This window comes from Streptomyces sp. NPDC097129 (genome assembly GCF_055668065.1).
On the sequence record NZ_JBVOQE010000023.1, the window covers coordinates 1 to 50,028 of the forward strand.

At 69.2% G+C, this 50,028-nt stretch carries 48 protein-coding genes, 5 pseudogenes and 2 CRISPR repeat arrays; of the genes and pseudogenes, 12 read left to right on the plus strand and 41 right to left on the minus strand.

Features of this window, described 5'->3' with window-relative positions; translation table 11 throughout:
* Positions 1 to 226 (plus strand): helicase associated domain-containing protein (locus tag AC0B9F_RS36470; RefSeq protein ID WP_472009911.1); only part of this gene is annotated, 226 nt, incomplete at its 5' end.
* Positions 227 to 288: 62 nt separating this feature from the next.
* Positions 289 to 1,415: direct repeats of the CRISPR family, unit length 29 nt; unit sequence CGGAGCACCCCCGCGTCGGCGGGGAGGAC.
* 17 nt (positions 1,416 to 1,432) lie between these two features.
* On the opposite strand, the gene cas2e is transcribed toward AC0B9F_RS36470, so the two are convergent.
* The 8 genes and pseudogenes from cas2e to cas3 form a co-directional block, all read right to left on the minus strand.
* Positions 1,433 to 1,750, minus strand: a complete 318-nt coding sequence (cas2e, locus tag AC0B9F_RS36475) for a type I-E CRISPR-associated endoribonuclease Cas2e (RefSeq protein ID WP_472009913.1) — start codon at positions 1,748 to 1,750, stop codon at positions 1,433 to 1,435.
* A pseudogene (gene cas1e / locus AC0B9F_RS36480) lies at positions 1,750 to 2,705 on the minus strand (type I-E CRISPR-associated endonuclease Cas1e). The gene cas2e and the pseudogene cas1e overlap by 1 nt, the downstream one beginning before the upstream one ends.
* 56 nt (positions 2,706 to 2,761) lie before the next feature.
* Complete coding sequence (gene cas6e, locus AC0B9F_RS36485) at positions 2,762 to 3,409, minus strand: type I-E CRISPR-associated protein Cas6/Cse3/CasE (RefSeq protein ID WP_472009915.1); 648 nt, start codon at positions 3,407 to 3,409, stop codon at positions 2,762 to 2,764.
* Positions 3,406 to 4,191 carry a type I-E CRISPR-associated protein Cas5/CasD gene (gene cas5e, locus AC0B9F_RS36490; protein ID WP_472009916.1) on the minus strand — a complete coding sequence of 262 codons (786 nt, stop codon included), beginning with the start codon at positions 4,189 to 4,191 and terminating at the stop codon, positions 3,406 to 3,408. The genes cas6e and cas5e overlap by 4 nt, the downstream gene beginning before the upstream one ends.
* Positions 4,188 to 5,315 carry a type I-E CRISPR-associated protein Cas7/Cse4/CasC gene (cas7e, locus tag AC0B9F_RS36495; RefSeq protein ID WP_472009918.1) on the minus strand — a complete coding sequence of 376 codons (1,128 nt, stop codon included), beginning with the start codon at positions 5,313 to 5,315 and terminating at the stop codon, positions 4,188 to 4,190. The genes cas5e and cas7e overlap by 4 nt, the downstream gene beginning before the upstream one ends.
* Positions 5,315 to 5,974, minus strand: coding sequence for a type I-E CRISPR-associated protein Cse2/CasB (gene casB / locus AC0B9F_RS36500; RefSeq protein WP_472009920.1), 660 nt, complete (start codon positions 5,972 to 5,974; stop codon positions 5,315 to 5,317). Before casB ends, cas7e begins: the two co-directional genes overlap by 1 nt.
* A 62-nt stretch (positions 5,975 to 6,036) precedes the next feature.
* Positions 6,037 to 7,626, minus strand: coding sequence for a type I-E CRISPR-associated protein Cse1/CasA (gene casA / locus AC0B9F_RS36505; protein ID WP_472009922.1), 1,590 nt, complete (start codon positions 7,624 to 7,626; stop codon positions 6,037 to 6,039).
* Between the two features lie 784 nt (positions 7,627 to 8,410).
* A CRISPR array of direct repeats spans positions 8,411 to 8,806; the repeat unit is 29 nt; unit sequence CGGAGCACCCCCGCGTCGGCGGGGAGGAC.
* A gap of 2,577 nt (positions 8,807 to 11,383) precedes the next feature.
* Entirely contained in the window at positions 11,384 to 14,221 is a 2,838-nt protein-coding gene (gene cas3 / locus AC0B9F_RS36510) for a CRISPR-associated helicase Cas3' (RefSeq protein WP_472009924.1), read from the minus strand.
* A 311-nt stretch (positions 14,222 to 14,532) separates the two neighbouring features.
* On the opposite strand from cas3, the gene AC0B9F_RS36515 reads away from it, so the two are divergent.
* Positions 14,533 to 14,985: a DUF5959 family protein gene (locus AC0B9F_RS36515; RefSeq protein WP_472009926.1), complete on the plus strand. Its 453-nt coding sequence runs from the start codon at positions 14,533 to 14,535 to the stop codon at positions 14,983 to 14,985.
* Between the two features lie 119 nt (positions 14,986 to 15,104).
* Here AC0B9F_RS36515 and AC0B9F_RS36520 read toward each other — a convergent pair whose 3' ends face one another.
* The 5 genes from AC0B9F_RS36520 to AC0B9F_RS36540 form a co-directional block, all read right to left on the minus strand.
* Positions 15,105 to 15,626, minus strand: coding sequence for a hypothetical protein (locus AC0B9F_RS36520; protein WP_472009928.1), 522 nt, complete (start codon positions 15,624 to 15,626; stop codon positions 15,105 to 15,107).
* A 111-nt stretch (positions 15,627 to 15,737) separates the two neighbouring features.
* A complete protein-coding gene (locus AC0B9F_RS36525; protein ID WP_472009930.1) occupies positions 15,738 to 16,295 on the minus strand; it encodes a NucA/NucB deoxyribonuclease domain-containing protein in 558 nt (185 codons plus the stop codon).
* Between the two features lie 109 nt (positions 16,296 to 16,404).
* A complete protein-coding gene (locus AC0B9F_RS36530; protein WP_472009997.1) occupies positions 16,405 to 16,974 on the minus strand; it encodes a GNAT family N-acetyltransferase in 570 nt (189 codons plus the stop codon).
* Positions 16,975 to 17,125: 151 nt separating this feature from the next.
* Positions 17,126 to 17,806: a Ku protein gene (locus tag AC0B9F_RS36535; RefSeq protein WP_472009932.1), complete on the minus strand. Its 681-nt coding sequence runs from the start codon at positions 17,804 to 17,806 to the stop codon at positions 17,126 to 17,128.
* A gap of 162 nt (positions 17,807 to 17,968) precedes the next feature.
* Positions 17,969 to 18,913 carry a LysR family transcriptional regulator gene (locus tag AC0B9F_RS36540; RefSeq protein WP_472009998.1) on the minus strand — a complete coding sequence of 315 codons (945 nt, stop codon included), beginning with the start codon at positions 18,911 to 18,913 and terminating at the stop codon, positions 17,969 to 17,971.
* A gap of 89 nt (positions 18,914 to 19,002) precedes the next feature.
* Between AC0B9F_RS36540 and AC0B9F_RS36545 the strand changes: the two genes are divergently transcribed.
* From AC0B9F_RS36545 to AC0B9F_RS36555, 3 genes are read left to right on the plus strand one after another with little or no spacing between them, the layout of a single operon-like run.
* A complete protein-coding gene (locus AC0B9F_RS36545) occupies positions 19,003 to 19,923 on the plus strand; it encodes a zinc-binding dehydrogenase (RefSeq protein ID WP_472009934.1) in 921 nt (306 codons plus the stop codon).
* On the plus strand, positions 19,920 to 20,912 hold the full coding sequence (locus AC0B9F_RS36550) for an alpha/beta hydrolase family protein (RefSeq protein ID WP_472009936.1): 993 nt from the start codon (positions 19,920 to 19,922) through the stop codon (positions 20,910 to 20,912). The genes AC0B9F_RS36545 and AC0B9F_RS36550 overlap by 4 nt, the downstream gene beginning before the upstream one ends.
* Complete coding sequence (locus tag AC0B9F_RS36555; protein ID WP_472009938.1) at positions 20,909 to 21,655, plus strand: SDR family oxidoreductase; 747 nt, start codon at positions 20,909 to 20,911, stop codon at positions 21,653 to 21,655. The genes AC0B9F_RS36550 and AC0B9F_RS36555 overlap by 4 nt, the downstream gene beginning before the upstream one ends.
* 230 nt (positions 21,656 to 21,885) lie before the next feature.
* On the opposite strand, the gene AC0B9F_RS36560 is transcribed toward AC0B9F_RS36555, so the two are convergent.
* Entirely contained in the window at positions 21,886 to 22,335 is a 450-nt protein-coding gene (locus tag AC0B9F_RS36560) for a MarR family winged helix-turn-helix transcriptional regulator (protein WP_472009940.1), read from the minus strand.
* Positions 22,336 to 22,387: 52 nt separating this feature from the next.
* Between AC0B9F_RS36560 and AC0B9F_RS36565 the strand changes: the two genes are divergently transcribed.
* The 4 genes and pseudogenes from AC0B9F_RS36565 to AC0B9F_RS36580 all read left to right on the plus strand — a co-directional run bounded on the left by AC0B9F_RS36565 (position 22,388) and on the right by AC0B9F_RS36580 (position 24,845).
* The gene (locus AC0B9F_RS36565; protein WP_472009942.1) at positions 22,388 to 22,993 is read left to right on the plus strand and encodes a TIGR03086 family metal-binding protein; all 606 of its coding nucleotides are present in this window, start codon (positions 22,388 to 22,390) and stop codon (positions 22,991 to 22,993) included.
* Entirely contained in the window at positions 22,987 to 23,406 is a 420-nt protein-coding gene (locus tag AC0B9F_RS36570) for a hypothetical protein (protein WP_472009944.1), read from the plus strand. Before AC0B9F_RS36565 ends, AC0B9F_RS36570 begins: the two co-directional genes overlap by 7 nt.
* A 129-nt stretch (positions 23,407 to 23,535) precedes the next feature.
* Entirely contained in the window at positions 23,536 to 23,883 is a 348-nt protein-coding gene (locus AC0B9F_RS36575) for a hypothetical protein (RefSeq protein ID WP_472009946.1), read from the plus strand.
* Positions 23,884 to 23,951: 68 nt separating this feature from the next.
* Positions 23,952 to 24,845: pseudogene (locus AC0B9F_RS36580) on the plus strand (transposase).
* A gap of 189 nt (positions 24,846 to 25,034) precedes the next feature.
* On the opposite strand, the gene AC0B9F_RS36585 reads toward AC0B9F_RS36580, so the two are convergent.
* The 14 genes and pseudogenes from AC0B9F_RS36585 to AC0B9F_RS36650 form a co-directional block, all read right to left on the minus strand.
* Positions 25,035 to 25,577: an SMI1/KNR4 family protein gene (locus AC0B9F_RS36585; protein ID WP_472009947.1), complete on the minus strand. Its 543-nt coding sequence runs from the start codon at positions 25,575 to 25,577 to the stop codon at positions 25,035 to 25,037.
* Positions 25,578 to 25,707: 130 nt separating this feature from the next.
* Positions 25,708 to 25,942 (minus strand): annotated as a pseudogene (locus tag AC0B9F_RS36590) (IS5/IS1182 family transposase); the annotation flags it as partial.
* Positions 25,932 to 26,116 (minus strand): annotated as a pseudogene (locus AC0B9F_RS36595) (restriction endonuclease); the annotation flags it as partial. The pseudogenes AC0B9F_RS36590 and AC0B9F_RS36595, both read right to left, overlap by 11 nt.
* Positions 26,113 to 26,301, minus strand: coding sequence for a hypothetical protein (locus AC0B9F_RS36600; RefSeq protein WP_472009949.1), 189 nt, complete (start codon positions 26,299 to 26,301; stop codon positions 26,113 to 26,115). The pseudogene AC0B9F_RS36595 and the gene AC0B9F_RS36600, both read right to left, overlap by 4 nt.
* Positions 26,302 to 26,396: 95 nt before the next feature.
* A complete protein-coding gene (locus AC0B9F_RS36605; protein WP_472009951.1) occupies positions 26,397 to 27,245 on the minus strand; it encodes a helix-turn-helix domain-containing protein in 849 nt (282 codons plus the stop codon).
* 16 nt (positions 27,246 to 27,261) lie between these two features.
* Positions 27,262 to 27,807: a DUF6879 family protein gene (locus AC0B9F_RS36610; protein WP_472009953.1), complete on the minus strand. Its 546-nt coding sequence runs from the start codon at positions 27,805 to 27,807 to the stop codon at positions 27,262 to 27,264.
* Complete coding sequence (locus tag AC0B9F_RS36615; RefSeq protein WP_472009955.1) at positions 27,764 to 28,042, minus strand: hypothetical protein; 279 nt, start codon at positions 28,040 to 28,042, stop codon at positions 27,764 to 27,766. Before AC0B9F_RS36615 ends, AC0B9F_RS36610 begins: the two co-directional genes overlap by 44 nt.
* Positions 28,043 to 28,228: 186 nt before the next feature.
* Positions 28,229 to 28,825: a hypothetical protein gene (locus AC0B9F_RS36620; protein ID WP_472009957.1), complete on the minus strand. Its 597-nt coding sequence runs from the start codon at positions 28,823 to 28,825 to the stop codon at positions 28,229 to 28,231.
* A 683-nt stretch (positions 28,826 to 29,508) separates the two neighbouring features.
* Positions 29,509 to 29,844, minus strand: a complete 336-nt coding sequence (locus AC0B9F_RS36625; RefSeq protein ID WP_472009959.1) for an STAS domain-containing protein — start codon at positions 29,842 to 29,844, stop codon at positions 29,509 to 29,511.
* A 430-nt stretch (positions 29,845 to 30,274) separates the two neighbouring features.
* Entirely contained in the window at positions 30,275 to 30,541 is a 267-nt protein-coding gene (locus AC0B9F_RS36630; RefSeq protein ID WP_472009961.1) for a DUF4235 domain-containing protein, read from the minus strand.
* A gap of 4 nt (positions 30,542 to 30,545) precedes the next feature.
* A complete protein-coding gene (locus AC0B9F_RS36635) occupies positions 30,546 to 30,995 on the minus strand; it encodes a DUF3618 domain-containing protein (RefSeq protein WP_472009963.1) in 450 nt (149 codons plus the stop codon).
* On the minus strand, positions 30,992 to 31,417 hold the full coding sequence (locus tag AC0B9F_RS36640) for a phage holin family protein (protein WP_472010000.1): 426 nt from the start codon (positions 31,415 to 31,417) through the stop codon (positions 30,992 to 30,994). The genes AC0B9F_RS36635 and AC0B9F_RS36640 overlap by 4 nt, the downstream gene beginning before the upstream one ends.
* 98 nt (positions 31,418 to 31,515) lie before the next feature.
* Positions 31,516 to 31,959, minus strand: coding sequence for a phosphatase PAP2 family protein (locus AC0B9F_RS36645; protein WP_472009965.1), 444 nt, complete (start codon positions 31,957 to 31,959; stop codon positions 31,516 to 31,518).
* A 157-nt stretch (positions 31,960 to 32,116) separates the two neighbouring features.
* Positions 32,117 to 33,166: a YihY/virulence factor BrkB family protein gene (locus AC0B9F_RS36650; RefSeq protein ID WP_472009967.1), complete on the minus strand. Its 1,050-nt coding sequence runs from the start codon at positions 33,164 to 33,166 to the stop codon at positions 32,117 to 32,119.
* A 224-nt stretch (positions 33,167 to 33,390) separates the two neighbouring features.
* Between AC0B9F_RS36650 and AC0B9F_RS36655 the strand changes: the two genes are divergently transcribed.
* The 3 genes from AC0B9F_RS36655 to AC0B9F_RS36665 all read left to right on the plus strand — a co-directional run bounded on the left by AC0B9F_RS36655 (position 33,391) and on the right by AC0B9F_RS36665 (position 34,518).
* Positions 33,391 to 33,660 (plus strand): hypothetical protein, encoded by a 270-nt coding sequence (locus AC0B9F_RS36655; RefSeq protein ID WP_472009969.1) that lies wholly within the window; start codon positions 33,391 to 33,393, stop codon positions 33,658 to 33,660.
* Between the two features lie 342 nt (positions 33,661 to 34,002).
* Positions 34,003 to 34,221, plus strand: coding sequence for a hypothetical protein (locus AC0B9F_RS36660; RefSeq protein ID WP_472009971.1), 219 nt, complete (start codon positions 34,003 to 34,005; stop codon positions 34,219 to 34,221).
* A gap of 141 nt (positions 34,222 to 34,362) precedes the next feature.
* A complete protein-coding gene (locus AC0B9F_RS36665; protein WP_472009973.1) occupies positions 34,363 to 34,518 on the plus strand; it encodes a DUF6131 family protein in 156 nt (51 codons plus the stop codon).
* 124 nt (positions 34,519 to 34,642) lie between these two features.
* Here the strand turns inward: AC0B9F_RS36665 and AC0B9F_RS36670 are convergent, their stop codons facing one another.
* From AC0B9F_RS36670 to AC0B9F_RS36730, 13 genes and pseudogenes are all read right to left on the minus strand, one after another.
* A complete protein-coding gene (locus AC0B9F_RS36670; protein WP_472009975.1) occupies positions 34,643 to 35,113 on the minus strand; it encodes a hypothetical protein in 471 nt (156 codons plus the stop codon).
* Between the two features lie 484 nt (positions 35,114 to 35,597).
* Complete coding sequence (locus AC0B9F_RS36675) at positions 35,598 to 35,951, minus strand: hypothetical protein (RefSeq protein WP_472009977.1); 354 nt, start codon at positions 35,949 to 35,951, stop codon at positions 35,598 to 35,600.
* On the minus strand, positions 35,927 to 36,430 hold the full coding sequence (locus AC0B9F_RS36680) for a DUF5959 family protein (RefSeq protein ID WP_472009979.1): 504 nt from the start codon (positions 36,428 to 36,430) through the stop codon (positions 35,927 to 35,929). The genes AC0B9F_RS36675 and AC0B9F_RS36680 overlap by 25 nt, the downstream gene beginning before the upstream one ends.
* Positions 36,431 to 36,616: 186 nt before the next feature.
* Positions 36,617 to 36,952: a hypothetical protein gene (locus tag AC0B9F_RS36685; protein WP_472009981.1), complete on the minus strand. Its 336-nt coding sequence runs from the start codon at positions 36,950 to 36,952 to the stop codon at positions 36,617 to 36,619.
* A gap of 10 nt (positions 36,953 to 36,962) precedes the next feature.
* Positions 36,963 to 43,064, minus strand: a complete 6,102-nt coding sequence (locus AC0B9F_RS36690; RefSeq protein WP_472009983.1) for a DNRLRE domain-containing protein — start codon at positions 43,062 to 43,064, stop codon at positions 36,963 to 36,965.
* Between the two features lie 543 nt (positions 43,065 to 43,607).
* A pseudogene (locus AC0B9F_RS36695) lies at positions 43,608 to 43,688 on the minus strand (asparagine synthase-related protein); the annotation flags it as partial.
* Positions 43,689 to 44,859: 1,171 nt separating this feature from the next.
* Entirely contained in the window at positions 44,860 to 45,633 is a 774-nt protein-coding gene (locus AC0B9F_RS36700) for an NAD(P)H-dependent oxidoreductase (RefSeq protein WP_472009985.1), read from the minus strand.
* Positions 45,634 to 45,787: 154 nt separating this feature from the next.
* Complete coding sequence (locus tag AC0B9F_RS36705; RefSeq protein ID WP_255918540.1) at positions 45,788 to 46,198, minus strand: ectoine synthase; 411 nt, start codon at positions 46,196 to 46,198, stop codon at positions 45,788 to 45,790.
* Between the two features lie 63 nt (positions 46,199 to 46,261).
* On the minus strand, positions 46,262 to 47,503 hold the full coding sequence (locus AC0B9F_RS36710) for an NAD(P)/FAD-dependent oxidoreductase (protein ID WP_472009987.1): 1,242 nt from the start codon (positions 47,501 to 47,503) through the stop codon (positions 46,262 to 46,264).
* Positions 47,500 to 47,697: a ferredoxin gene (locus AC0B9F_RS36715; RefSeq protein WP_472009989.1), complete on the minus strand. Its 198-nt coding sequence runs from the start codon at positions 47,695 to 47,697 to the stop codon at positions 47,500 to 47,502. Before AC0B9F_RS36715 ends, AC0B9F_RS36710 begins: the two co-directional genes overlap by 4 nt.
* Before the next feature lie 25 nt (positions 47,698 to 47,722).
* Positions 47,723 to 48,928 carry a cytochrome P450 gene (locus AC0B9F_RS36720; RefSeq protein ID WP_472009991.1) on the minus strand — a complete coding sequence of 402 codons (1,206 nt, stop codon included), beginning with the start codon at positions 48,926 to 48,928 and terminating at the stop codon, positions 47,723 to 47,725.
* A gap of 60 nt (positions 48,929 to 48,988) precedes the next feature.
* Positions 48,989 to 49,534 carry a diaminobutyrate acetyltransferase gene (ectA, locus tag AC0B9F_RS36725; protein ID WP_472009993.1) on the minus strand — a complete coding sequence of 182 codons (546 nt, stop codon included), beginning with the start codon at positions 49,532 to 49,534 and terminating at the stop codon, positions 48,989 to 48,991.
* Between the two features lie 53 nt (positions 49,535 to 49,587).
* Positions 49,588 to 50,028, minus strand: a 441-nt coding sequence (locus AC0B9F_RS36730) for an aminotransferase class III-fold pyridoxal phosphate-dependent enzyme (RefSeq protein ID WP_472009995.1), incomplete at its 5' end; no start/stop codon positions are given.

Genomic DNA, 50,028 nt, shown 5'->3' on the forward strand with positions numbered 1-50,028 from the left:
GGCGCCCGTGGGGGCCTTCGAGCGGGGTGTTGCGGCCCTCACGCAGTACAAGACCCGCGAGGGGCACCTGCGGGTGCCCAGGGCCCATGTAGAGCGACTGGAGAACGGGGCCGAGATCCGGCTCGGCGTATTTCTGAGCAACAGCAAGAGCCGCCGGGCCAAGCTCACCGCCGACAAGCTCGCCGCGCTCGCCGACCTCGGACTCGAATGGGCCCGCAAGGGATAAGAAATGGGATAAGTCCGATGTCGGTGCATGCATCGCGCCTGCACCGCCACGGCCAGCTGCGCCAGACCACCCCCGCGTCGGCGGGGAGGACTCGGGGCGGCCGCTCTTGGCCTTCCGGTAGAGCGGAGCACCCCCGCGTCGGCGGGGAGGACAAGGAAGCCGCCGGCATGATGGACAAGCTGGGCGGAGCACCCCCGCGTCGGCGGGGAGGACTCCGGCGGTAACTGGGTCTCCGTCCAAAGAATCGGAGCACCCCCGCGTCGGCGGGGAGGACCCGGGGACCCGGTCCTGCTTCTTGGCCTCCGGCGGAGCACCCCCGCGTCGGCGGGGAGGACGTATCAGCCCGTCTGCGCCACCTCCACGAATACGGAGCACCCCCGCGTCGGCGGAGAGGACGTGACCGGCCCGAACGTGAACGGAACCTCCTCCGGAGCACCCCCGCGTCGGCGGGGAGGACTGGTAGTGGCCGGCCTTGCCGACCTGGACCAGCGGAGCACCCCCGCGTCGGCGGGGAGGACGCCCGTGATCTCCACTTCCTGCTGCGAATCCTCGGAGCACCCCCGCGTCGGCGGGGAGGACATCGGGGGCGGTCGCCTCCAGTTCGGCGAGAGCGGAGCACCCCCGCGTCGGCGGGGAGGACTCGCCGGCTTCCTTGGACCACACGTACTCGTGCGGAGCACCCCCGCGTCGGCGGGGAGGACTACACCCCGAACACGATCTGCCCGTTGCCGGACGGAGCACCCCCGCGTCGGCGGGGAGGACAACGCGGCGAGGGCGGCCGCCGCCTGGTCGACCGGAGCACCCCCGCGTCGGCGGGGAGGACGTAGTCGACCTCCCACCCGGCCGCCGTGCAGCCGGAGCACCCCCGCGTCGGCGGGGAGGACCCGTCGATCTGGCGGCCCCTCCACATGGCGGCCGGAGCACCCCCGCGTCGGCGGGGAGGACGTGCCGGCGGCCGTCTCGGGGAGCGCGCCGGGCGGAGCACCCCCGCGTCGGCGGGGAGGACTCCCGCCCGTCGAGGCTTCCGCATGGACCCTGCGGAGCACCCCCGCGTCGGCGGGGAGGACTCGTCGTCCAGACCCGGCATGGCCGTGTGAACCGGAGCACCCCCGCGTCGGCGGGGAGGACCAACTTCGCCGAACTCGAAGATCAACTTTGTACGGAGCACCCCCGCGTCGGCGGGGAGGACACTTCCTGACCTGCACCTTAGAGTGCGCTCTGCCTTTCCTTTGCTTGAGGGTCGGCTGTCATCCGAATCAGAGTGAGGCCGTCGAAGTCAACCGGCACTCGGCGACGAACGCCTGCGGTGCGGATGGCGTATCCCTGCTCGGTGGGTGCCGGGTGAACAAGTACTGCGGCCCCGCTGCCGACGGTGTCGGCAACAACTTGCCATAGTTCTTCCCGTACTCGTGCTGAAACGGAGCCCACGAAGATGCCGGGGACGACCTCGTTGGTCCACCTGCTCAGCGCACCGCGCAGGTGGTCTGGGACAGCGGTCGTGGCGATCACCAGCATGGAAGGCATCAGGCGCCGCCGGGGGCGTAGTTGACGCCTGCTGGCAGAACACCGGCCTCGGGATCCCAGAGGTGGACCATTTCTACGTCGCGACGTTCCAGACTGTCCTCCACGTCGGAGGACCGGTCCGTGTCGGGGTTCTCATTCGGCGTCGCTGTCAACAAATTCTGTACGTCGCGAACGATGTGAGGCAGCAGGCGCAGCAGCCGGAGGTCTTCTCTGAAGCGGCGTCGTGCACTGACTCGGGGTCTGCTGACTGGTGCAGGGAGAAGGTGAGGGGGAGGGTGGTCCGCGCTTTGTACAGGTCGGCGACGTCGTAGACGAAGGCATGTTGGGTGCCGGCGTGGACGAAACCGAGGGCGGGTGACAGGCCGAGGGCGAGCAGGGCCGCGTGAACGATGCCGTAGAGGCAGGTGTTCGCGGCGGACAGGGCGAGGTTAACCGGGTCTTGTGCGTGCCACTGGTCGGGATGGTAGTTGCGGCGGAAGCGGCCGATGCCGTGCTGCTGGGCGAGCATTTTGTAGAGGGCTTTCATGCGCTGGCCTTCCATGCCGCGCAGTTGTTCCAGGGTGAGGGTGTCGGGGAGTGCGTCGTCTTGGAAGCGCATGTTGTACATGCGTCGGGCAACGTTCAGGAGTTGGGGAGGGTCCGCCCAGGCGGTGACCTGCTGCTGCAGCCAGTGGGTGGTGAGTGAGTCGGGTAGTACTCCGGCATAGGTACGTACGCCTCCTGCTCCGACGCAGATCACGCTGGTGCCGTGGCGGGCGAGGGTGGTCAGGGCAGGTGTGGTGATGGAGACGCCCGGGCCGAGCAGCAGGCAGGAGAGCGCGGCGGTCGGGATGTAGACGAGGTCTGTACGGCGGTCGTCCGTTCGGATGTGTGCGCATACACCGGTGTCGTCTTGAACCACGCGAACCATGTCGAGATAGAGGAACGACAGGGAGTCGGCGACGCGGGGCAGCATGGCGAGGGTGGGGGCGGCAAGCCGCCTGCGCGTGTTGCCGCCCCTTCGTGGTGCGCTCATGTGGTGGCGGGAGCGAGACTGAGGAGGCCGGCGCCGTAGGACTTGGCTCGTCCGATGCCGGTGAGGACGGCTTGGGCCAGGGCTTCTGGGTCGGTGATCAGTGCAGTGCCGTCGTAGCGAATCAGGCTGTGCCGCATGCCGGCTGAGTTCTTGGCGCGGGAGCGGACGGGTGCCGCAGGGGTGGGAATGAGGGTGTGGATGTCGAGGCCGGCCTCGGCGGCGCGGTGCATCCACCATTGGTCGGCTTCAGGTCCGGTCAGGGGAACGCGTTTGCCGCGGCGGCCCTTCTGGTCCAGTGGTAGTCGCTCTTGTTTGGCCGGGTTGAGGACGATGCGGTAGCGGACGGCGATGCCCTTGCGTAGTGCCTGGAACATGGGGGTGAGGTCGCGGACGTCGGTGTGGCCGTAGCCGGGTGGCAGGCGGGTCGGGTCGAGGGGAGTGCTGGCTTGGACGATGAGGGTGCTGGTGCGGTCGGTTTCCTCGAGGCGGTACAGCAGCCCGGTCTGGTGCCGTGGTGAGTCGCCGAGGTCGTCGGGCACCAGTCGCATGAGGGTGCGGTGCATCTGGGTGGCGTCGCCCAGGTCGCGCTGGACGTCTCGGCTGTGGGGGTTGAGGCGGATCCGGGCGAGGACTGGGCTGCTCATGCCGGGACCTCCTTCGGTGTGTTGAGGGCGTAGTCGATGAGCCGCTGGTGCAGGGTGTGCGGGCCGTGGTGTGCCAGTGCGGCGGGCAGGTGTTCGCGGGTGCGGTAGATGCGCCGTTTGCCGTGGCTGCGGGTGTGCGGGGCGAAGCTGTGCGGGGTGTCGTAGAGGGTGGCGAACGGTGCCGCATCCGGCTGGTCGGCGGGGGGCTGTTCCCACAGGAACGTCACCTCGACGCTGTCCTGTCCGGTGGCCGCGCGTGCGGGGTTAGGGGTGAGCGGGACGTGCTGGCGCAGTTCGTTGACCGGGTCGTCGACGTCGGCGCGTAGCAGGAGGGGTTCGTCGGGGATGCAGGCGCGCCGGCCGAGGTAGGGGGCCCAGTGCGGGTGGGTGAGGGTGTGGGCGATGCGGGTGGTGCGGTCGCTGGGTCCGGTGATGGCGATGACGAAGGCGGCGTCGGCCAGGTAGTGGCGGTGGGTGATGACGGCGGCGCCTTTGTTGCCGCCGCTGCTGGTGGCGGCGGTGAGTTCTTTGGGCTGTCCGCCGCCGGCGGTGTGGTAGTCGACGAGGCGTACGCCCGGGCGGTCGACGCGGACGGTAAGGGCCAGGTCCTCGAAGAGGGCGGTGGCTTGCGGGTCGTTGCGGGGCAGGCCTTCGGCGGCGGCGAGCATGCCGATGATGCCCGACCGGGTGGGGAAGGGGGCGGTGTCACGGTCCCGGGGGAAGACGGAGCGCTCCCCCCATGCCTGCAGGGGGCCGGCCAGGCGCAGGATGAGGCCGCTCACTGCTGGTCCTCGTCTGCCGGGAGAGCTGCGTTCACGGCGGCGTCGATCAGGTCGTAGAACGAGGCGTGGGCGTGGCCGAGGCTGGTGAGGTCGCTGCTGTCGTTGACGGCGGCGTGGCCGTGGAAGGGGCGGTGGCGCTCGCCGGTGAGGCGGTTGAGGTCACTGGCGTGGGCGGCGAGGGCGGCGCGGGTGTTGGCGGCGAAGCCGCCGTCGGTGTCGCGTACGGGGGTTTCGAAGGCGGCGGCGAGGGAGAGGGGGCGCTGGGTGCGTACGGCGAGGTAGGCGAGGTCGGGGATGGTGTGCGGGGCGGTGCTGTTCTTCTTGGCCTGCGGCAGCGACATCAGGAAGTGCTCGGCGAAGGCAGCGAGGAGGGTGCGGGCGGTTTTGCGGTCGCCGTCGAGGTTGGCGAGGAGGTCGTCGACGTTGACGGTGGCGAAGCGGTAGAAGACGCCGGCGCTGAACTCGGCCGTGTTCAGGTGGCCGCTGCCGCTTTCGGCTTCGCCGAGCCAGTCGTCAACGGCGGTGAAGTAGTCACGCTGCGGTTCGGCCGCGTGTGTGGTGAAGGGATGGGCGACCTGGACGGCGCCGTCGACGTTGGCGCCGGGCAGGTCGGCGAGCATGCGGCCCAGCAGGCTGATCGAGGCGGTGCGGCTCTTCAGAACCTTCTCGACCTGTTCCGGGGGCAGGGTGGTGGCCGGCTTCTTCTTGCCGAGGTTGTCCTCGAGTGCCCGGCGGTGCTCGACGCACAGGGCGGTGAGCTCCTGAAGCCCCTGCTCGGGAAGGAAGAACAGCACGCTGCTGCGTCCGTTCTTGTCGAGGGTGATGCCCTTCCTGGCCAGGCAGGTGATCACCTGCTGGCCGGCGAACTCGGCCAGCTCCAGCGGCCACCCATCCCGCTGGTGCAGCGTGTCACGGACCTTGGTGGGGATCAGGCGGGTACGCACGGCCTTCTCCCCCAGTTCGGTCTCGATGCCGTGCCGGATGACGCGCTTCCAGGACTGGCTGGAGACGCGGATACGGTCGGCGTTGCCGTAGCGGACGGTCTTGGGCGAGCCGAGGTCGTCGCGGTTGAGGTTGGCGACCGGCACGGACTGGGTGGCGTTGAGGTCGAGGTACAGGGCCATCAGTGGTTCTCCTCCAACTGGGCGGTCGTTTCGGCGCCCGGCGCGTGGGCGTCCGCAGGGGTGTCGTCGTTGTCTTCGTCGGCGCCTTCGTTGACGGCGCGGTAGTAGGCCTCCATCCAGCGGGTGGCCCGCGCGTCGCGGTCGCGGTCCCACCAGGCGAGGTCCTCCAACAGGACGGCCCAGTCGACGGTGATGCCGCCGCCGAGCAGGTGCCGGGTCAGCGCGGGCAGCCTGCGGTGAACGGCCTCGCTGCTTTGCCGGCTGAACAGGTGCAGATGGCTCTCCGCAGTCCCCGGGCGCAGCAGCCCGGCGTTCACCCCGGCGGCAAGGCTCGCCCCCAGGTTCGGGCGGCCCCACCACGCGGCCGGCTCCTCGGTGGTGTGTTCGGTGTCGGTGTCGCGGGCGCGGGGCGGGCGGGCCGCGATCAGGGCGGCCACCCCGTAATACGCCCGCCGGGCATCCGGGTGCAGGGTGTCGGGCAGACGGCGCACGAGGTAGCGGTGCATGCGGTTGCAGCGCTCCACGGGCAGGCCGAGCCCCGAGCGTAGATCCGACCGGGTACGGCTGCTGCCGCACAGCTCGAGCACGTGAGCAACGAACCGGTCGGATGCGCGGGGCGCACCCGGCGGGCCCTGTTTGGGCATGGGTGTGGACGTCATTGATGAAGCCCCTCAAACAGTTGACGACGAAAGACCAGAAGGAGGCGGCTGTGGGAGCCGGTTCAGGCAGCCGTAGTGGTGCGCAGCAGGCCGCGCAGCGCGGCGCGGGCACGTGAGCGTGCGCGGGCAACTCTGATGTCGGCGCGGTTGACCGGGCCGAGCGCCTCATCCAGCGCGCGTAGTGCCGCCTCGACCATGACGGGCAGCGCGGCCTGGTCCACACGGTCCGGTGTGGTCAGCCGCCAGAATTCCGCTTCCGCGCGCGGCCAGTAGTGCCGCAGCGCGGCCGCTGCCCACGGGCCCGGCTTCTTGTGGTCGACCTTGGGTTTCGCCTCCTCGGCGGCACCGGCGTCGGTGGCCAGCTTCCAGGCCAGCTTCGCCGCCCACTCAAGCCGCTCCCCCACCGCCTCCGCCGCCGTGTGGCAGCGGGCGATGTGACGCGCCATCACCGGATCCGCCTCCTCCTGCCACTGCAGGACAGGCGGCGTCGACGCCTCGAACCAGGTACGGTCCACGACCTGCGCACGGTCCTGGTCGAAACCGTAAGCACGCACCGAGAGCCGGCCCCGAAGGGAGGCGGGCAGATCGTTGAACGCCAGCGGCCGCTGCGCCTGCGCATCGGTGTCCTTCAGCAACAGCGCGTCCAGATCACGCCACAACGCCCGATGCCCGTCCGCGTCACGCGCCGCCCAGCCGTCCTTGCGCCGGTCCCAGATCACATACGGGTCGCGTACCGACAGGGCGGGTGTGTGCGTGGACCAGGTGATGTGGGCATCGACGACCTGCCGGTGATCGGGTGAGGGCTGCAGGAGGACAGCATGGCGGAAGCGGCCGGTCAGCAGGCCGGCCGGCCACGTCAGCGACGGCAACGGCCCCAGCGGATCCGGCAGAGCATCGGCCTCCCACGGGGCCGCGTCCGCCGGATCGAGTTCCGCGCCCTGGCCCGGGACCGGCACCGCCAGCAGCAGACTGGTGAACAAGTTCGATGCCCACGGGAAGTAGGAGACCAGGCCACGCAGCGGCGCCGCCTCCACCGTCCCCGTTTTCACGCCGCCGAGCTGACGCGGAGTGCACTTACCGCCCGCACCGTTGAACAACTGCGCCAGCAAATACCAGGCAGCCTGCCCTGCCGGCACGGCGACCGGGTCGACATCGCTGAAGTGCCCGAACAGCACGGCTCCGTTCACCCCGGTCGGGCGCTCTACTACGAGCTTGTTCACCCCAGAACTGACCGGCACGCCTTTGCTGTCACGGCACTCATCACGCAGCCGCGGATCCTGCAAGAACGGCCGGACGGCGTCGAAGAGATCGAACCTGCCCTCGGGCACCGTCTCGTCGAAGTAGGCGTCCACCGTCTTCGGGTCGAAACGGCCCTGGGCCAGGATGTCGCTGCGGGCCTCCAGCCAGTCACCGGCCTCAGCGGCCAGGTCCTCGTCATCCAACGGCACCCCGTCACTGCTGCGGGCAATCCGCGCCGTCATCACGGCCAGCACCCGCATCAGCCCCGCAGCCGCCGGCGGCACCGGCAACTCCACATCCACGATCTCGTGAGCCCGATGAAATAACTCCCGCAACCCACACGACCCGGACGCGCCGTTCTCCCACCTCACCAGGATCCACGGCTCCTCACGAAGGTCGAACGCACAGACCACCGCAACCCTCCCCACACCCCAACAATTCACCCGCCCTTGCACGCAGGCACGCCAAACACCCCCCCGTCACCTGCCACAACGACGTGACCACAGTGAATCAGCACCCACTGACAACGCACCCCGAAAACCACAAAACACCAGCTCAACCCAACGGCACCCCAACTCGGTGCAGCCGTAGGCACCGCAGCACCCCCGCATCGGCAGGGAGCACTTGCGCTCGGCTGCGGTGTCCGGGGTCAGGCGCGGAGCACCCCCGCGTCGGCGAGGAGGACGAGACCAGCTCCCAGACCTGGGCCTGGTTGGCCGGAGCACCCCCGCGTCGGCGGGGAGGACTGGTACATGCGGGAGCACTTCGGCCGGTTCGACGGAGCACCCCCGCGTCGGCGGGAAGGACCTGGCGCTGCACCGCTGGAAGCCGTACACCGGCGAAGCACCCCCGCCTCGGCGGGAAGGACGCGTACGCACCTGTGCTGGCCCCGATTGTCTCCGGAGCTCCCCCGCATCGGCAGGGAGGACTGGTGGCGTGCGGTCTCGGTGCTGTGGCAGGGCGGAGCACCCCCGCGTCGGCGGGGAGGACGTCGCCGGGTACTGCTGCTTCGCCGCCTTGAGCGAAGCACCCCCGCGTCGGCGGGGAGGACGCCACGCCTGCGCTCGGCCTGCTCATCGTTGGCGGAGCACCCCCGCGTATGCGGGGAAGACGCCGCCTCGATGTCCTTCGACTTCCAGCACCCCCGGGGTAGGCGGGGAGGGTCATCTCCGGCAGGCGGCCCTCCCGATACGCCTCCGGAGCACCCCCGCGTCGGCGGGGAGGACGGCGCCGTCATGGCGGTACAGGCCCCATCCGGCGGAGCACCCCCGCGTCGGCGGGGAGGACGGCCACCCCGGGACCCGGCGCGCACTGGCTGCCGGAGCACCCCCGCGTCGGCGGGGAGGACCACAAGTCCCCGGTCCAGTCGTCCGTGAACGGCGGAGCACCCCAGCGTCGGCGGGGAGAACTCGGTTGCCTCCTCCCGGAGCTGACCGGGTGTCGAAGCACCCCCGCGTCGGCAGGGAGAACGTGACCTGCACCCGCTGCTCGATGTGGTCGCCCGAAGCACCCCCGCGTCGGCGGGGAGAACGCCTCAGTGGTCCCAAGAACCCAATATCGTGACGAAGTACTCCCGCGTCGGCGGGGAGAACTCTCGACCAGTGCCGGTGCGCTCCATGAGCATCGAAGCACCCCCGCGTCGGCGGGAGCACCCGGATGGTTGCCCACCCGCCTGCGGATTTTTCGATGCAACCCCCGCATCGGCTGGGAGGGCTCCGTGGCCATGTCCCGCAAGCACTACCGCGCCGGAGCACCCCCGCGCCAGCGGGGAGGACGCCTGGCCCTCGAGGACCTGGCGCAGCTGCGCCGGAGCACCCCGCGTCGGCGGGGAGGGCGGCCAGCTCCCGGTCGATCTCTCCGGCCACGGCGGAGCACCCCCGTAGGACACCCTGAGGTTCCGCTGCGGGTTGTCGGGGTCCGGAGCCCCCCGTCGGCAGGGAGGACCGCCAACCGTAGTCGAGATCCTTGCCGGTCTTCGGAGCACCCTCGCGTCGGCGGGGAGGACGAATGGTTCGCCTACGAGAGCCCCCTCACCGACGGAGCCCCCACGTCGGCGAGGAGGACGAAGCCAGCAGGTCACCCGTGCTGCCTTCGCTCGGAGCACCCCCCGTCGGCGGGGAGGACGTCTTGGCCAGGGAGACGAGGCCGGTGGGGACCGGAGCACCCCCGCGTCGGCGGGGAGGACCCTTCGATGGTGGCCCTGGGGTGACAGGTCTGCGGAGCACCCCCGCGGCGGGGAGGACGACGCGAGCAACATCAGCCCTGCTGACGGTGGCGGAGCACCCCCGCATCGGCGGGGAGAGCGTGAGCTGTTCGCTCAGTCGCTCCTGCTCCGACGGAGCACCCCCGCGTCGGCGGGGAAGACTCGTCCACCCGGCGGTCCAGCGCGATGGTCAGCGAAGCACCCCCGCGTCGGCGGGGAGGACGCACCCGACATGGCCGGTTTGCCGAACGCCTTCGAAGCACCCCCGCGTCGGCGGGGAGACACGAAGTGGGTGACTAGCGCACCCCACTCCTTCGGTACACCCTCGCGTCGGCAGGGAGGACCCGTTCGCGACCTCGAAGGCGTACTGCCAGGTCGGAGCACCCCCGCGTCGGCAGGGAAGACGAGCGCATCAACCCTACGGACGTCGACCTCGACAAAGCACCCCCGCGTCGGCGGGGAGAACGGAACGTCCACGTCGCGCGTCGAGCCGTCGTTCGAAGCACCCCCGCGTCGGCGGGGAGGACGGGTCACGCGCGACGGCGACTTGCCGGGCCGTCGAAGCACCCTCGCGTCGGCGAGGAGGACTCTGCCGCGGAAACCCCCACATTGGCGGGAAGGACGTTAGGGACGGGGTCGCTGCCGTCATGTCCTCGGAGCACCCCCGCGTCGGCAGGGAAGACAGCGCCGCCTGGATCGGGGGCGCCGGCCCGTACGGAGCACCACCCCCGCGTCGGCGGGGAGGACGGGTCGGGGCCGACGGCGAGCTCCTTCTCCGTCGAAGCACCCCCGCGTCGGCAGGGAGGACGAGAGCACCGACCACACCAGGCTGTGGGAGCACGGAGCACCCCCGCGTCGGCGGGGAGGACGAGCTGACCTGAATGGCCGGGCCGCTGAACAGCGGAGCACCCCCGCGTCGGCGGGGAGGACGAGCTGACCTGAATGGCCGGGCCGCTGAACAGCGGAGCACCCCCGCGTCGGCGGGGAGGACCCCCGGGCAGACGTGCGCCTGTCGAGCACTGGCGGAGCACCCCCGCGTCGGCGGGGAGGACTCGGCCGCCACATTGTCCGCTGAGGCCTTCACCGGAGCACCCCCGCGTCGGCGGGGAGGACCGCGCTGGCGTGGTCCAGGAGTCCGGCCGGACGGGAGCACCCCCGCGTCGGCGGGGAGGACTCCCCCTGAGTTGATGGGAGGGCTTCTGTTCCCGGAGCACCCCCGCGTCGGCGGGGAGGACGAGTCCGCGAGCTCCTTCGGTGCCTGCTGGACCGGAGCACCCCCGCGTCGGCGGGGAGGACCTCCTGTTCGGCTGCGTCCAGCTCGGCGAGTTCGGAGCACCCCCGCGTCGGCGGGGAGGACCGGGCTGCGCTGTTGCCGCGTTCGTCCAGGTGCGGAGCACCCCCGCGTCGGCGGGGAGGACGGCCTCATAGCCGCCCCGACGATTCGGACATCGGAGCACCCCCGCGTCGGCGGGGAGGACTTCTCGGCCCGCCCGCTGCCCGTCACGTACTTCGGAGCACCCCCGCGTCGGCGGGGAGGACGGCGCCCTGCGGTGGTCTGGCATATGCCGCAGGGGAGCACCCCCGCGTCGGCGGGGAGGACGCATCTGAGGCGTTCACCCTCGACGGCACCGGCGGAGCACCCCCGCGTCGGCGGGGAGGACGCCAGCGTGACACTGAACTCGCCGGCCACCAGCGGAGCACCCCCGCGTCGGCGGGGAGGACCGGAACGATGTCGACCGGGATCACCACGGCACCGGAGCACCCCCGCGTCGGCGGGGAGGACCCAGCCTCCGCCACCGAGGTGCTGCGCGCTCGCGGAGCACCCCCGCGTCGGCGGGGAGGACCCGCGCCATCTCGTCGCCTCGGTGCGCAATACCGGAGCACCCCCGCGTCGGCGGGGAGGACACTTCCTGACCTGCACCGTAGCAGCGGCTTGGCAAATCCTTTAGCACGGCCCAGGGCTCCGTTCATTGCCTCACGAGACCGCGTTCCAGGTCCAGATGCAGGTGCTTGCCGGCCACGGGGACAGGCTGCACTTCTCCGTTGGCTACGGGCTGGCGCAGTACCAGCAAGTCTCCGAGCATGGGGTGTTCCGACCACTGCGGGGGCGGTTGGTGGCTGTTCTGCTCGCCTGTGAACCAGTTGGCGTTGACGGGGATCGTCCGTGCCATCACTGTCTTGACGTCTGCCGGTGTGAGCTGCTGGTCGGTGCCGGGGAGGAGCTGCGTGCCCTCCAGGTCAAGGGTGATGGTGCCGTCGGGGTGTGTGTAGGTGCACAGTAGGCGTACGGCGTCGGCCCCCAGGCGGGTCGAGGCCTCCCACTCGTCTTCCGTGCCGTCGAGGTGGTGCAGGTTGTCCAGGCCGGCCACACTGCCGGCTCGCGGGATGACCAGCAGGTTTCCGACGCTGCGTTCGGCCAGTTCCTTGCCCTTGTAGGCGGAGTAGGCCGCCGACTGGGCCGGGTCGTCCCAGTCGAACATCTCGGCCTGCAGGCCGTGGACGTCTTCTACCAGCATTTGCACGTCCCCCGGCAGGTGCACGGGCTTGTCACCGCGCTTGGCGAGGACCTCGGAGGTGGCTCGCAGGAGGAACTCCGGGTATACCTCGCCCCACTGGCGCGGCACGCCTGGGCCGGCCGCGACCGGGTCCAGGACCACCAGCCTCGGGCCTCTCGCCCAGGCCGGCCGGGGGCGGCCCTGCGGCCGACCTTGGATGGCCCACCATGTCTCGTGGCGCCAGCAGCGTCCTGCCCGTTGCAGCAGAAGTGCCAGCGGGGCCAGATCGCTGATGACGATGTCCGCGTCCAGGTCCAGGGACTGCTCCACCACCTGCGTCGCCACCACGATCCGCCGTATCGGCCTTGGCCCTGAGCGGCCCAGCCCGTCTGTGACAGTCCGCGTCCGCTCTTCGCGCACGTCGCCCGGGAACCTGGCATGCAGCAACTGCACCTCGCCCGCCGCACAGCCGCTGGCTTCTGCGAGGGCTTTGAGCTGGTCGTAGGTGGCCTGTGCTTCGGCGACCGTGTTGCACACCACCAGCGCGCAGCCCCCCGCCTCTGCCATCACGGGTGTGAGGAGCCGTTCGATCACGGTCAGGCGGTTGCGCGGTCCTGCACTGTCGCCGTGCACCACGGGTTCTATCTGGACGGTCAGGTCGCTGGTGCGGGCGGCGGCCTGCTCGGCCTGGCGCTGCGGTGAGATCGGCAGGCACTCGCCGTCGGCGCCCTCCACGTACAGCCACCCCGGATACGGCGCCGTGAACCGCGCCTCGCGCAGCCGGCTCGGCTTCATGCCCGCGCCGCGCAAATATTCCTTGATCAGCCGGTCGCTGACCGATGCGGGCAGGGTCGCCGACAGCAGCACGACCGGGACGCCGAAGCGGCCCAGCCAGTTCAGCAGCCGGCCCAGAAGTACCTGCATGTAGGGGTCGTAGGCGTGTGCCTCGTCCACGATGAACGTCTTGTTCGACAGCGCCAGCAGCCGCAGGGCGTTGTGCCGCACCGGTAGTACCGACATCAACGCCTGGTCCACCGTGCCCACCGCGAACTGTGCCAGCAGCGGCCGCTTGGCGCCGCGCAGCCACCGGCGCGGCCGCATGTCCACCTCCCGCCGCGCCCCCGCAGAAGTGGTGTCCTCCTCTGCATCGCCGGTCAGAACACGCACCTGTGTGAGGCCATCCTCGGCGTAGGCGCTGTTCAGCCAGGCCATGCTGTGCGTCAGCGTCAGCCCCACACCCGGGCCGGCCTGCCGCGCGACAACGCCCGCGACCCGCTGGTACATCTGGTCGCTGGTCGCCAACGTCGGCAGCAGAAACGCGAACCCACGGGTGCCGAAGCAGTCCGACATCACCCGCTCGGCCTCCATCGCCGTCTCGCTCTTGCCGTCCCCCGGCGCGGCCGTCACCAGCAAAATCCCACCGCTGCCCGGCCACAGGCCACGCCCGGCCAGGTATGCCGACAACTCCTTGGCCACCGATCGTTGCAGCGGGTTCGGCTCCCCCTCGATCCCGTAGGCCTCGGAGAAATCCTTGCGCTGCAAGGCCACGGGCAGCAGACCCGCCTCCCGCACGAGATCCTCTGCGTCCGCGCACGACCGGGCAAAGTGATCCTTCAGCGATTCCTCCAAGGCGGCCTGGCGTCGTGTCAGGTAGTGCTCCTGGCTGACCAGCCAGTCCGCCAGGATCACCACCCCCGTCACCAACACCGCGGCCGCGCCCTCGATCCGCTCCGGTGCCAGCGGCTCCCCCACCAGCTCGAACACCGCCCTAGCGTGAGCGGCACGCTGCTGCGCCCAGACGGCGCCACCGAGGAGGTCCTCATTACCCGGATGCCAGCCCTCTGGTCGGTGGAACCTGCCGTGGTGGCCGCCGATGATCTCCCTCACCCGGCGCACCGCAGCCCGCGCAGAATCCCCGCCCTCGGTGAAGCCGAGCACCGGCAGTACCGTGGCAGCCGCATGCATCCCCGCCACGTCATGCGACAACCGCTCCACACCGATACGCCCCATATCCCCCAGCAGGGAACTACTCAGGCCCTCACGGCCCCGAGCACTGCACAGCTGAAAACCCGAGATCTTCCCGATGTCATGCAAACCCGCACACAACGCCATCAGATCCCGCGTCCGCTCCAGATCCTCGGAGCACCCCATACCCTCTGCGATCACTAGGCGTTGGTTGTCCGACAGGTAGTGATCCCACAGGAAGCCGGCCGCGGCCGCGGCATCCAGTAGATGCCGAACCAGCGGATACGGCGGCAACGACGGATCCAGCCCCCGCGCCTTCCCCCACACCGACTCATCCACCACCACACGACGCACCAACGCCACCCCCTCAACACGTCGCCACAGGAAACCACGAGACACCGACAACAGCAGCTGACCTTGTCGTCTCCATTGGGGTGGCGATGGAGCAGACGGTATTCGAATCCGTCAGGTACTCCGCTCAAGACGCTCCAGTACCCACCGGACGTGAGCGACGGCTGTCTCGCCGGCACCGGCTTGGCCCCGGGCACGTGACTCCTCCATGCCGGGTCCTGACTGGGTCGCCCGTCCGGCGATAGGAGACGATGCAGCCACAACAGCGCACGAAAGCGAGCAACCTCATGACAGAGCCCGCTCCGATGGACCTTATCCACCTCGCCGATCCGGATGGGGACCGCTGCATCGTGCGCGTCACGGGACGGTTCCAGCCGGGCGTGCTGACCGGCCACGACATCCTGCACGCTGACGTACTCGCCTCCACGAGTTTCGTCGACGCCCGGCTCGACCTTTACCTCCTCCAGCATGACCTGGACTCCTGGGAGCAGGAGCTGTCCAACCTGGGACCAGGCCAGACAGCCAGCATCGGCGGAGAGCGCGGCCTGAGCCTCGACATCCGCATGCATGAAGACGGCTGGCTGTCGATCCAGGTGAGCGACCCGGACCGCCTTACGACGCTTCTGGGTACCCGGCCCGAGGAGGACTGGATCGCCGAGCACCGCGGGCGCCTGGAACAGGTCCGGCTGACCTGGCCCCGCGAAGTCATCGAGACGGCCCCAGGAGCCTACGAGTGGAGCCCCGACCGCAAGCGGTGACCACCTGAGCCGAGCAGCCAACATGACGCTTTCAAGTTCAGCAGCCTGCGCCAGCACGACAAAAGGCTTCGGTGGGGCGGCCATGTAAAGCCGCCCCACCGAAGCCTCGGTATGACCGGTCAGGAGTAATCGCCGCGCGCGGCCCGGCGCAGGATGTCGCGTTCCCGGCCGGTCTGGGTTTCTGTTGAGTCCTCGTGGTCGATGACGATGGTGTCGTCGCCCGGCTGGGCCCGTACCTGGCGGCCGTAGGCGTCAGTTGCCTTCACCAGCCGGGCGTCCTGGTGTGCGGCCGGCCAGCTCTGGATCAGGTAATCCTCGACCACCTCGTCGACCATGGTCAGGTCGACGGCGTTGTCCCTGCCGCGCGCGTGGACACGCAGCCGGTAATCGCCCGGCCCCTGGGAAGCCAGGGAGGGCAGGTCCGCAGGATCGTCCATGAAGGGCGACACGAGGAGTTGCCCGGACGGGGAGTGACAGGAGATCTCCGCGATCTCCTCCCAGCCGGCAGCAGACTCGGGCTGCTGGGCATGTGGCTCGACGGTGACCTGGACGCCGCCCGTATGGATACCTGTCCTCACCTCGATGGCACCGCCCGCGGCGGATACTAGGCCGGTGCGGGCTGCATCGAGGTCGTCGGCCACGGCCCTTCCGGGTCCCGGACCGTGAAGAGGTGGTATTCAGCGCCTACCACGGTGCTCCCCGTGCGGTTGGGCTCGTTCACGGTGCTGTTTCTCCCGTCTCGGCGCCAGGACCTATCTGATCCATACCAGGAAGCGGTCCCCTTCCAGGACACGGCTGTAGGTGTAGAAGCCGTTGATGCGGCCGGCGTCGGTGTTCTGGCTGGCGTTGACCATGCGGCGGCTGAATCTACCGTCGCCGTACTTGGCGCCCTGCCACGTGCTGGCGAAAGGGTACTCGTCACAGGACTTGCCCGGCGGGCGCGGCAAACTCGACGGGCATGCCTTCGCCCGGTTCTCGCTGATCTTCTTGCCGTCGGTCAGGCGCGTCAGGTAGTTCGTCGTGCCGTACCGTCCCGGGAGCCCCGTGGCCTGGGCGTCCTCCTTGATGTGTTGCGCGACCTCCGGCCACGGACCCGTCAGGCTGTAGCTGAGCACGGGCACCGCCTGCAGGTTCACGCAGCCGACCTGGCGAGGAGCGCCGGGCAGGGCGTTGTCACAGCGCACGTCCACGGTGGACAGCTGCTGAGCGTTCGACGGAGCGGCCCACTGCGCGTTGCCGAACCGCCAGGATGCGATGCTCCGGCCTGTGCCCCGCTGCTTGGCGGCGGCTGTGTTGATGGTGGTGTCCATGCTCGCGCTTTAGGGGCGGCCGCCTGCCATCATGCGGAGCGAAGGCTGCGGAGGTCCGGGCCGCCGGTGAGGCGGAGTGTGCTTGACCGAACGGTTGGCGGCGTCGGGCTCAACTGCCGGATTGACCGCCAATGTCCGCGGCCAGCGCCGCGTAGATGTACTCGCTGCCCCAGCGATCCCCGTCCAGGTCGTTCTCGACCAGGTGCGCCTCCCGGCGCATCCCGAGGCGCTCACAGACCCGCACAGACCCGGTGTTCTCCACATCCAGCCGTGCGTAGAGCCGGTGCACGCCCAGCGTGTCGAAGGCAAACCCGGCCAACGCCGCGGCCGCCTCGGTCGCGTAGCCGTGCCCCTGGTGACGTGGGTCGAGAGTCCAGCCGATCTCGGCCTGGGCGGCGCGGGCATCAGCCAGGGCGAGGCTCACCTCGCCAAGGACGCCGGGCTCATCGCGTCGGCAGACAGCGAGCGCCAGCTTGTCCCCGTCGGCGCGCCAGGCCGTCTGCGCCGCACGCTCGGCGGCAACCTGCTCGCTGCGCTCACGCGTGTGCGCCGGCCGGTACAAGTAGCGCGCCACGCTCGGCAGGCTCTGGTAGGCGTACAGGTCATCGGCGTCCCCGGGAGTGAACAGACGCAGCGACAACCGGGCCGTGGTCAACGGCAGCAGCGAGGCGACGTCCATGCGGACCTCCGGGACGCGGATGTGGATCAAGATGCGGACCGATTTTCCCATCACGACTGCCCGGCAGCCACGCCTTTTCAACAGCAGCGCCCGACCGACCCACTCCACGACAAGGCGCGGCATTCCAGGAGTTGTTTACTGACCCACGCTGCTAGGCGCTGCGCGGCTTGCGGCTGCTTGCCTTCTTCGTCGCTGCGGTCTTCTTGGCGGCCGGCTTCTTCGCGGCGGCCTTCTTCTTCGGCTTCGGCAGTTCGTGCACCTCGGCCTCTCCCTCGTGCTCGCCGCGGGACTCGCGGGCCTTGTCCACCGAGGCGTTCAGTGCGGCCATCAGGTCCAGGACCTGCACCGGCTCCTCCACCTCCGGCGCCTGCGGGAGCGGCTTGTCCTCCCGTTTCGCTTCGATGATCTGCGCAATGGCCTCGGTGTACTCGTCATGCGCGTCGAGCGCGTCGAGGTCCTCGACGGTCATGGTCTCCATGAGGGCGAGCGCTCGCTCGATCTCCTCGTCCGAGACTTCTGCGGGAGGCGGGAGCGGCTCTGCCGGGCTGCGGATCTCATCCGGCCAGCGCATCGCGTGGAGCACCAGGGCGTCGTCGCGGACCCGGAGCATGCCGAGGCGTTCGCGGCCGCTCCAGGCGTACTTGGCGATGGCGGCCTTCTCCGACCTGCCGAGCGCCTGGACCAGCAGTTTGTAGGGCTTAGCGGCGACCTGGCCGTAGGCATTACGGACCGCTGGAGCTCGGATTCCGGCTCTGTTCTGCGGCGATTCATCGACTACATGTCCGCGACGAGGAGTTGGGGGCGTTGGTGTAGCTCGTCCTGGTGATCTCATGGGACGGCCCGCCCACCGGGACGGTGGGGGACACCGGCGAAAGGCATCCGGTACCACCGACGGAACGACCAGTTCGGCGCCAATGGTCACCGGTCGTGGCCGCCTTGCCCGGATCGAGCCCGGTTTGCACACTGTGCGGACGGCAGCTTGGGACAGTATTGTTCAAGGCTGCTTGCCCCGCGATGCGTTCGCGGGCGGTTCGGGAAGCCAGTCGCGCGTCGGGTCGTACTCCAGCCAGCGCCTTTGCCGGGCTTCTTCCGCGCAGGCGGCGGTGAGGCCGTCCAGTCCCGGGTGTCCGTTGCCTCTGCGCCACAGCAGTGACCAGGCGTACAGCGGCGTGGGGTTGACCAGGGGAACGGAGCGCAGCCCGGGGACCTCCGGCAGGGGCACGTCGGCGGGCAGCAGCGAGAAGCGATGCGAGTCCTGTGCCACCTCGGCGAGGAAGTGGGTAAGGCCCAGGTTGGGGCTCGCGGCTCTGTCCTGGATGTCGAATCGGTCGGCGAACTGGTGGAGGAAGTCGAGCCGCTCCAGCGCACCGGGTGCCCACAGCACGCTGCCGCGCAACTGGTCGGGCCTCAGTGCCGCCTCGGCTGCGAGCGGATGGTCCGCTCTCAGCACTGCGTCCACCGGTTCGAGGCGGACGAGGCGGTGTGCCAGTCCGGTGTGCAGCGGTGGGTGGACCCGGCCGAAGGCCGCGTCGATGTCGCCGCGCAGCAGTGCATCCGTCACCGACGGCAGATCGCGCCCGTGCCCCAGCACCAGCTCCCCGGCCCGGCCCGCGACCTGGGCCAGCGTCCGCATCGGGGCGTAGAGGTGCCCCCAGACGTCTACGCGCAGCGGACGGTCCTTCCCGACCGCCGCTGCGACCGCGGCGTCGGCTGCGGCCAGGGTCTGCCGGGCCGGTGGGAGGAAACGCTGTCCGGCCTCGGTGAGGCGTACCCCGTTGCCGCCGCGCTGGAACAGCTCGGTGCCGAGCAGGGATTCCAGCCGCGCGACCCGCTTGGACAGCGCCTGCTGTGAGATGGCGAGGATCCCCGCCGCCCGCCCGAAGTGCAGTTCCTCGGCGGCGCGCACAAAGGCACGTACCTGCGCCATATCGAGATCGATGGCTCCTACCATAGGTGACAACTATAAGTTGTCGGCCTTGCTTGTTCGTTGTTGGATCGCGGGGTGGCCACGGGGGTTGCATGCTCGGCATGCAAAGACTGATTCCCACGGGGGAAGAGGCGCGGCCGGTGGCTTTCGCCGAGGTTCCGCAGCCCGTCCCGGAGCCCGGTGAGGCACTGGTCAAGGTCGAGGCGTTCGCACCGAACCGGGGCGAGACGTTCCTCCTGGAAAACCCCCAGCCGGGGTTTCTGCCCGGCAAGGACATCGCGGGGCTCGTCGTGCAGGCCGCAGCGGACGGCTCGGGTCCTGGAATCGGCACCCGTGTGGTCGGGCATCCGGCACGGGGCGGCTGGGCCGAGTACGCGGCCGTGCCCACGCACTCTCTCGCGGTGCTCCCGGACAGCATCGACAGCGTACGGGCGGCGGCCCTGCCCCTGGCCGGGATCACTGCCCTGCGGCTGCTGCGTACGGCCAGTTCCGTGGCCGGCAGGAGGGTGCTGCTAACCGGCGCCTCGGGCGGGGTCGGCCACTACGTCACCGAGCTGGCCGTTGGGGCCGGAGCCGAGCTGACCGCGGTGACTGCCTCGGCTGCGCGCGGCGAGCGGCTCGCGGAGCTGGGTGCACAGGTGGTGCACGAGGTCGCGGCGGCTCAAGGGCCGTTCGACGTCGTGCTGGAGTCCACGGGCGGGACGGGTCTTGGACTCGCCCTCTTGAAGGTTAGCCCGGGCGGAACGCTCGTCTGGTTCGGCCAGGCGAGCCGAACCCCGGTGACCCTCGACTTCTTCCAACTCCTTGGCGGGCCCGAGCGCGTCACGATCCAGCACTTCCACTACGCCGGCGCCCCATACGGTCCTGATCTCGCGGCACTGGTGCGCCTCGTGGAACAGGAGCGGCTGCACCCGGAGATCGGCCGGGTCGCCCACTGGACAGAGACCGCCGACACGCTGACCGACCTGCGAGAGCGCCGCATACGCGGCAAGGCCGTCCTGCTGACGAGAGGAACACGATGAGCATCGCCGAGTTCGCCGCCGCCCAGTGGACCCGCGCCACCGGCGCGGGCATCGACCCCTATGAGTACCGACGCGTCACCGACGGCCTCACCTCCGTTGCCGAGTGGGGGCCGGCCTTCCTGCAGACCGGGCACGCCTACCTCCAGCGTGCGGAGAAGGCAGCATCCTCCGTCTCGGCGGGCGAGCACCTGATGATGGCGGCCCGATGGTTCCACGTCGCCACCCTCGCGCCGTACGCGGAGGCACACCGTGCCGCCGTCGAGGCAGATCTCGCTCTGAGCCGAGCACTCACTGCGCTGGAACCCGATGCGCGGCACGTGAGCGGCGAGGGATTCACCGGCTGGCTGCGCGGCCCCGCAGACGCCCCCGGCACGGTGGTCGTCGTCCCTGGACTGGACTCGGCCAAGGAGGAGTTCCTCGATCTGGTGTCTTCGCTGCTGGCCAGGGGGCTTGCGGTGTTCGCGATGGACGGCCCCGGACAGGGCGTGCTCGCGGCCACGACGACCTTCAGGCCGGATTACGAGCAGGTCGTGGGCCGGGTCATCGACGCCCTCGGTGTCGCACGCATCGGGCTCGTCGGCCTCAGCCTGGGTGGCTATTTCGCGGCCCGGACCGCGGCGCTGGAGCCGCGCGTGGCGGCGGTCGCCACCGTCAGCGGCCCCTTCCGTCTCGACTGGGAGGAACTGCCCCCGCCGGTAAGGGACATCATGGCCCAACGCGCTGGAGGGGCCGACGCCGCCCGTGACTTCGCCCACCACGTGGACCTCGCCGGCCTGGCACCGCGCATCGCAGCCCCGCTGCTCGTCGTGGACGGAGGACAGGACGTCATTCCCGGCGTGACGAACGGCGAGCCCCTGGCCCGCCTGGCACCGCACGGCACCTACCTGTCCGTCCCACACGGCGATCACCTCCTGGGCAACGCACGGCCCGACTGGCTCCCCCACCTCACCGACCACATCACGCACGCCCTGACGGGAACACAGGCATGAACCGCTTCACCGGCAAGACCGTCCTCATCACCGGCGGAACCAGCGGCATGGGCCTGGCGACCGCACACCGCCTCATCACCGAAGGCGCCCACGTCGTCGTCACCGGCCGCACCCGCGCACGGGTGGACGCCGCCGTCAAGGAGCTCGGCCCGGGCGCCTCGGGAGTCGTCGCCGACACCACCGACCTCGGCGCGGTGGACGCGCTGATGCAGACGGTCCGCGACCGTCACGGCCATCTCGACAGCCTCTTCGCAAACGCGGGCACCGGCACGTTCCTGCCGTTCGAGAACATCACCGAGCAGGACTTCGACCACGGCGTCGACGTCAACTTCAAGGGAGTGTTCTTCACCATCCAAAAGGCACTGCCTCTCCTGGCCGACTCAGGTTCCATCGTCATCAACGCCTCCTGGACCCTCCATCGGGGCAACAGCGTCCTGACTCTGTACTCAGCGACCAAAGCCGCCGCGCACAACCTGGCCCGGACCCTCGCCGCCGCACTCGCCCCGCGCGGCATCCGCGTCAACTCCATCAGCCCCGGATACATCGACACCCCGGTGTACCCCTCCGCCGCACTGACCACGGCGGAGGCGAAGGCACTGACCGACGGAATCGTCGCAGGCCGCTTCGGACGCCCGGAAGAGATCGCATCGGCCGTGGCATTCCTCGCCTCGTCCGACGCGTCCTACGTCAACGGCCAAGACCTCGTCATCGACGGCGGCCTGATCGGCGCCGTACCCGCCTGAGGATCGGTCGCACACCCCCTCAGCCAGCCAGCCTCTCCCAGGGCTGCGCGGCTGACCGCCCTCAAACTTCAACCCTCAGCCGGACAGCACGGAACGACCTCCAACAGCGCATGCGCAGACCCAGGTCAGCGACTTTCGTCGGTGTCCCGGTGGACGGGACGTTAGGGCGTTTCCTTCAGATCATCTACCACCTCGGCTGCCCGGCACCATCTCCTCCACCGGGCAGCGCCTCAGCGGGCCCCGGTGGCCTTGGTCAGCGTTCGCAGGGCCCTTAGGAAAGCCTCCCGGTCGCCGGCGGGCAGTTGAGCGAGCAGGCGCTCCTCGTTCTCCTGGATGGCGGACTGGACGGTGTCCCGCAGTCGGCGTCCTTCTGGGGTGAGGGAGAGGAGACGAGCGCGACGGTCCTTGGGGTCGGGTACGCGGCGGATCAGCTCGCGCTCCGCGAGCGCGTCCAGGACGGCGATGATCCGGGTCTTGTCCGCGCCGATGGCCTCTGCCAGCGCGGCCTGCGTGCGGATGGGGGCCTCGTCGAGGTGAAGCAGGACGGCGTACGCCCACATGGTCAGGCCGTGGGCGTCGAGGACCGGCCGTTCCGCGGCCATCAGGGTGCGGCCCAGCGGCACGACCATCGCCGCGAGATCGGGGCGAGGCTCTTCGCTCGGGCTGGCGTTCTCGGACATGGACACGAAAATACCCGTTGACAAACCATGCGCTCGCACAGATCGTAAGCACATGCTTATTAACCCCGTGGGGATCGCCTTCGACGACCTGAGGCGTCTTCACGCCCGCGTGGTCCGCGACAGCGTCCGCCTGGTCACCCGCGTGACGCCCGGCGATTTCAACAGGCCCACGCCCTGCGCCGGCTGGGACCTGAAGAAGCTGCTCGACCACATGACGGCCCAGCATCACGGCTTCGCGGCGGCCGTCGAGGGCGACGGCGCGGACCCTGAACAGTGGAAGGTGACAGGCGGGGGATACGGGAAGGCTGCCGACCGGGTCGTCGCCGCCTTCGCGGCCGTCGACGACCCCGACCGTCCCTGCGTCCTGCCGGAGTTCGGACCCGGGGTGATCGTCAAGACGCGGCGCGCCCTCGGGTTCCACTTCCTCGACTACGTGGTGCACGGCTGGGACGTCGCCCACACCTTGGGGCTCCCGTACGCCCCGGCCCCGGACGTCCTCGACGCCGCGCTCCCGATCGCCCACGCCGTCCCCGACGGCGACTTCCGGCGCGCTCCGGGCAGCCCCTTCGCGCCCGGGCTCGCGACAGCCGCCGACGCCTCTGCCCTGGAACGGATCCTGGCGATGCTCGGGCGGCGCCCGGCGGATGCCGCGTGCTGAGGTCCACCTGGACGCCGGGCTCACTCCCAGGCCCCGTCACCGCGACTCCCGCACCCATCACGGTCACTGTTACAGCCTTCCGGCCCGACCGGATCGCCGACCTGCCGGGCATCTACGGCGCCGCCCGCGCGCTGGCGGCGCGATGGACCGAGCTGGAGGGCGCGTACGGCATGTGGCTCTGGGCGCTGCCCCTGTCCCGCCGTGTGGGCTCGGTCGCCGTCTGGCGCGACGAGAGGGCCCTCCAAGGCTTCGTCGCCTGGCCGTCGCACGTCGAGATCATGCGCGCCTACCGGGGGCGGGGGGTGCTGGCCACGACCGCCTGGCGGCTGGAGACGTGCGACCCGAAGCTCATCTGGGCCCACGCCCGCACGGTTCTCGAACACCCGCGGGGTTACGAGGTTGTGCGCGATTGAGGTCCGGGGTCCGTAGCCGAGGATGGCCCTATGCATGCTCTTATTGATCAACCCGAAGTCCGTCGGGTCTCGCGAGGCGAGTACCCCTTGTGGGACGAGGCTCTCGCGGTCCTCAACCAGGACTTGGCCGTGACTCTTCCTGAGCAGGGACCTCTGCAACTGCTGGCCCAGCCTTCCTACGAGGCAGGCGAACCGGAGTATGTCTACGTTGCCCTGGCCAACGGCGAGTGGCACGGCAGTCATTTGTACCCGAAGACGCCAGAGGACTCTGCTCATGCCTTGGCGATCGTCGCCGACGCCGCCCAGGACACCGTCGCTGAGCGTCTGTGGCAGGCGTGGCCCCTGTGTGTCGAACACGACCTGGGCATGCATACGCGCGCCGTGGAGGGGCTGCTCTCCTGGTGGTGCGCCGGGAGGCGGTCGGGGGGCGGGCCGGGCCACATCTGTGCGGCCGTGGGCGCGCTCGACAGTTTCTGAGGGCCGTGACGTGAGGGGGGCTGTGCGGATTGGATGTTGATGTGACGCAATACCTTGGTCGCACCGCCATGTCCCATCCCGTCTTCACCGGCCTTCAGCCCCGTCGACTCGGGCCGCTGGTCGGCGAGTTGGCTCATGCGTGGATGGCCTCTGAGGAGGGCCGACTACACAACCGCAGGGGTCGCGGCCGTCTGCGGGCAGCCGGGGCCGGCCGGAACCATCAGTTGGTGTTCATCGACCGGATCATCGTCACCCTGGTCGTCCTGCGGTTACAGCTTCCTCATTCAGCTCTGGCTGTGCTCTACGGCGTGGACCGCTCCACGATCACCCGCGCCGTCCATGAGATCCGTCCGCTGTTGGCTGCCCGGGGCTTCGCTGTGCCAGGACGCCTCGACCTGCGGCTTCGCACGTTGGAGGACGTTTTCGCCCACGCGGCGGCCGAAGGCGTGGAACTGAGGTTGGACGGTACCGAGGTCCGGGTGCGCCGCCCCGGGGCGAACAGACCAGGACGGCGCGCGTTCGTCTCGGGGAAGATGCGGCAGAACACCAAGAAGGCCACCGTCGTCACCGACGAGCGGGGCCGCACCCTTTGGGCTGGCGCGTTCCGGCCCGGCCGCGTGCACGACCAGACAGCGGTGAAGAGCGTGGGCATCTGCGACCTGTTCGAGCGATACCCGCGTCAGGGCTAAAGTCGATGCCGGCTACCAGGGACTGGCCAAGCAGTTCCCCGACCAGGTCCAGGCCCCGCCCCTGAAGCCGAAGAAGCATGCCCCGCCGGGGCCCTCGAGGCGTGGGATGCCGGCCGCCGCCAGCAGTCATCAGAACGAATCTGCGTCGAGCACGCCAACGCCGAGCACAAGCAGTGGCGGACACTCCAGCGGTACCTCGGACGCCGCGAGTACTTCGACGAAAGCTACTTGGCGGTGGCCGGCCTGGTCTCCGATCGCACCGCCAAGAGGTGAGCACCCACCCGACAACCTGCCAGGCCAACATGCCCCGACCTCAATCGCGCACAGCGTCGTTAGACAGTTTCTTTTGGACTATCTCGCCGACCTGGCTCTGTTCACAAGAACGGACAGCAGATGTTCGCCACTTCGGGAGGCACCAAGGATTCGAACAGTCCGCAGCCTACGACGTGCAGGACGGAGCGTTCAGTCCCACCAATCGTCGCCGGTGCGCCAACGCCGCACCCACTCCGCGAAGCCCCATGCCTGGTCGCCGGGCACCGGGACGGCGCCGACGTCGGCGACCATCCACACCTCGCCGCGGCGGGGGCCGGTGGTCAGCAGAAGCCAGAACGACTGCCCGTCCTCGGACCCGAGAACAATGGACCCCTTGTTGAACGTGGCGTCGATCCGCAGGTCCTCGGGGCCGACACTCTCATCGTCCTCCCAACTCCACGCTGCCTCCAGGGGGAACGGTTCCCCTGGCTGACGCGGGCCGAGGTCGGGCCACGTGTCGGGCAGCCAGCCGAGCGGCTGGAGACCGCCATCGCCGGCGGGACCCAGGCTCGACCCGTTGCTGACCTCCGCGATGAAGGTCCTGTACGGCTCCGGCAGGACCACCTCGTTCTCGTGCTCCCACTCCGCGACGGCTTCATGCCCGAGCGCCGGCTCGCGCCATTCCGGCGGGAAGACGGAGCGCAGGAAATCGAGAGTGGCTTCAACGGGACGCTGATCACGGGTGTCTGTCACGGCAGCATGCTGACAGAAGGGGCTGACAGCCCATCGCGGCCGCCTCTCTCCGGAGCCGCGCCGCCCCAGGCCATGAACATCGAACAGGGCCGAAGGCAGACGCCTCCCGAAGTGGTGAACATGTGCTGTCCGTTCTCGTGGACAGAGCCACCGACCAGATGAAGATGGCGGCGAGGTAGATGGTTGCGGTCTTGTCGTAGCGGGTGGCGAGGTCGCGCCACTGCTCGAGCTTCGACGGTGTTGCGCTGTTTGTATGTCTCGCGGTCAAAAGCCGGCGGACGGCCGCCGAGGCGGCCGCGGCGTTTGCGGTTCGCGGCCTGGTCGGCCGACTGCGGAATCACCGCTCTGATGCCGCGCCGACGAAGAGCGGGCGTGCCCGGTGAGCTGGAGGGCGATCTGCTCGTAGACGCGGGGTTCGAGGTCCGGGTCGTTCCATGCGAGGACGGCGGTGACGAGTGCCTCGTGCGGGGCGCGGTCCAGGGGAGTTCGGCCTCGATCAGGCCGTCGGGGTCGTGGAGCACGACGTGGGTGTCGTTCATCGGGTGCCCGCCGCGTCGTCGTCCTGGTCGTGGTCGTCGGTGTCGGCGTCCGGGGCCTGGACGGCGAGGAAGCGGGCGTAGCCGCGTACGGCGCGCTCCAGCAGCGCGGGTGAGGGCCGGCCGAAGTCGGGCGGCTGGAGGCCGGGGCCTTGTGGCGCGGGGCCGGGGGGTGTGGGCGCGCTCATGGGCACCGCCTCCGTTGCTGGGGTGCGTCGGTGTCGTTCAACGCTACGGAGGCCGCCGCTCCGTCCTCAACGAAATTGCGGGTAATTGCGGAACTTCACCCCAAGGCGTCGATCGCGGCCCGGATGAGGTCGCGAGCCGCGTCGCCGTAGACGGCCATCTCCGCCAGGCCGGCGAACGCCTTCGCGTAGTCGGCGACCTCGCGCGGCTGCGTCACCTTGATCTCCGCCGTCAGCGTCTCCACCACGGCCACGGTGTCGTCGTGGAGGTAGAACGCCTCCAGCGGCCACACGGTGCGCTGCGCGGTGAACGGGATGATGCCCAGCGAGACCGAGGCGAGCGGCATCACCGCCAGGAGGCGGCGCAGCTGCCCGCGCATCGCCTCGGGGTCCGCGGTGCGGAATCGCAGGACCGACTCCTCCATGAGCACGACGTACCGGTGTCCGCCCTCGTAGAGGAACCGGGAGCGCGCCACCCGGGCGGCGACCGCTTCGGAGACGTCGTTCGGCGTGCCTTGGAACGTCGTGATCTGCCCCATCAGGGCGGTAGCGAAGGCCGGCGTCTGGAAGAAGCCCGGGGGCACGTTGGAGACGTAGACCCGGCAGACGCGGGTCCGCTCGTGCAGGGTGTTCCAGTTCTGCTGGACCTTGCGCATCCCGTCCTTGTGCAGGCGGCGCCATTCCAAGTACATCGAGTCGACGGCGCGGGCGGTGGCGATGAGGTCGTCGGCCTGGTCGTCCGCACCGCACGCCGCGCACCAGGCGCGGATGTCCGCGTCGGAGGGCGGGGCGTCGCCCTTCTGGATGCGGGTGGTCTTCGCCGGGTGCCAGCCGCACCGGGCGGAGAGCTCCTTCCCGGTGAGGCCGGCGTCCTTGCGCAGGTGCTGCAACCGCACGGCCAGCGCCCCGCGGGCTGCCTGTGCACTGGACGATGGGGATGCGCTCATGGGGCTGCTCAGGGGCCTAGACGGTGTACTTCTCGTGCGGGATGCCGCGCTCCCAGACCATCTCGAACGCCGTGGCGCACAGCGCGACGGCGGCCGGGGCGGTGGTGCGCTCCTTGCCGTCCGCTGCCCAGTCGCCGGTGCCGGTGAAGTGGTGGAACTGCACGATCCGGTCGTCCAGGAGCCAGAAGTCGTTACCGGGCAGCGCGATGTCGGAGGCGCGGCGGCGGGGCAGCCAGCGCACGTCCTCCCCGGCCTCGAGGTTGAGCGGAGTGATGGCGTGCTCGTAGCGGATGTAGTCGGTGACCGGCTCGGAGACGATCCGCGCGCGGCGCATCACCACGCCGCGGGCGACCGCGTCCTTCACCAGTGGCATCCACTGGGGCCAGAACGCGCGGCCGGGGTCGAGGTTCGGGACGCCGGTGCGCAGGAAGGCGGCGTAGTCGTCCGTCTCGTCACCGACGGCGTAGACGTCGCGCATCTCCAGGTGGACCGCCGTGTGATGGGTGTCGGCGAGCAGCTCAGCGAACGTCGCGGTGTTCAGCTGCTGCGCGTTCAGCGGCATCGCACGCCTCCCTCAGAATCTGCACCATGCGGAACGGAATCCGGATCACCCGCTCGTGCGCGGGGATCCCCGTCTTGTGGCCGGCCACCCACTCGGTGGAGCCGACCAGGGCCTTCAGGAGGGCGTCGGCTTCCTCGCCCTGGAGGACCAGGTCCGCGCTCTCCTCTTCCACCCACACCGTCGGTGATCCCTCGCCGCCGGTGTTGGGGTCGATCCCGACGAACCGTAGCGTCATCGCTTGCTCCCCTGTGAGTCGGTTGCGCGTAGTTGCGCGACGACCGTCCCGCGCCGGGGTAGCGACGTCAAGGGTGCCGATCGCGGCCGCCGGGACGACGTCCGGTCCGTCCAGGTGACCAGGGCCCGCAACTGCGGTGTCGGCCCAAAGACGCTTCGTGTGAGTGCTCACTCACGCGTGTTCCGCTTACGGGAACCGATGTTCATCGACGGTGAAGTCTTCTCCAACCGCCATACGGTGAAGTGGGGTTCTTACTCGTCTGCTCACGTTGTCAAGCACGGTCAGTGCCCAGTCGTTGCGCTGCACCAGACAGCGCCGGATCTTGCGATCAATGCTGTCTAGCTGTTCGCGCCTCTCGTCGATCGGGCGTAGCGCGGCGTGCTTGATTTCACTCGTGGCCCATTGCAGGGCGGAAAACATTGTCTGGGTCGTTGTCTTGATGACCCCTGTTCCCGTGGTGGGGATACCTAGGTGAGTGAGGTCGGCCAGTTGCGACCGCAGTTGCTCGGAGTGACGAGTTGCCTCCGTCTCGAAAGCAGCAAGGTCAAGTCTTTCGTGCAGCAGGTCGTCGTATGCGCGCCGCAGGAGGTCGGTCCAGACGTCGATGGTCGTGCGTGCGCGAACATAGCGGTCAAGGTGCATGCTGGCTTGCTCTTCAGCCCGAATGCTCTGCTCACCGTGCTGTCGACGCCGCTCCACCTGAAGGGGACCAAAGTAGGCCGCCCCGGCGCCGGCCAGAGCCCCTACTAAGCCACTTATCACGCCTACCACGGCCGCATCCATGAGTCTCCCCGCAACTTGAACTGCCGCGTCGCCCCATCTTCCCCGTCATGGCATCAAGCGCGAAACCTGATCGTCAGAACCCGACCGCAGTCCCCGGGCAAGAGCTGCACGCGCTCGCGTCCGTCAAGGTTGAATGACACGCGGTCAAAGCTCGGTGGCAGGGGACACCGGCCACCGCGTGATGGCGTGGGCGCAGCGTCGTTGGACGGTGCGCCCCCTGAGCCGGGCCCGGGGGCATGGCTGATTCCCCGGGGCCCGTGGTGTGCCGAGTCGGTGTGCCGAGTCGGGTGTTGGTCGTCGTCGACCGGGGCCGGGGCCGTCGGCGACGTCGCCGCTGGGGTTGCGTCGCCCGGGTCGGCGGGCTTGAGACCTCAGGCGTCGGTGACGAAGTCGCGGCCGGAGCCGGGGCCGGAACGGGCACGGCCGTGGTCGCTGTGGTGCTCCAGGCGTCGGCGAGGGCACCGTGGCCGTCGTGGGCCTGACGTCGGTGGCCCCTGGTCCTCGGACGGGGGAGGGGGTGAAGACCAGGGGCCACCTGCCGTGACAGGGCATCGACAGACGTCAGCGGTCCTTGACTCAAGGACCCGCGGACACCGGTGCACGCTGTCGCCCAGTCAACGTCGCCACCCGCCAAAGGGTCACGCTCTCGTCCATCCAAGCTCGCGCAGCGTAGGAAGGCCGCTTCAGGCCGACGGGGGCAGTCCGAACAGGGCGTCCGTGCCGGTCAGGGTGAGCAGTCGCCTCACGATCGGCGCCTTCGCCTGGGTCAGCTCAAAGGAGATCCCCCACCGCAGGGCCGTGTCCCTCGCCTGCATCAGCGCGCCCAGCCCGGAACAGTCGCAAAAGGTCACCCGGGACAGGTCCACCACCATGTGCCGCGCTCCGTCCACGTGGAGGGACCGGTCGACGATTTCCCGCAGGTCCTCGGCCGTGCCGAGGTCCAGCTCACCGAAGGTCGACAGCGTGATCGTGTCGCCGTCGTCGGTGATGACCGACTGGAACCGTTCGAAGTCGTTCATGACCGGCCTCCTCCCAGGGCCAGGACGACGGAGACGGGAACGCACCGCCTCATGGGACAGTCCCGCCGCACGGCCGATCCGCGGCTGCCCCCAACCGCGGCGGGACGCCGCGCCATCGATGCATCGATCGCGGCCTCCCTCACCTGGCCAAGCTCGTCCTGCAGCCGAACAGCGGACGCAGCAGCACGCCGGGTGGGAGCTGCCCAAGAGCCCGGCAGAACCACTCCGCCTCAGCCACCATGGCTTCGGTCTCCAGACGCCCATCCATGACCTGCGCCTTGCCGCTCGCCTCAGGTGTCTAACGACTTGAACGTAGTCCGATACGTGAATTCTGTCGCGCCATAGACAGGCAAACCCTGCGATGACCCGGGCCCTTTCTGGTCCGGCCTGAGCGACAACCGCGTCACCTCCGCCAGCACCTCGCGTCGGGTCAGCCGGGCCAGGTGCCGGTCGCGCCCCGGGTGGCGGTGGCGCCGGCACGGTCGACGGCGGCCTTGACCCCAGCGAAGATCGCGCCCTGCAGGGTCGCCGCGAGGAGGACCTCACTCCAGGTGCGTTCTTCGTCGGTGGCGTCGGGGGCATCCTCTTCGTGCCCGAGCATCTTCCACGCCTGTTTGAACAGCGCTCCAGCGAGCATGCCGCTGACAGCGCCCAGGGCCAGACCGACCGGCTTGTAGGCGATCTTCGAGGCTTTCACCAGCTCATCCCTTCCTGCGACGGCACACCAACCAGACAACGGCAGCGCCGGCCGCCGCGGCCAGCAGCGCGGTGCGGTTGCCGCGGGCCGCCTGGGCGGTCTGCGCTGCCTTCTGCCGCACCGGTTCAGGGGCCTTGTCCTGCCAGATATGCCCCGCCTGCGCCGCGCCGGTGCGGGCCTGCTCGGCCGCGTGCGCCGCCTTGTCCTTCACCGGATCGGGCAGCTTGTCCACCACCTGGTGCGCGACGGCGGCCGCCTTTGCTTTCAGCTCGCCGGACTTCACGGCAGCCTGCTGGCGAACCTCGGTCGCCTTCTGCTCGGCGCGGGCCTTGACGTCCGCCTTGTCCGCCAGGGCCTCGACCGTCTCCCCGAGCTCTGCGCGAGTCTGCTCGACCTGCTCACGCAGCTCCTGCGGGCTGGAGGCGGTGGTGGGCTCGTCGTGCGGCTCGGTCATCGCTGTGCACTCCCCTTGATCTCGGCCACGTCGGCCTTGACGCTGTCGATGGTCTGCTCCGGCGCCGGCGGCGCGGCCTGGCTGACCTGCTTCTTCCCCATCAGCGCCATCACCGCGGCGATGACGCCGAGCACGGCGGTGACGATCAGCGCGGCGGCCCACACCGGCAGCGACACCGCCACAGCGGCGATCGCGGTGGCCACCAGCGCCTGCAGCGTCAGGAAGCCGACCAGGCCGGCGCCGCCGAACAGGCCGCCGCCCTTGCCGTACCGCTTGCCCTTCTCCTTCATCTCCGCCTGCGCCAGCCTCATCTCCCCGCGCACCAGCTCGGTCAGCTGCTGCGAGGCACGCTGCACCAGCTCACTCACCGGCTCGGCGCCGGAATCGGTGCCGTTCCTGGATTGAGCCTGGGACGGTGGCACGTGCGACACGGCGCTCACCTCCCGTCAGATCTCGTTCGGGGCGGCCAGGCCGCGCCCAGCCATGTGCTGAGCGGGCGAGTACCCCGACCGGCCGGGATCTACGGCCAGTGGCGCAGCAGCAGGTACGGGGCGCGTCGGGTGAGGCAGGCGGCGGCCAGGCCGATGGCGGCGCCAGCGACGACGTCGCTGGGGTAGTGGGCGCCGCTCTGCACCCGTTCGACAGCCACCACGGCCGCCGGCACCGCGCACAGGCCACCGGCCAGGGGCCACGTCGGAGCGACGGCGGCGGTGAACGCCACGGCGGCCGCCGTGTGCCCGGAGGGGAAGGAAGACGAGTCAGGGCGGTCTTCCACCTCGTCGTGCGGGATCCAGTCCTTGGGGGGCCGGGGCCGGTCGGCCATCTGCTTGCACACGCCGTTGGACACCAGCTGCGCCACCACGACAGCTGCCAGGCCCGCGGCTGCCGCCCTGCGGCCGCGCCGGCCGCCCAGCCAGACCATCGCCGCGGCCGCCCCGCACCACAGCTTGGTGCCTTCCGCCACCTCCTCGACAACCGACAACGTTCTCGCCGCCCCGGACGGGATACGGGAGGCGGCCTGTTTCGGTCAGCAGCCGATCCGCGTCACGCATTCCCTGGAGCAACCTCATGGAAGCCTGTTACCCCAGGTCACCGGCATGCACCCGAGATCGATTGTGTCTTCACCCATTGTCCAGGCGGCGCCGGTCCTGCTCGTCCCACTTACGGGTGTCGCGCGGCTGGGTGTAGGGCTCGGCCTGTGGCGGATGGCCGCCGGCGACGGCCCGCTGCCGGGCGGTCTCGGCGTCGACCTCCAGGCCCAGCAGGATCGCCAGGTTGCTGATCCACAGCCACACCAGGAAGACGATGACGCCGGCCATCGTGCCGTAGGTCTTGTTGTAGGAGGCGAAGTTCGCGACGTAGACCGCGAAGGCGGCGGAGGCGATCATCCAGATGACCAGGGCAAGGAAACTGCCCGGCGTGATCCACCGAAAGCCCTTGATCTTCGCGTTCGGGCTCGCCCAGTACAGGATCGCGATCATGACCGTGACCAGGACGACCAGCACCGGCCATTTGGCGATCGACCACACCGTCAACGCCGTGTCGCCGAGCCCCAGCGCTGTGCCCACCTGGCGGGCCAGGCCACCGCTGAAGACCACGATCAACGCGCTGATCACGGCCAGGACCAAGAGAACCACGGTCACGCCGAGCCGCACCGGCAGGATCTTCCACACCGGGCGACCCTCGGGCATGTCGTACACCGCGTTCGCCGCGCGGATGAACGCCGCGACATATCCGGACGCCGACCACACCGCGAGCACCAAGCCGACCAGGGCCATGATGGAGCCGATCCCGGCATTGCCCTGCAGCTGCTTCACCGCGCCCGTCAGGATGTTGCGGACCGAGCCGGGGGCGAACTGCTGGAGATTGGTCAGCACCTTGTCTGTGGTCGACTTGCCGGTGAGGCCGAGCAGGGAGACCAGCGCCAACAGCGCCGGAAACAGGGCCAGCACCCCGTAATAGGTCAGCGCCGCCGCCCGGTCCGTCAGCTCGTCATCCTTGAACTCCCGCAAGCTGCCCTTCAGCACCCTGCTCCAAGACCCCCTCGGCAGCTTCGACAAAGCCTGCGGCTGCCGCCGCTCCACCTCGGGGGCCGGCCCGGCCTCTTCCGGCGTCGGCGCCTCATCACCGGCAGCATGGTTCTTTCGCCCAGGAAGACGCAGCTTCACCATGCGCGCCGAGTACCCCCGCCACCCACCCCTACCACGGCTCCCCCAGCTGGCTCCCCCAGCCTCGGGCAGGACACTGCGGTGGGCGCCGTTGAGCAACGATCCATACGGATACACGCACTTGACGGGTGTTGGTCTGAATACTGCTGTCAGGCCCGGTAAGTGCATTCTCAGCAGAGCCCGGCTTGGGGGCGGCATGAGGCCCGTTGGGTGGGCAGGATGGGGGCATGGCAGCCCACCTGCGCTGTGACGACGTCCTGCTCCTTATTGGCGACCAGCAGATCGCCGTGGAGGCTGACCTGGGCGTGTTCATGCCGGACACGGGGTTGTGGGGTGGCGTCCCGCGTCGTGTTCCAAGCTGGGCGGCAGATGCCATGCGAGACGCTGAGGCGCGCCTGCGTTTCCCGAGCGGCCAGAAACGCCGGATCCGCCCCCTTGCCACCCCCGACGACGAAACGTCGGTCCCATTCATCGGCGAAGGAGAAACCCCGTTCTGAAGGATGCTGAGACCCAGGTCGTGCAACTAGCGCTTTGGGTCATACGGGGGAGAATTGATGTTGGGGCCCCTCAAGCGTTCTGCCCGGTGTTGAGCCCTTGTGATCGGGTAGAACGTGGCGCCTGTCGTCGGCTCCGATTCGGCATGACTCAGCCGGTTCGGGGCGAGCGGCGCCGGGCACGCGCTCGTGGTCGCGGACGTCGCGGCGGGCGTTCATCAGCCGGCCCAGCGTCCACTCGACCGGCCCGCAGTGGGGGACGGCGCAAATCGCCCGCAGGCGGAGGCGCCCATCCGTCCGCGCACACACCGTGCGCATCTCGGGGTACGGCGGGAGGCTGGCGTCATGGCCAGCGAGCGCCCAGTCGTGATCTACCCGCCCAACGAGCACGGCGGCCGCCGCGTCCGCATCAGCGGAGAGAGCGTCGGCACCGCCTACATGCTTAACGACATCGCGGTCTTCATGGAGCGGGCAGGCCTGGCACAGTGGTGGGACGAGATCGATGTGACCGCCGACACCGAGATGATCGAGTGGATCGGCGGTGACCCGCAGGTGTGGGGCTAGGCGCAGCACTCTCTCCGACCAGGCATGATTCCCAATTGTTCGGGTATCACCCGAATAGAGCCTTGGCGTCAGACATCAGGCGACACCCTGCCAGGCCCGGTCATCAGCAGGCGTTACCGGCTGCTGGGAAAGGAGACCACAGTGGTTGCCCTTGGCGTCATCCTCCTCGTCGTCGGGTTCGTCCTGCACATCGGCATCTTGTGGACGATCGGGATCATCCTCCTCGCGATCGGACTCATCCTGTTCGTCCTCGGCTCCATCGGACACGCCGTCGGAGGCCGACGCCACTACTGGTAGGCGCAGCGTCTGGTAGGTGCCGCTGACTGGGGTAGTCGGCGGGTGCGTGCCCCGCCCGCTGCCGCGAGGGCTGCCCGGCAGTGGCCGTCACCGCCACCAGGGCGGTGGCGGTGGCGGAAGGCGCCTACTTCTTGTCCGGGATGGTGTCGTCGATGACGATCTCCGGCTCCGGGTCGTTCGGGCTGCTGGCGGCCTTGATCCGGTCAATGGCGGGAGCGACGGCGTCATACACGCGGCTGGACGCGGCGGTGTTCTCCCTGGTGCCGTTGAACTTGGACGGGTGCGCGTTGGCGTCGAGTTCCTTGAGGTAGGCCACGAGGTTCGTCCCGGTCATCGTGACCCGGACCAGCCCGCGCCCTGCGCGCGGCCCGGTGGAGATCTCCGACACCGTGGCCTTCACGGTGTTGTTCCCGCCATCGGGCTTGGTCTCGTTCCACAGATCTTTCGAACACACGAGGGTGACCCGGGCGATGCCGGCGGCCTTGCTGAGCCGTTCGTCGTGTCCGGGCGGGGACTGAGTGCAGCCGGCCAGAGCGAGAACGACGAGGAGCACCCCGGCCCCAACTACGCGCTGTACGGGGGAAGTCAGTGGCATTTTCACCACGACATCCTTGAGCAGTGATCCACATGGATATGCGCACTTGCCTGATTTCGGCCGAAACGCTGCGGTCAGGCCGGTAATCGCACGCCCGGCCCTCAGTGCTTCCTGACCCGGCCCCGGTCAGCGCGTAGAGATTCGGTACGCGCTGACCCACTCCCGCGGCCGGCAGGCCGCAGGCCGACTGCGTCGCGGCGTGACTTCACCAAACGCGCGGTCGTTGAGAACGCGGGATCAACTCCATACAGCGGGCCCCGGATGTCATGGCCGATTCCCCGGGGCCCGCAGCTTTCTCACCTCACGTCGTCGATGCCTGTCCGGCGGGTGGCGCTCTCCTACACCCGCAATAGACTGGAATAGCCGGTTCTGAGATGGATCGGAGGGTGTGATGATCCCCGGCCGCCGCCGATGGCGGTCCCCACGGCGGTGGCCGACGGGAGCAACCACCCGCTTCCAGTCCTATCCGGCCGAGGAACCCTCATCAGAAGGGGACAGCCCCTTCACCGAGGAATGGCACGGACGACGCGTCACCGAAGGCCGCAAGCGGACGGATACGGCGCTCCTGTCCAGAGGACAGGCGCAGGCGCGCCTCATCGGCCCTCTTCACGGCAGCCGCCAGGTCCTGGGAAAGGTCGCGCAGGACGCCGCCCCACACTCCGGTTTCCGGCAGGAACAGCCCCAGGTCGACGTCCACCGCGATCTGCTCTCCGCCGAGGAGCAGCAGCGCATCGTCACAGCGCAGCTGAAAGAGCGTTTTATCCCGCCAGGGCTGTTTGAGAAGTGAGGGCGTTCGCGGGCGAATGACGCGATTCAACGCTTGCGGCTGGGACTCCACTCGTAGGCCATGGGAGCCGTCTCTACGACTTCACTCGGCCAGGTTTCTCGAACGCGCTCAAGTCGCTGGTGATGCTCCTGGATCCAGGTCTCCTGCGGCTGGAGCCAGAGCATTGCGGTGAGGCGGTCGGGGTCGTCAACGGTCACGGACAAGGAACGGTCCTCGTGCATGTGGAAGACGAGACTCAGTCCGCGGTCGCCACCGATGCTCGCGTCCGTGCCCGGCGCGAGGCGGGCCAGGTCGCGCTGCCAGGCGTCGAGGTCCTGTTGGAACAGGAAGAGTTCAAGCCGAGCGTCAACGAAGTCGGCGGAGGCCAGGACATCGGCCCGGAGGATGTCGTGGCCGGTCAGCACCCCCGGCTGGTAGCGGCCAGTCACTCGGACGACGCAGCGGTTGCCGTCTGCATCTTCCAGGTGGATCAGGTCCACTGCGTCCGATTCGGTCACCGCTGGCCTCTCTCTCGTGATGGTCATGTGCATCCTCTCGCAGCTCCTCCGCGAGCCGGGGCGCGTAGCGCTGCTGTCCGGAACAAACGGGGAGCCCCGGTGCATCGGCGGGTTCTGCCGATGCACCGGGGCTCTCTCTTGTCCGGGTGTTTCCTTCAGCGCCTGCCGGCCGCGTGGGCCACCGAGCGTATGTGCTGCCGTTCGGTCACACCGGGACGGTTACGCCGCGTAGAGCATGGCGATGCCGCAGGCGATGGCGCCAGTGACGAACACGACCGCGGCGGTCGCCTCCCAGGCCTTGTCCTTGGACAGCCGGGCCCGTCCGTAACCCAGCGTGGCGAGCCCGCCGACGAAGGGCAGCGCGGCCGCGATGAGCATGACGGCCCCGGCGCCTGCGGACGCGCTCTGCGTGGGAGTCGGCTCTGTGAGGAGCTGCTGCGCCCCGTTGAGCGCGAGCGGCAGGAGCGCGAGGAGTGCCGGGAACGCCGACACGATGAGCATGACGGCGGTGGCCAGTGCTCCGCGTTCCTCCCGAGGGGGGAAGGTGTTGATCACGCTTCTTCTCCTACCAGACGCCGTACAGGGAAGTGTAGAAGGCGATGTTGGAGGCGAACAACGCCCATACGCCCTTGGCGAAGATGTTGCTGTTGAGCCAGGAGCAGGGCTTGTTCCTGTTGCACCAGGTGTTGTCCGGTCCCCAGGCCGAGACGTTCATCTTGATCGTCCCCCAGCTCTTGTAGAAGGAGAACTTGATGGTCTTGCCCCGGCCCTCGACGTGGCCGGGCAGGGACAGGAACTTCCAGTAGGTGCTGCCGAGCGCGGTGACCCGGACCGGGCCCTTGCCGTAGGCGAGGTTGCAGCGCTCTCCATAGCTGAGGGTGGCACCGCAGCCGCTGAGGGGGAACACCCAGAAGTGGTGGGTGATCCAGCGGAAGACCGTCGAGGTCGAACTCCAGTAGAACCCGAGGTTGTAGGTCGCGGAGTAGGAGTAGGCGCCGCTGAGGTCGGTGCAGGAGACCGGGTTGCCCCGGCAGTACTCGTAGCTGTTGTCGTTGCCGCCGCTGACCGGGTCGGTCTGGAGGAACCGCCCCTGGGTCGGGTCGTAGAGGCGCACACCCATGAGGGTGGTGCCGGACGGGGTGCTCGCGTCGCGCTGGTAGCCGCCGAGCCAGCCGTAGCGTGCGGCCTGACCCGACTGCTGGGCGTTGCCGTACTCGTCGTAGGCGTAGGCGACCGGTGCCTGGGTGGTGTCCAGCGGAAGCTGGAGGGTGACGTCGCCGTGGACGTCCGTCAGCTGCAGGATGGTTCCTCCTGCGGCGGCGGTGATGGCGGCCAGCGTGCCGTCCTGGCCCGCGACGTTGCGCTGGACCGTGTTCGCGGTGGCGTCCTTGATCCAGCTGGGGCTGTCGTCGTCCGAACCGTAGTGGTTGGTGGTGTCGGAGACGACCGTCCAGGTGTTGTCGGCGTTCTTGTGCTGGGTGGTGGAAGCGGCCAGGCGGCCCGCCGCGTCACGGTTCCACGTCTGCTGCGTGGTGCCTGACGTCTGCTGGCGGACCAGGTCGTTGGCGTAGTAGCTGATGGTGGTGCCGTCGGCCTGCGTCAGGGTGCGGCCGAAGGCGTCGTAGGTGGTCCCGGGTGTGACCAGGCGGTTGGCGCTGTCGTAGGTGCTGGTGGTGTGCTGTGCTCCCGTGCTGGTGCAGTCGGCGCCGACGGCGCTGGTGGAGACGTCGAGGCCGGTGCGGTTGGTGTTGCCGTCGAAGGTGTAGGTGCGTCGGGTGCAGATTCCGTCGTCGGCGGAGTCGTCGGTGCGGATGAGGCGGCCGAGTGCGTCGTAGCCGTAGTTGCGCTCGTGGATCTGCCCGGCGTTGTCGACGTCGCTGACGATCAGGCCCTGGCCGGAGCGGCCGATGGCGTCCGAGGCGATGGTGGTGCCGTCGCTGTCCCGTACGTAGGTGCGGGAGGTGACTGCTCCGGTCTCGTCGTAGTCGGCCTGGAGGGTGTACCCGCCGGGCAGGTGCTCCTGGGTCAGGTTCCCGTCGGCGTCGTAGTCGGCGCTGAAGGTGCCGGCGACCGAGTCGGTGCGGGAGGTCTCCAGGCCCCGGGGGTCCTTGGAGGTGTCGTAGGTGTAGGTGGTTGAGGAGGGGGCGGAGTCCGTGGTCTTGGTCGGACGGTCCAGGGTGTCGTAGTAGGTGCGGGTGGTGTTGCCCGTGCCGTCGGAGTAGGAGATCTCCCGTCCCAGCTGGTCGACGGTGCGGGTGACGGTCTGGCCGCTGGCGCTGATGGAGGCGACGCTGCCGTTGGCGGCGTCGTAGGTGGTCGTGGTGTCCGCGACCGCGGTGCCTGCGCCTCCGGCGATGGTGGTCTTCACGGCGCGTCCGGCCTCGTCGAAGGACCGGGTCACGGTGCGGGTGGCGCCGTTGGCCGTCTCCGTCACCTTCGAGACGTTGCCCCACCGGTCGTACTCATTGGTCTTGGTGGGGAGCTGGACGGGGTTGCCGTTGCCGCCCGTGATGTCGGCGACCGGGGCGGTGGAGCAGATGAGACCGGCCCATTCCGGCCGTCCCTGGCACGCGCCGCTGCCGGCGGCGCTGTAGTAGGTGGTGGTCGTGGTTGAGGCGTCGGTGCCGGTGGAGCCGGGCAGCGTGGTCTTGGTGATGCGGCCCTGGCTGTCGTAGGTCGCGGTGCGCTTGACCGCGAGTCCGCCCGGATCCTGGACGGTGGAGGTGACGACGCCCTTGGTCCAGTCGTAGGTGGTGGCCGTCGTCTGGACGTCGGCCATCAGGCTGGGCCAGGACCGCAGTACGGCACCGATGGTCTGCTTGGTGACCTGGTCGGCGATGACGGCGGTGCCGTCGGTGGGACGGCCGCTGTCGTACTCCTTGCGGGTCTGGGTGCGGGCAGTGGCCTGGCTGCCCGCTTCGGCGACGGTGGTGGTGCCGTCGGTCAGCTTGGCCACCAAAGTGGTGCGGCGCAGGGGCGCGTCGGTCTCCACTTCCCGGATGCCGTCGCTGTCGTAGACGGTGGTCGTGGACAGCAGCTGGGCCCGTTCGGCCGAGGTCAGGGCGTTGATGCCGAGGTCGGTGAGCTGGGCGCGCTCTGCGGTTCCGGTGCCGAGGGCGAGTTCGCGGGCGCCCGCCGACAGCGTGCGCACGATGTTGCCGAACTTGTCGAACTCGGTGGTGCTGATGTGGTGCCCGGGAGCGGCGACGTTGACCTGGCGCCCGGAGGCGTCGACGTAGTGGATGGTGGCTCGGGCGTAGTCGCCGCTGCCGAGCGTGGCGCCGTCGTTGGCCGCCGGGGTCTGGTCGGCAGGGAAGATGGCCGTGGCGTCGGTCGGGGCGTCGTTCTGGCCCCACGTGGCGAGGGCAGCGGCGCCCAGGTTCTCGGGAGCTGCGCTACCGGTGAGCGGGACGCCGTAAACGATGGAGGTGGTGGCTGTGCCGTTGGTCTGGTCGGCGCTGCCCGGGATGAGGCTGGCGCGGGAGATCTTCAGGAGCATGCCGTCGCCGGCGGCCGGGTTGGAACCGGCGCTGCCGTAGGTGAAGGCCCACGGGAGCTGACCGGTCGGCGTCAGGGTGGCGATCCGCCCCGCGCTGTCGTAGGTGTAGGCCGTCTTCAGCGGGGAGGCGAGCCTGGGGTCCCAGGCCTCGCGGAGCCTGCCCTGGTCATCGTATGCGTACGCGGTCACGTTCACCGCGGTTGCGTTGGCCGCGCCGGGGACCGTCGACCACAGGCGCAGCCCGGAGACCTGGTCCTTCACGTCGCCGAGCGCCACAGCGGTTGCGGTGGTCGTGCCGGCGTAGACGAACTCCAGCACCCTGCAGCCCTTGGTGGACGGGGTGGCGGCACAGGTGCCGGCGGAGACTGCGGACGTGGGGGCGATGAGCATCTTCGGGCGTGAGGTGTGGGTCTGTCCCACGGTTACCGGCTCAGTGACGGTGGTGACGGTGGTGTTGTCGACACCGTCCACGTAGTAGCTGGAGGCGTTCCACAGTGCCGCGTTGTTCGGAACAGGCGCGAAGACCGTGACGTCACCAGCGCTGTTGCGCAGCGTGAACGAGCCGCCGAAGCTTCCGGTCAGCGAGTAGTCTTCGGCGCCGGTCTCCGGGGTCCAGCCTGTCTTGGCGGCGTTCTGGGTGAAGTGGAGCTGACTCTGGGCGTCGGTTCCGCTGACGGTGAGCGAGGTCGCTGAGGTCTTCGCCAGGGTCGCCCACAGGGACGACTCCTGTCCTCCGGCGGCGGCGTACTGCCACTCCTTGCCGAAGATGGGCGCCATGGCGGTGTTCGTGTCGTCGCTCTGGGACGGACGTGAGGAGGCCGTGCGGTCCACGCCCATGCCGAAGAACGCCGCGTCGCTCTCGTTGACGACGTACTTGCCGGTGAGCAGGTTGACCGAGCCGGGACCGATGTCCTCGGTCTCCGCGCCGTCCGCGCTGCGGTCGACGGTGACGTCGATCGGGTCCGACTGGGCGGTGGCGCCGTTGGGGCCGGTGAAGTCGGCACGGATCTGCACGGCGCCGTCCGGATGGACGGTCGAGGTGGCGTTCCACGTCAGGTTGGGCGTCCGGCCTGCGGTCAGGGCGACCGGCCACGCCGTGAGCGGCTTGCCGTCGAGGAGCACGTCACCGGCGGGCAGGGCGGTCCAGGTGTCCGCCTCGCCTCGACGCCAGGAGAATGCGGCACCGGTGTACTTCGTGGCGTCCGACTCCGCGGCGAGCGGCAGGCGTGCCGCCGTCTGTGCCCCGGAGTCGGGGCTTATGACACCGCCGGGACCGACGTGGAAGGTGTAGGAGAGCGGCTCGGACTTGTTGTCCGCCCGGTCGGTGGTGCGCACCTGGAGCGTGTTGGTACCGCCCTTGTCAGGCTTCACGGTGAATGTGACGGGCGTGGTTCCGCTGGTGGCGACCTTGGTCCAGTCGGTGCCGTTCAGGGACCACTCGATCCCGTTCTGGTCCCCTGCCGGCGGCGTGGCCTGGAAGGTCCCGGCCTGTCCGACGCCCTTGACCCAGGCGTTGGCCGGGTAGTCCGTGGAGGTGATCCCCGTGGGCGCGGAGGGGGCACTGGTGTCGACCGTGAAATTCTTCCAGTCCGACCAGCCGAGGTTGTAGTGCGTGCCGTCGTAAGGGGTCGTACGGAACTTGTACGTCTTGCCGTTGGTCAGCAGGCCGGCCGGCACGGTCACGGACGCGGGCGTCCCGGCCGGCACGAACGCCGAGGGCAGGTTCGACCCGACCTGGGTGCCGGTGACGGCGTCCGCGATCTGGAAGAAGCCCTGGACCTTGTCGTTGTTCGGGTCCGCGAAGGTGTCGCGCAGCGTGGGCGTGACCGTGTTCACGAACCACGTGCCCGATGCGTCACGGAAGAACGGCGGGCCGGCCTGTTGGTCGGTGCCGGTCCTGGGCCGGTAGTTGTACGTCACCACCAGCTTGGGCGGGTTGGCGGAGGCGTTCGCGGAGTTGACGCGCTTCCACTGAGCCGTGACGGTCTCGTCACTCGCCCGCAGACCCATGCTCGACGTCTTGTTCTTCGCCGAAGCCCACTCCTGGGCCATGGTGGTGACGTCCGCGTTGATCCAGCCGTCGGGGGCCGTGGTGCACGCGGTGTTGCCCCTGGTCTCCGTCGAGGTCGCCTTCTTGGCGCTCCAGGCGGGCTGCGCCGTCCACCGTGAGGACGTGGTGGCGGCGCCGGTGGCCCACACCTCCCACGGGTAGGCCTTGCAGTCGGTGTTGCCGGAGTGGAAGTTCCACAGGCTCAGCTTGGCGCTGGAGACCAAGGCGTCGGCGAACGGCGCGGTGTTCCAGGTGATGAACGACCGGGCCGTACGAGGCGTGCCGTCGGCGTTCTTCGTGCCGGGGTTACCCAGGTCGAGTTCGGTGTCGGTGGACTCGTCCACGGTGACGCCCTGCTGCACGTACGTGTCGAAGACGTTCGACAGCGATGCGGTGGAGGGGTCGACGGTGACCGGATAGACGGTCTTGGGATCCGCGAGGAAGGCCGGGTCGGGAGTGAACACCAGGTCGAGGGAGGAGCCGCGCTGCACAGCCTTCATGGCCACAGGCGCCCGGTGCAGGTGTTCGCCGGAGACTGGGTCGGTACTGGCGTCCCACATCTCAGGGGCGGGCATGACCGCATGCCGGGTGCCCTTGCGGTCGGTGAACAGCAGGCTGCCGTCCTTCTGCGGCACCGCCTTCAGGCCCTTGACGTGCAACGGCAGCGTGTAACTGTAATTCGCGCCCTCGGGCCGCTTGGTGAGCTGCACGTACTGCTCGAAGCCGGTGCGGGTGGCCTCGACGACGAGATCAGCGCCCGGCTGGACCTGCGGATAGGTGGCGCGTGTGCCGTTCAGGACGGGCTTGGGCAGGTTCCCCTTCCACTGAAGGGTGATCTTCTCGTCCCCCTCGCCCAGGGTGACCAGGTCGCGCGACGCTGCCACCGCCGTGGACTTCGGTGCACGGGCGGCCTGCGGGCTTCCCCCGGCAAGGCGCAGGCCGCGCGGGTGCCCCTTGGGGGCGATCCCGTCACCGTCCTGACGCAGCGTGAGGTCCACCGGCTGCCACTGGCCCCCGGAGCGGTAGCGAATCGGACCGGCCGACACCTCGGTGGTCAGGGAGCCGTCAGGGTTTGCCCAGGTCGTCGAGGTCTCACTGCGCTCGGAGAGGGCTTCCACTCGGTGCCCGGACAGCCGAGCGGTTACGCGGGCGGACGGGATGTCCGCCGCCGCCGTGGCGAAGTCCTTCTTCTGTGACGGCGCCGGGGAATCGGCATGTGCCGAGCTGGCGGTCCCGTCCAGAGTGGTGACGGATAGGGCCAGAACCGCTGATGCGGCTGTGATGGCGGTGTTTCTGGTCCAACGGCCTCGTGGGCTGGGCCAGACGCGTCTGCCGCGTCCGGGGGCCGTTCCTGCTGATCGCATGGTGCCTCTTGCATGTTCAGGCCGACCGCACATGATCGTCGTCGGCGTATGCGCAAGGTAGCTGCGCAGAAATGACACCGGATCAGACAAACCTGCTTCAAAGAATCATCACGGGATCTTCACGTGATGGATCGTTACCCAGTCGACACGGAGAGCGCCATACCTGACAGGGCGTAAGCACCGCATAAGTCCGCCTTCGCCCCGAAGGCGTAGCTCCTCGTGCGGCGCCGGAACGGCCTCGACCAAACCGCCTGCGACCTGGCCAGAAGCGGCGCGGGGCGGCGAGCGCGGTCGCCGCGAGGAGTCCAGGCCACCAGAGAGGAGCGCGCACAGCGGCACGTCGGAGACCATCTGACGGGTGACGGCGTCCTGCAGCAGCCCGACGAGGATGCGGTGGGCGGTGGAGGCGGCGATGTTGCACCGGGCGGCCAGCCGCAGCGGCCCGATGCGGTGTTCACGCCGCAGCCGCGCGGCCTGCGCCTCGATGGCAGCCGGCGGCGTGGGCGTGTCGATCCAGATCAGCCACGCCGAAGCCCAGGAGACCCGATCATCCGCAAGGCCGTACATGCGGATGATCGGGGGCGGTGAGCATTTGCCTAACCACGCACTGCCACGCCAGGGCGGGGATTGATCTCGGTCAGCAGTAGATGTCCTCGATCCGGGGGTAGCCAGCCCGCGCCAGTATGGCGAACGACTTCGGTGAGGCGGCTATGTAAGGCCGCCCACCAGCCCCTGAACCGCGGCCATCCCGAGCTTCAGGCCGTGCTGTCCGCCCCGGTCAGCATCCGCGACCCACACCGGCAACACCGGTGGACAACGCCGACGACGAAGGCCGGCTGCCGCATGGCCGACGGCCCCGAGTCACGGCCCGCGCCCGTGGAACGCGCGCGGCCAGCCACCGTCGGCCCCGTCTTTCGCACCATGTCACAGCGGGCGCGCCGGTTGGTCGGGGGCGTGTGCCGTCGCCGCGTGCAGCCGCATCCGCGCAGCGGTTGGCTACCAGGCCCCCGGTCAGCAGGCTAGTTCTTCGAGCTGGTCGGCCAGGCGCTGGTCGGGGTGGTGGAACTCGCCGGCTGCTGCCTCTTCGACTTTGAGGCGGTCGACGGCTTGGCGCAGGACGTCTGTCTGTGGGGAGCGGGTTCCGGAAACTGTCCTACAACCAACTCCCTTTCATGCTCAGGACACAAGACCAGCACAAACACCCGCCGGGCCATTACACGCTAGCGAAACCCACAATGAGCCCGGTCCTACTCAGCACACACGACACAACCCCCGCTCACACACCCCAACCTCCCCACCGAAGCCGCTCACCCCGCCTCTCAGCAAACCAGCAACACACCAGGCCAGCCGCCGCCCCATACACCAACAAACCCCCTCCGAGCGTTAGCGACGCCGCCATCTTGGAACCGGCCGGTGACGGTGCTGCCAAAGCCCCGGCAACGCAACTCCTGAGCGCGCCCGGCCGGTGGCGATCTTCACGTTGGCGGCCAGAACGTGGCCAGGATTGAGTGGCGGGAGGGGGCGTACGCCGGGCCTGACGGCCTCATCGTCAGCTCTCGGTGCGGTAGTGGGCGGCGGTCCCCGTGGCGTGCGGGTTGAGTTCGGGACGCAGGACCAGGTCCTCGTCGTAGTCGCCGCCGTTCTGGTGGCGGAACGGCAGCGGTCCGGTGTGCGGAAGGTCCTCGAGGCGCTGGCGCAGGACGTTCGAGTGGAAGGCGTACGCGGCCTCGTCCAAGCGGTCGGCTCCGTGGACGAGCAGCGGGGGCAGGACCTCGATCCCCGCGTACCACAGCGTGCCGTGCTGGAGAGGGAAGAGCAGGTCGTTGAGCTCACCGTTGACGCCGCGGGGGCCGAGGCTCGCCTCCCGGGCACCGGCACTGACGACGACCATCGCGCGTTTACCCGCGAGCGCCCCCTCGCCGTAGCGCACTTGGCGCCCCCAGGCGTCGCGGACACCGAAGGCGAACCCGCCAACGAAGACGCGGTCGAACCAGCCCTTGAGGATGGCCGGCATCCCGTACCACCACAACGGGAACTGCACGACAAGCGTGTCCGCCCAGGACAACTTGTCGTGCTCGGCCGAAATGTCAGGGGGCAGCGCGCCCCGTTCGAAAGCTTGTTGGGCCGCCCTGCCGACGACGAGCCGCTCGCCGTCGGGGTGGGAGAAGTCACTGGCCCGGACGATCGGGTCGAACTTCATCGCGTAGAGGTCGCTGGTGCGCACCTCGTGCCCCTGGTCCAGGAGGTGTTGGACACCGTCGCGGTACAAGGAGCCGTTCAGGGAACGGGGTTCGGGGTGGGCGGTGAGCCACAGGACTTTCACTGTAGGTTCCCTTCTGGCAGATCCATGATCGTGCGCACCTACCCGGCCCGTCCTGGGGCAACCCGCCGCCGGGGCCGTCCCGGACGCGGTGACGCCGAGTCCCCGCCAGTGGCCTGGCGGGGACTCCGGGGATGCGCGAGGGGCGCGGTGCGGCCTACTTGGCCTCCACCACCTCGTCCGTCAGCAGCGGATAGACCCCGTTCTCGTCGTGGTCCTCACGGCCGGTGAGGGCCGGGGTGAAGATGCACAGGAACGTGCTGTCCTCGATCGGCTTGATCGTGTGGTTGTCGGCGTCGTCCAGGATGTGGAGGGTGCCGGGCGTGATGACGTGTTCCTCGTTCTCGTCGCGGTCGACCAGAATCATCTTCCCGGAGATGCAGAAGACGGCCTCCACGTGGTTCGCGTAGCAGATGTCGGTCTCGGTTCCGGCGTACACGACGGTCTCGGAAACCGAGTACCCGAATCCGTCCGAAGCCAGCAGGATGCGCTTGCTGCGCCACGCGCCGCTCGCCGCCGTGACATCGCGGTCAGTACCTTCGATCTCCGAAATCCTGCGAACCTGCATGATGTTCCTCCTGATCGTTCTCGGATTCTCGGTGTTGTGACAAATGAGGGGAGCTGGATAGGGCTAGCGCGTTTTCAGCGACTTCAGGAGCTCGATGTAGAGGCGGTTGAACCGGGCTCCTATGTCCAGGTAGGCCGCCCCAACGATCGCGCTCTCCCGCAGGTACGTGACGAGGATTCCGTCACCGGGGCGTTCGAGGTCGCCGCGAACGATATCCATGGAGTCCGCGTTCCTGGGGTTCCCCGCGATCTGGATGCGAAGTCCGAATACTTCGGTGGCTATGCTGGGGAAGTACGATATCCGGGACATCTTCGATCCGTATCCCAGAGACGACGCTAACGCCTTCCCGGCGACATTCCCGGTCTCAATCGCATTTTTCCAGAATTCCATGCGGGTCAGGTTTTCCGCGCCCCACGGGTCGGGATAGCGGGCGATGTCACCGGCCGCGAAAACGCCCTCGCACCCTGGTACGCGCATGTACTCGTCGACCCGTACCCCGTCGGACAGGTCCAGGCCGTTCCCGTCCAGCCATTCCACGTTGGGAACGCTGCCGATGGCCTCGATGAAGAGTGGTCGTTCGGACGCCGCCCCGGGAGGCGACGCCGAGTGTCCGCCTCCGGACGACCTTCCCGAGCGGTCGCAGAGGAGCTCCTTCGCGGCCTCGCCCGTCAGCAGGGTGACGCCGTTCGCGGTGACCCAGCCTCCGAGCGCGCACGCGACGTCCTCGCCCAGGATGCTCTCGAACGGCCCGTGGCTCATCGCTTCGAGCATGACCACGTCGCAGCCGTACTCCTTGGCGAGCGAGGCCAGTTCGCACGCGACGAACCCGGCGCCCGCGATCGTCACCGCCCCCCTCCTATGGAGCTCCTGGTGGATGTGGTGCGCGTCGTCCAGGCCGCGCAGCGTCCTGTGCGTGTGCGAGGCGCACTCCTCGTCGTCACCGGCGGCGGTCCGCGGGCGTACCCCCGAGGCGACCACCAGGCCGTCGTAGGCGAACGTCCCGCCGGTGCTCAGGTGCAGGACCCTGTCGCGCAGGTCCGCCGTCTGGACGCGAGTGCCGAGGTGCCAGTCGAGCGCGCTGGTCTCGGCCCCCCTGACCCTCAGGTCCTCGGTGATGGCCGCCCTGAGGTCGGCCGACGGCGGGTACCGCTTCTTCGTGAGTCCCGGCCGGTTGTACGTGCGGTGGACCTCGTCCCCGAAGACGGTGATCCTGGCACCGGTTTCGCAGGTGAGGACTGATTGGGCCGCCCGCAGGCCGGCTATGCCGGAGCCGACGATGCCGATGCGCGGCCCTGCGCCGGTCATGCGGCGTCACGGTCCATGACGATCGCCTGCAAGGGGCACGAGTCGATGGCGTCCTCGATCGCGTCGAGGTTCTCCTCGTCGAACGTCTCTTGGTACGTCAGCTTCCCGCCGGCGTCGAGCTCGAAGTGGTCCGGCGCCGAGATGGCGCACAGGCCGTGGTTCTGGCACTTGACCTCGTCAACGGTGATCTTCATGGTCTCCTCCGATCGGAAGCGCGGTTCAGGAACGCGAGGTGAACGTGATGGGCAGCGAGACCGCCCCCGTGTTGCCGGAGTCGGGCAGCCACTCGGCGTCCTCCTCCACGCGCAGGTCGGTCAGGCGCGTGGCCAGCGTCGAGAGGGCCACTCCGATGTCCGCACGGGCGACGAAGTGCCCCAGGCAGTGGTGCAGTCCGCCGCCGAACGCGAAGTGCGGGGAACGCTCGGCGTCGAGGTCGATGCGGTCGGGGTCGTCGAACGCGGCCGGGTCGGTGGCCGACGTCATGGTGAAGAGGTGGAGCGTGGTCCCCTTTTCGATCGTGCGTTCCTTGTACTGGAACGTCTCCGCCGCTTCGCGTGAGATCCAGCGGCCGATCGGGTTGACGCGCAGCGCCTCCTCGACCGCCGCGGCGGAGTAGCGCTCGGGGTCCGACGCCAGCTTCTCCCACTGGTCGGGCTGCTTGGAGAACGCCTCGATGCTCAAGGCCAGTTGGTTCCGGGTCGTGTCGATGCCCGCGAAGATCAACAGGATGATGAGGTTGATGAGCTCCTCGTCGGAGAGCTTGCCCGCGTCCTCGTCCCTGGTCTCCACGAGGGTGCTCAGGATGTCGCCCTTGGGGGACTCCCTGCGGCTGCGGACCAGGGACTCGGCGTACTCGGTTAGCTCGACGATGGCCTGGTCGATCCGGGCGATGTTCTCCTGGATGATGATGCCGAGGCCGAGGCCGATCATGGAGGCGAGTTCGTGGATCTTCTTCCAGTCGTTCTCGTCGATGCCCAGCATCACGCACAGAATCCTGGTCGCGTACGGTGCAGCGAACCGGCTCGCGAACTCGGTGCACCCGTCGTCGATCCAATCGTCTACCAGGCCGTCCGCCAGGGCCTGGAACTTCGCGTGCAGGGGCGCTATCCGGCGCGGCGAGAAGGCGGGGTTCACCAGGCGGCGAATCCTGTTGTGCTCGCCGCCCTCCAGCACCAGCAGGGTCTTCTGCCACCACTCGTCGAAGTGTCCTTCGACGACCCCGTGCTGGGCGGGCCACTTGGCCGATCCTTGCGTCAGCAGGGAGCTCTTCAGGAGGGCGCTGCTGTCCTCGTAGCGCAGGACGGCGATGCCCCAGTCCGTACGTGCGTACCAGTGGGCGTCTCGTGCCTTCCGCACCTTCTCGGAGTCCATGCGGAAGTGGGGGTTGCTGATGTCGAGGTGCAGTGTCGTGGGTTGCGTGGCCATGGCGGTCGGTTCCCAGTCGTCGGATGCGGTGCTGCTCGGACCAGTGACGGGCGGACCGGTTCAGCCGGCGGTCAGCGGACCGATGCGGTAGAGGACCTCGTCGTGGTGGCCCTCGCTGTCGGCGAAGAGGGAGCTGGGGAAGAGGACGCGAGTCTCGACGGGGGCCGAGTGCTTCTTCGCGTACTGCTTCAGCACCATGATGATCGCCTTGTTCTCGGCGGAGACAGTGGCCTCGACGTACCGGGCGCCGTTGGCAACCTGCTGGTCGGCCGCCTCCTGGAAGAGCTTGACGCCGAGGAACGGGATGCCGTGACGCGGGTTGACGGCGGTCTGCCACACGAAGTAGGTCTCGGGCTCCTCGGGGCGGCGGTAGCCCGTGAGGAAGCCGACGAGTTCGTCGTCCACGGTCGCGACCAGCGAGCCGTCGGCGAAGTCCCGGAACCACAGCGAGTAGTAGTAGACGCTGTTGGAGTCCAGGCCGGGAGTGTCCTCGACCATCTTCCACACGGCGGGTCCGTCCTGGGGGATCGGTGCGCGGAAGACGGCCTGCTGCTTTCCGGCGGTGTTCCGCTCGGTGGCGGCTGCGGTGGGCATGCTGATCGTCATGTTGGGTCGGGGCCTTTCTTTCGTGTCGTCTCTCATGTCTGTGGAGGGTGCGGTCACGTCGTTTCGTAGACCGCGCGCTGCACGGTGCGCAGTCCCTCGTCGAGGTCGTCGGTGGTGATGGTGAGCGGGGGCAGCAGTTTCACGACCTCGTCGTGGGCCCCGGCGGTTTCCACGAGGAGCCCGAGTTCGAAGGCGCGGCGTGCGGCGCGCGCCGCGTGCCGGGGGCCGGCGAGCTCCAGGCCCCAGGCCATCCCGCGGCCGCGGTAGGCCGATCCGCTGTGGTGCGCGGCGATGTCGTGGAGCGCGGCCTCGATGGTCTGGGCGTGCGCCAGGGTCTGCCGCTCCAGCGTGTCGTCGCTCCAGTAGATGTTGAGGGCGGCGGTGGCGGTGACGAACGCGGGGTTGTTGCCGCGGAAGGTGCCGTTGTGCTCGCCCGGCTCCCACACGTCCAGCTCGGGCTTGAACAGGCACAGCGACATCGGCAGGCCGTATCC

Excerpts from the sequence above, each read along its gene's own strand:
- cas6e (WP_472009915.1), bottom strand. The coding sequence starts at position 3,409 with ATGAGCAGCCCAGTCCTCGCCCGGATCCGCCTCAACCCCCACAGCCGA.
- AC0B9F_RS36670 (WP_472009975.1), bottom strand. The coding sequence starts at position 35,113 with ATGCCACTGACTTCCCCCGTACAGCGCGTAGTTGGGGCCGGGGTGCTC.
- AC0B9F_RS36715 (WP_472009989.1), bottom strand. The coding sequence starts at position 47,697 with ATGAAGATCACCGTTGACGAGGTCAAGTGCCAGAACCACGGCCTGTGC.
- AC0B9F_RS36600 (WP_472009949.1), bottom strand. The coding sequence starts at position 26,301 with ATGAGCGCGCCCACACCCCCCGGCCCCGCGCCACAAGGCCCCGGCCTC.
- casB (WP_472009920.1), bottom strand. The coding sequence starts at position 5,974 with ATGACGTCCACACCCATGCCCAAACAGGGCCCGCCGGGTGCGCCCCGC.
- AC0B9F_RS36660 (WP_472009971.1), top strand. The coding sequence starts at position 34,003 with ATGGCCAGCGAGCGCCCAGTCGTGATCTACCCGCCCAACGAGCACGGC.
- AC0B9F_RS36605 (WP_472009951.1), bottom strand. The coding sequence starts at position 27,245 with ATGAGCGCATCCCCATCGTCCAGTGCACAGGCAGCCCGCGGGGCGCTG.
- AC0B9F_RS36565 (WP_472009942.1), top strand. The coding sequence starts at position 22,388 with ATGCTTATTAACCCCGTGGGGATCGCCTTCGACGACCTGAGGCGTCTT.
- AC0B9F_RS36710 (WP_472009987.1), bottom strand. The coding sequence starts at position 47,503 with ATGACCGGCGCAGGGCCGCGCATCGGCATCGTCGGCTCCGGCATAGCC.
- AC0B9F_RS36615 (WP_472009955.1), bottom strand. The coding sequence starts at position 28,042 with ATGACGCTACGGTTCGTCGGGATCGACCCCAACACCGGCGGCGAGGGA.
- AC0B9F_RS36530 (WP_472009997.1), bottom strand. The coding sequence starts at position 16,974 with ATGGACGTCGCCTCGCTGCTGCCGTTGACCACGGCCCGGTTGTCGCTG.
- AC0B9F_RS36620 (WP_472009957.1), bottom strand. The coding sequence starts at position 28,825 with ATGGATGCGGCCGTGGTAGGCGTGATAAGTGGCTTAGTAGGGGCTCTG.
- AC0B9F_RS36720 (WP_472009991.1), bottom strand. The coding sequence starts at position 48,928 with ATGGCCACGCAACCCACGACACTGCACCTCGACATCAGCAACCCCCAC.
- AC0B9F_RS36705 (WP_255918540.1), bottom strand. The coding sequence starts at position 46,198 with ATGCAGGTTCGCAGGATTTCGGAGATCGAAGGTACTGACCGCGATGTC.
- ectA (WP_472009993.1), bottom strand. The coding sequence starts at position 49,534 with ATGACGATCAGCATGCCCACCGCAGCCGCCACCGAGCGGAACACCGCC.
- AC0B9F_RS36680 (WP_472009979.1), bottom strand. The coding sequence starts at position 36,430 with ATGCACATGACCATCACGAGAGAGAGGCCAGCGGTGACCGAATCGGAC.
- AC0B9F_RS36560 (WP_472009940.1), bottom strand. The coding sequence starts at position 22,335 with ATGTCCGAGAACGCCAGCCCGAGCGAAGAGCCTCGCCCCGATCTCGCG.
- AC0B9F_RS36525 (WP_472009930.1), bottom strand. The coding sequence starts at position 16,295 with ATGGACACCACCATCAACACAGCCGCCGCCAAGCAGCGGGGCACAGGC.
- AC0B9F_RS36515 (WP_472009926.1), top strand. The coding sequence starts at position 14,533 with ATGGACCTTATCCACCTCGCCGATCCGGATGGGGACCGCTGCATCGTG.
- AC0B9F_RS36535 (WP_472009932.1), bottom strand. The coding sequence starts at position 17,806 with ATGAGATCACCAGGACGAGCTACACCAACGCCCCCAACTCCTCGTCGC.
- AC0B9F_RS36635 (WP_472009963.1), bottom strand. The coding sequence starts at position 30,995 with ATGACCGAGCCGCACGACGAGCCCACCACCGCCTCCAGCCCGCAGGAG.
- AC0B9F_RS36655 (WP_472009969.1), top strand. The coding sequence starts at position 33,391 with ATGGCAGCCCACCTGCGCTGTGACGACGTCCTGCTCCTTATTGGCGAC.
- AC0B9F_RS36550 (WP_472009936.1), top strand. The coding sequence starts at position 19,920 with ATGAGCATCGCCGAGTTCGCCGCCGCCCAGTGGACCCGCGCCACCGGC.
- AC0B9F_RS36650 (WP_472009967.1), bottom strand. The coding sequence starts at position 33,166 with ATGGTGAAGCTGCGTCTTCCTGGGCGAAAGAACCATGCTGCCGGTGAT.
- cas7e (WP_472009918.1), bottom strand. The coding sequence starts at position 5,315 with ATGGCCCTGTACCTCGACCTCAACGCCACCCAGTCCGTGCCGGTCGCC.
- cas2e (WP_472009913.1), bottom strand. The coding sequence starts at position 1,750 with ATGCCTTCCATGCTGGTGATCGCCACGACCGCTGTCCCAGACCACCTG.
- AC0B9F_RS36625 (WP_472009959.1), bottom strand. The coding sequence starts at position 29,844 with ATGAACGACTTCGAACGGTTCCAGTCGGTCATCACCGACGACGGCGAC.
- AC0B9F_RS36555 (WP_472009938.1), top strand. The coding sequence starts at position 20,909 with ATGAACCGCTTCACCGGCAAGACCGTCCTCATCACCGGCGGAACCAGC.
- AC0B9F_RS36545 (WP_472009934.1), top strand. The coding sequence starts at position 19,003 with ATGCAAAGACTGATTCCCACGGGGGAAGAGGCGCGGCCGGTGGCTTTC.
- AC0B9F_RS36610 (WP_472009953.1), bottom strand. The coding sequence starts at position 27,807 with ATGCCGCTGAACGCGCAGCAGCTGAACACCGCGACGTTCGCTGAGCTG.